Source organism: Flavobacterium sp. B167r (assembly GCF_056824315.1).
On record NZ_CP124859.1, the window covers coordinates 2,675,649 to 2,733,319 of the forward strand.

At 33.6% G+C, this 57,671-nt stretch carries 54 protein-coding genes (2 of these 54 cut by a window edge); 26 read left to right on the top strand and 28 right to left on the bottom strand.

Going from position 1 to position 57,671, the window contains the following annotated elements:
* The 4 genes from QLQ96_RS11840 to QLQ96_RS11855 all read left to right on the top strand — a co-directional run.
* Positions 1-93: the 3' portion of an AIR synthase related protein gene (locus QLQ96_RS11840; protein ID WP_482496852.1), read on the top strand. Its footprint begins 1,086 nt before the window's first position; 93 of the gene's 1,179 nt are visible here — the last part of the coding sequence; its start codon lies off the left edge, out of view; the stop codon is at positions 91-93.
* A 169-nt stretch (positions 94-262) separates the two neighbouring features.
* Positions 263-619: a hypothetical protein gene (locus QLQ96_RS11845; protein ID WP_482496854.1), complete on the top strand. Its 357-nt coding sequence runs from the start codon at positions 263-265 to the stop codon at positions 617-619.
* Positions 620-728: 109 nt separating this feature from the next.
* Positions 729-3,068: a GH92 family glycosyl hydrolase gene (locus QLQ96_RS11850; protein ID WP_482496856.1), complete on the top strand. Its 2,340-nt coding sequence runs from the start codon at positions 729-731 to the stop codon at positions 3,066-3,068.
* A 167-nt stretch (positions 3,069-3,235) separates the two neighbouring features.
* Positions 3,236-3,679, top strand: coding sequence for a hypothetical protein (locus QLQ96_RS11855; RefSeq protein WP_482496858.1), 444 nt, complete (start codon positions 3,236-3,238; stop codon positions 3,677-3,679).
* A gap of 120 nt (positions 3,680-3,799) precedes the next feature.
* On the opposite strand, the gene QLQ96_RS11860 is transcribed toward QLQ96_RS11855, so the two are convergent.
* From QLQ96_RS11860 to QLQ96_RS11925, 14 genes are all read right to left on the bottom strand, one after another.
* Positions 3,800-5,656 carry a M61 family metallopeptidase gene (locus tag QLQ96_RS11860; RefSeq protein ID WP_482496859.1) on the bottom strand — a complete coding sequence of 619 codons (1,857 nt, stop codon included), beginning with the start codon at positions 5,654-5,656 and terminating at the stop codon, positions 3,800-3,802.
* Between the two features lie 111 nt (positions 5,657-5,767).
* The gene (locus QLQ96_RS11865) at positions 5,768-6,046 is read right to left on the bottom strand and encodes a DUF2805 domain-containing protein (protein ID WP_482496861.1); all 279 of its coding nucleotides are present in this window, start codon (positions 6,044-6,046) and stop codon (positions 5,768-5,770) included.
* 121 nt (positions 6,047-6,167) lie between these two features.
* On the bottom strand, positions 6,168-6,995 hold the full coding sequence (locus tag QLQ96_RS11870) for a sterol desaturase family protein (RefSeq protein ID WP_482496863.1): 828 nt from the start codon (positions 6,993-6,995) through the stop codon (positions 6,168-6,170).
* A gap of 170 nt (positions 6,996-7,165) precedes the next feature.
* The gene (gene aqpZ / locus QLQ96_RS11875) at positions 7,166-7,873 is read right to left on the bottom strand and encodes an aquaporin Z (RefSeq protein WP_482496865.1); all 708 of its coding nucleotides are present in this window, start codon (positions 7,871-7,873) and stop codon (positions 7,166-7,168) included.
* A gap of 23 nt (positions 7,874-7,896) precedes the next feature.
* On the bottom strand, positions 7,897-8,253 hold the full coding sequence (locus QLQ96_RS11880; RefSeq protein WP_482496867.1) for a DoxX family protein: 357 nt from the start codon (positions 8,251-8,253) through the stop codon (positions 7,897-7,899).
* An 87-nt stretch (positions 8,254-8,340) separates the two neighbouring features.
* Complete coding sequence (locus tag QLQ96_RS11885) at positions 8,341-9,240, bottom strand: EamA family transporter (RefSeq protein WP_482496869.1); 900 nt, start codon at positions 9,238-9,240, stop codon at positions 8,341-8,343.
* Between the two features lie 219 nt (positions 9,241-9,459).
* A complete protein-coding gene (locus QLQ96_RS11890; protein ID WP_482496870.1) occupies positions 9,460-10,584 on the bottom strand; it encodes a peptidylprolyl isomerase in 1,125 nt (374 codons plus the stop codon).
* Positions 10,585-10,614: 30 nt separating this feature from the next.
* Positions 10,615-11,691 carry a peptidylprolyl isomerase gene (locus QLQ96_RS11895; RefSeq protein ID WP_482496872.1) on the bottom strand — a complete coding sequence of 359 codons (1,077 nt, stop codon included), beginning with the start codon at positions 11,689-11,691 and terminating at the stop codon, positions 10,615-10,617.
* A 22-nt stretch (positions 11,692-11,713) separates the two neighbouring features.
* Positions 11,714-12,367: a gliding motility-associated peptidyl-prolyl isomerase GldI gene (gene gldI / locus QLQ96_RS11900; protein WP_482496874.1), complete on the bottom strand. Its 654-nt coding sequence runs from the start codon at positions 12,365-12,367 to the stop codon at positions 11,714-11,716.
* Positions 12,368-12,375: 8 nt separating this feature from the next.
* Positions 12,376-13,383, bottom strand: coding sequence for a DHH family phosphoesterase (locus QLQ96_RS11905; protein WP_482496875.1), 1,008 nt, complete (start codon positions 13,381-13,383; stop codon positions 12,376-12,378).
* Between the two features lie 99 nt (positions 13,384-13,482).
* Positions 13,483-14,742: a voltage-gated chloride channel family protein gene (locus tag QLQ96_RS11910; RefSeq protein WP_482496877.1), complete on the bottom strand. Its 1,260-nt coding sequence runs from the start codon at positions 14,740-14,742 to the stop codon at positions 13,483-13,485.
* Positions 14,743-14,831: 89 nt separating this feature from the next.
* A complete protein-coding gene (locus tag QLQ96_RS11915; protein ID WP_095929905.1) occupies positions 14,832-15,215 on the bottom strand; it encodes a RidA family protein in 384 nt (127 codons plus the stop codon).
* Between the two features lie 151 nt (positions 15,216-15,366).
* The gene (locus QLQ96_RS11920) at positions 15,367-15,672 is read right to left on the bottom strand and encodes a chaperone modulator CbpM (protein WP_482496878.1); all 306 of its coding nucleotides are present in this window, start codon (positions 15,670-15,672) and stop codon (positions 15,367-15,369) included.
* Positions 15,669-16,589: a DnaJ C-terminal domain-containing protein gene (locus QLQ96_RS11925; protein WP_482496879.1), complete on the bottom strand. Its 921-nt coding sequence runs from the start codon at positions 16,587-16,589 to the stop codon at positions 15,669-15,671. Before QLQ96_RS11925 ends, QLQ96_RS11920 begins: the two co-directional genes overlap by 4 nt.
* A gap of 330 nt (positions 16,590-16,919) precedes the next feature.
* On the opposite strand from QLQ96_RS11925, the gene QLQ96_RS11930 reads away from it, so the two are divergent.
* On the top strand, positions 16,920-17,636 hold the full coding sequence (locus QLQ96_RS11930; protein ID WP_482496881.1) for a hypothetical protein: 717 nt from the start codon (positions 16,920-16,922) through the stop codon (positions 17,634-17,636).
* A gap of 35 nt (positions 17,637-17,671) precedes the next feature.
* On the opposite strand, the gene QLQ96_RS11935 is transcribed toward QLQ96_RS11930, so the two are convergent.
* Both QLQ96_RS11935 and QLQ96_RS11940 read right to left on the bottom strand, forming a co-directional pair.
* Positions 17,672-18,934, bottom strand: coding sequence for an MFS transporter (locus QLQ96_RS11935; protein WP_482496883.1), 1,263 nt, complete (start codon positions 18,932-18,934; stop codon positions 17,672-17,674).
* Positions 18,935-19,163: 229 nt separating this feature from the next.
* Positions 19,164-19,691 (bottom strand): hypothetical protein, encoded by a 528-nt coding sequence (locus tag QLQ96_RS11940; RefSeq protein ID WP_482496885.1) that lies wholly within the window; start codon positions 19,689-19,691, stop codon positions 19,164-19,166.
* 208 nt (positions 19,692-19,899) lie between these two features.
* Between QLQ96_RS11940 and guaA the strand changes: the two genes are divergently transcribed.
* The 12 genes from guaA (at position 19,900) to QLQ96_RS12000 (ending at position 36,406) form a co-directional block, all read left to right on the top strand.
* Positions 19,900-21,429 (top strand): glutamine-hydrolyzing GMP synthase, encoded by a 1,530-nt coding sequence (guaA, locus tag QLQ96_RS11945; RefSeq protein ID WP_482496887.1) that lies wholly within the window; start codon positions 19,900-19,902, stop codon positions 21,427-21,429.
* A gap of 63 nt (positions 21,430-21,492) precedes the next feature.
* Positions 21,493-23,403 (top strand): LysM peptidoglycan-binding domain-containing protein, encoded by a 1,911-nt coding sequence (locus tag QLQ96_RS11950; RefSeq protein ID WP_482496889.1) that lies wholly within the window; start codon positions 21,493-21,495, stop codon positions 23,401-23,403.
* 94 nt (positions 23,404-23,497) lie between these two features.
* The gene (locus QLQ96_RS11955; protein ID WP_482496891.1) at positions 23,498-25,567 is read left to right on the top strand and encodes a PBP1 and LysM peptidoglycan-binding domain-containing protein; all 2,070 of its coding nucleotides are present in this window, start codon (positions 23,498-23,500) and stop codon (positions 25,565-25,567) included.
* Positions 25,567-25,968, top strand: a complete 402-nt coding sequence (locus QLQ96_RS11960) for an OsmC family protein (protein WP_482496893.1) — start codon at positions 25,567-25,569, stop codon at positions 25,966-25,968. Before QLQ96_RS11955 ends, QLQ96_RS11960 begins: the two co-directional genes overlap by 1 nt.
* 434 nt (positions 25,969-26,402) lie before the next feature.
* On the top strand, positions 26,403-27,779 hold the full coding sequence (locus QLQ96_RS11965; RefSeq protein ID WP_482496895.1) for a sugar MFS transporter: 1,377 nt from the start codon (positions 26,403-26,405) through the stop codon (positions 27,777-27,779).
* A 28-nt stretch (positions 27,780-27,807) separates the two neighbouring features.
* Complete coding sequence (nagB, locus tag QLQ96_RS11970) at positions 27,808-29,736, top strand: glucosamine-6-phosphate deaminase (RefSeq protein ID WP_482490748.1); 1,929 nt, start codon at positions 27,808-27,810, stop codon at positions 29,734-29,736.
* 338 nt (positions 29,737-30,074) lie between these two features.
* Positions 30,075-30,305, top strand: coding sequence for a DUF3820 family protein (locus tag QLQ96_RS11975; RefSeq protein WP_135220046.1), 231 nt, complete (start codon positions 30,075-30,077; stop codon positions 30,303-30,305).
* Between the two features lie 65 nt (positions 30,306-30,370).
* A complete protein-coding gene (locus QLQ96_RS11980; RefSeq protein WP_482490750.1) occupies positions 30,371-30,667 on the top strand; it encodes a hypothetical protein in 297 nt (98 codons plus the stop codon).
* Between the two features lie 663 nt (positions 30,668-31,330).
* Complete coding sequence (locus tag QLQ96_RS11985) at positions 31,331-32,944, top strand: CTP synthase (protein ID WP_482490752.1); 1,614 nt, start codon at positions 31,331-31,333, stop codon at positions 32,942-32,944.
* An 80-nt stretch (positions 32,945-33,024) separates the two neighbouring features.
* On the top strand, positions 33,025-34,938 hold the full coding sequence (yidC, locus tag QLQ96_RS11990; protein ID WP_482490753.1) for a membrane protein insertase YidC: 1,914 nt from the start codon (positions 33,025-33,027) through the stop codon (positions 34,936-34,938).
* A gap of 94 nt (positions 34,939-35,032) precedes the next feature.
* Entirely contained in the window at positions 35,033-35,761 is a 729-nt protein-coding gene (locus QLQ96_RS11995) for a toxin-antitoxin system YwqK family antitoxin (protein WP_482490755.1), read from the top strand.
* 87 nt (positions 35,762-35,848) lie between these two features.
* Positions 35,849-36,406: a DUF4956 domain-containing protein gene (locus QLQ96_RS12000; RefSeq protein ID WP_482490757.1), complete on the top strand. Its 558-nt coding sequence runs from the start codon at positions 35,849-35,851 to the stop codon at positions 36,404-36,406.
* On the opposite strand, the gene QLQ96_RS12005 is transcribed toward QLQ96_RS12000, so the two are convergent.
* The gene (locus QLQ96_RS12005) at positions 36,403-38,280 is read right to left on the bottom strand and encodes a PEP/pyruvate-binding domain-containing protein (RefSeq protein ID WP_482490758.1); all 1,878 of its coding nucleotides are present in this window, start codon (positions 38,278-38,280) and stop codon (positions 36,403-36,405) included. The genes QLQ96_RS12000 and QLQ96_RS12005 overlap by 4 nt on opposite strands.
* Positions 38,281-38,422: 142 nt before the next feature.
* Here QLQ96_RS12005 and mnmA point away from each other — a divergent pair, with 142 nt between their 5' ends.
* The 4 genes from mnmA to QLQ96_RS12025 are packed head-to-tail and all read left to right on the top strand — an operon-like array spanning position 38,423 to position 42,642.
* On the top strand, positions 38,423-39,610 hold the full coding sequence (gene mnmA, locus QLQ96_RS12010; protein ID WP_482490760.1) for a tRNA 2-thiouridine(34) synthase MnmA: 1,188 nt from the start codon (positions 38,423-38,425) through the stop codon (positions 39,608-39,610).
* Between the two features lie 43 nt (positions 39,611-39,653).
* Positions 39,654-41,261, top strand: a complete 1,608-nt coding sequence (locus QLQ96_RS12015) for a S8 family serine peptidase (RefSeq protein WP_482490762.1) — start codon at positions 39,654-39,656, stop codon at positions 41,259-41,261.
* A gap of 5 nt (positions 41,262-41,266) precedes the next feature.
* On the top strand, positions 41,267-42,211 hold the full coding sequence (locus QLQ96_RS12020) for an NAD(P)H-dependent flavin oxidoreductase (protein ID WP_482490764.1): 945 nt from the start codon (positions 41,267-41,269) through the stop codon (positions 42,209-42,211).
* A gap of 20 nt (positions 42,212-42,231) precedes the next feature.
* Positions 42,232-42,642 (top strand): hypothetical protein, encoded by a 411-nt coding sequence (locus QLQ96_RS12025; RefSeq protein ID WP_482490766.1) that lies wholly within the window; start codon positions 42,232-42,234, stop codon positions 42,640-42,642.
* Between the two features lie 138 nt (positions 42,643-42,780).
* Here QLQ96_RS12025 and QLQ96_RS12030 read toward each other — a convergent pair whose 3' ends face one another.
* A complete protein-coding gene (locus QLQ96_RS12030; protein ID WP_482490768.1) occupies positions 42,781-43,218 on the bottom strand; it encodes a DUF4268 domain-containing protein in 438 nt (145 codons plus the stop codon).
* Positions 43,219-43,310: 92 nt separating this feature from the next.
* Between QLQ96_RS12030 and QLQ96_RS12035 the strand changes: the two genes are divergently transcribed.
* Positions 43,311-43,964, top strand: coding sequence for an NUDIX hydrolase (locus QLQ96_RS12035; protein ID WP_482490770.1), 654 nt, complete (start codon positions 43,311-43,313; stop codon positions 43,962-43,964).
* A gap of 123 nt (positions 43,965-44,087) precedes the next feature.
* A complete protein-coding gene (locus QLQ96_RS12040) occupies positions 44,088-44,897 on the top strand; it encodes a lysophospholipid acyltransferase family protein (RefSeq protein ID WP_482490772.1) in 810 nt (269 codons plus the stop codon).
* 235 nt (positions 44,898-45,132) lie between these two features.
* On the opposite strand, the gene QLQ96_RS12045 is transcribed toward QLQ96_RS12040, so the two are convergent.
* From QLQ96_RS12045 to QLQ96_RS12055, 3 genes are read right to left on the bottom strand one after another with little or no spacing between them, the layout of a single operon-like run.
* Positions 45,133-45,765 (bottom strand): hypothetical protein, encoded by a 633-nt coding sequence (locus QLQ96_RS12045; RefSeq protein ID WP_482490774.1) that lies wholly within the window; start codon positions 45,763-45,765, stop codon positions 45,133-45,135.
* Positions 45,766-45,773: 8 nt separating this feature from the next.
* Positions 45,774-46,268 carry an RNA polymerase sigma factor gene (locus QLQ96_RS12050; RefSeq protein ID WP_008462500.1) on the bottom strand — a complete coding sequence of 165 codons (495 nt, stop codon included), beginning with the start codon at positions 46,266-46,268 and terminating at the stop codon, positions 45,774-45,776.
* Positions 46,269-46,310: 42 nt separating this feature from the next.
* Complete coding sequence (locus QLQ96_RS12055) at positions 46,311-47,372, bottom strand: DUF3810 domain-containing protein (RefSeq protein WP_482490777.1); 1,062 nt, start codon at positions 47,370-47,372, stop codon at positions 46,311-46,313.
* Between the two features lie 241 nt (positions 47,373-47,613).
* Between QLQ96_RS12055 and QLQ96_RS12060 the strand changes: the two genes are divergently transcribed.
* The gene (locus QLQ96_RS12060; RefSeq protein ID WP_482490779.1) at positions 47,614-49,074 is read left to right on the top strand and encodes an aminoacyl-histidine dipeptidase; all 1,461 of its coding nucleotides are present in this window, start codon (positions 47,614-47,616) and stop codon (positions 49,072-49,074) included.
* Between the two features lie 101 nt (positions 49,075-49,175).
* On the opposite strand, the gene QLQ96_RS12065 is transcribed toward QLQ96_RS12060, so the two are convergent.
* The 4 genes from QLQ96_RS12065 to QLQ96_RS12080 form a co-directional block, all read right to left on the bottom strand.
* Entirely contained in the window at positions 49,176-49,958 is a 783-nt protein-coding gene (locus tag QLQ96_RS12065) for a carboxypeptidase-like regulatory domain-containing protein (RefSeq protein ID WP_482490781.1), read from the bottom strand.
* Between the two features lie 206 nt (positions 49,959-50,164).
* Positions 50,165-52,093 (bottom strand): DEAD/DEAH box helicase, encoded by a 1,929-nt coding sequence (locus QLQ96_RS12070; RefSeq protein ID WP_482490782.1) that lies wholly within the window; start codon positions 52,091-52,093, stop codon positions 50,165-50,167.
* A gap of 204 nt (positions 52,094-52,297) precedes the next feature.
* Positions 52,298-52,876 (bottom strand): non-canonical purine NTP diphosphatase, encoded by a 579-nt coding sequence (locus QLQ96_RS12075; protein ID WP_482490784.1) that lies wholly within the window; start codon positions 52,874-52,876, stop codon positions 52,298-52,300.
* Positions 52,842-53,267, bottom strand: a complete 426-nt coding sequence (locus QLQ96_RS12080; protein ID WP_482490786.1) for a ribosomal maturation YjgA family protein — start codon at positions 53,265-53,267, stop codon at positions 52,842-52,844. Before QLQ96_RS12080 ends, QLQ96_RS12075 begins: the two co-directional genes overlap by 35 nt.
* 97 nt (positions 53,268-53,364) lie before the next feature.
* On the opposite strand from QLQ96_RS12080, the gene QLQ96_RS12085 reads away from it, so the two are divergent.
* Both QLQ96_RS12085 and QLQ96_RS12090 read left to right on the top strand, forming a co-directional pair.
* Positions 53,365-54,543 carry a glycoside hydrolase family 88 protein gene (locus tag QLQ96_RS12085; protein WP_482490787.1) on the top strand — a complete coding sequence of 393 codons (1,179 nt, stop codon included), beginning with the start codon at positions 53,365-53,367 and terminating at the stop codon, positions 54,541-54,543.
* A 6-nt stretch (positions 54,544-54,549) separates the two neighbouring features.
* The gene (locus tag QLQ96_RS12090; protein WP_482490789.1) at positions 54,550-54,960 is read left to right on the top strand and encodes a hypothetical protein; all 411 of its coding nucleotides are present in this window, start codon (positions 54,550-54,552) and stop codon (positions 54,958-54,960) included.
* Positions 54,961-55,021: 61 nt separating this feature from the next.
* On the opposite strand, the gene QLQ96_RS12095 is transcribed toward QLQ96_RS12090, so the two are convergent.
* The 3 genes from QLQ96_RS12095 to QLQ96_RS12105 all read right to left on the bottom strand — a co-directional run.
* Positions 55,022-55,888 carry an IS3 family transposase gene (locus tag QLQ96_RS12095; protein WP_482490791.1) on the bottom strand — a complete coding sequence of 289 codons (867 nt, stop codon included), beginning with the start codon at positions 55,886-55,888 and terminating at the stop codon, positions 55,022-55,024.
* Positions 55,888-56,322: a transposase gene (locus tag QLQ96_RS12100; RefSeq protein ID WP_482490792.1), complete on the bottom strand. Its 435-nt coding sequence runs from the start codon at positions 56,320-56,322 to the stop codon at positions 55,888-55,890. The genes QLQ96_RS12095 and QLQ96_RS12100 overlap by 1 nt, the downstream gene beginning before the upstream one ends.
* A gap of 83 nt (positions 56,323-56,405) precedes the next feature.
* A protein-coding gene (locus tag QLQ96_RS12105; protein WP_482490793.1) for an FMN-binding glutamate synthase family protein crosses the window boundary here: on the bottom strand, positions 56,406-57,671 show its 3' portion. 249 nt of this gene lie beyond the right edge of the window; the window shows 1,266 of its 1,515 coding nt (coding positions 250-1,515); its start codon lies off the right edge, out of view; its stop codon occupies positions 56,406-56,408.

Below are 57,671 nucleotides of genomic sequence, written 5' to 3' on the forward strand. Positions count from 1 at the left end.
TTTAATGTTGATGCACAGATCGTAGGTAGAGTAGAAGCTTCAGATTCTAAAAAGCTAACTATTACAAGCGAATACGGAACATTTAATTATTAAAAAATATTTAAACCCTATAAGTTATATAAGTTCATTTTAATTTGACAGATCAGATTTGTCAGGCTGAGCGAAGTCGAAGCTCTATTTTGATTTGACTGTCTTCCATTTTCATTCAGAGAGAATTTATATTTACTTATATAACTTATATGGTTTCAAAAACATACCTATTATGTACGAATTACTTTTTTGGAAATATCTAGACGAAATCTACCTTAATAATCAAGAAGTTTATGAAGCGCTGCTTGAAAAAGAAGAAGTAGAAGGTCTTGCTATTCTTCAAGTTGAAGTAATCGTAAATAGAATTAATTCAGTCTTTTCAGAATGGGAAAGAGTGGATGAAAACAGCTGGCAAAATCCAAAAGGGAAAGGCGCATTTCAAGTTATTACCACACCTCAAAGCGTAAAAATTGACTGCTACGGAACAGAAGGAAAAACCATGAACAAATTAGTAGAGATCATGGAAGAATTCAAATGTCCGCTTTATGACCCGCAAGTTCCAGAACGTTATGATGAAATGAACGAGTAGTTTTTTGTTTCAAGTTTAAATCATTATCAATTATGTTTTTTAAAAATAGATTTTGTTGTATTTTTCTACATTAAAACAACAAGGGAAATTTCTAAGAAAAACTAAAAAAATGATTAAAACAAAATGCAGTCATAATTTTCTTTTCGGAATATTAGTTTTAGTACTTTTTGCTAATAAGACATTCGGTCAGAAGAAGTTGAACGAAAAACAAAACCTTATTCAATATGTCGATCCAATGATTGGAACGGCCAAGATGGGACATACGCATCCAGGTGCAACAGTTCCTTTTGGAAGCGTGCAGTTAAGTCCAGAAACCGATACCATTGCATACAGCTTAAACGGAAAATACAATGGCGAAGTTTATAAATACTGCGCAGGTTATCAATACGAAGACAAAACTATTGTAGGTTTCAGCCACACGCATTTCAGCGGCACAGGACATTCCGATTTAGGCGATTTTTTAATTATGCCAACAACGGGAAAGTTGCAGCTGAATCCCGGTGTAGCATCAAAACCTTTGTCGGGTTATAGATCGGCATTTTCGCATTCTACAGAAAAAGCAGAGCCAGCTTATTACACCGTTTTTCTAGAAGATCATAAAATTAAAGCAGAATTGACGGCAACAACCCGCGTGGGAATGCATCAATACACTTTTCCAAAATCGGATCAAGCGCATATTATTTTGGATCTGACTTCAGGAATTTATAATTATGATAAAAAGAATGTTTGGACATTTGTTCGTGTAGAAAACGATACTTTAATAACGGGATATCGTCAGACAAATGGCTGGGCGAGAACTAGAACAGTTTATTTTGCGATGTCTTTCAGTAAACCAATTAAAAGCTACGGACAAGCCGCTCAAGATAAAAGTGTTTACAGAGGTTTTTGGGGAAGATTCGATCAAACGAAAAATTTCCCAGAAATGGCAGGACAAAACCTAAAATTGTTCTTTGATTTTGATACGAATGAAGGAGAGAAAATCAAAATTAAAATGGCATTATCGCCAGTAAGTTCTGCCGGTGCATTAGAAAACATGAAAAAAGAAATTCCAAATTGGGATTTCGAAAAAGTAAAAAAACAAAGTCAGGACGTTTGGAACAAAGAGTTGAATAAAGTACAAGTTGAAACGATTCAAAAAGAAGATTTGGTTAATTTTTACACCGCAATGTATCATGCATTTTTGGGTCCGACAGAATACATGGATTTAGACCGAAATTATAAAGGTCTTGATATGAATGTGCATAAAGCTGAGAATTTTACAAATTACACCAGTTATTCGCTTTGGGATACCTATCGTGCTTTGCATCCATTGTTTAATATTGTTCAGCCCAAAAGAAATGCCGACATGGTAAGTTCAATGTTGGCACATTCGGATCAGAGTGTTCATAAAATGTTGCCAATCTGGTCGCATTATGCCAATGAAAATTGGTGTATGATTGGCTATCACTCGGTTTCAGTTGTCGCAGATGCAATTGTAAAAGGCAATATCAGTTTTGATGCTGAAAAAGCGCTTCAAGCCTGCGTGAATACTGCGAAAGTGCCATATTATGACGGACTTGAATTTTATATGAATAAAGGATATGTTCCAGAAGATAAAAATGGCGCTTCGGTTTCTAAAACTTTAGAATATGCTTATGATGATTGGGCAATCGCACAGGCTGCAAAGAAATTAGGAAAGACTGAAATTTATAATGAATTCATCAGCAGATCGAAGAATTATAAAAATGTGTATGATGAAAAAACAGGTTTTATGCGTCCGAAATTAAATGACGGAACATTCAAGAAAGAATTTGATCCGCTGGACACGCACGGGCAAGGTTTTATTGAAGGAAATTCTTGGAATTACAGTTTATACGTTCCGCATGATCCTGCTGACATGATTAGGTTGATGGGAGGAAACGAGAAATTTAAAGTCCGTTTAGATTCGTTGTTCAATATGCATCTTCCAGATAAATATTTTGAAAATACAGAAGATATTACAAGAGACGGAATCATCGGAAATTATGTTCATGGAAACGAACCTTCGCATCATGTTGTCTATCTGTACAATTGGACCGATTCGCCTTGGAAAGCGCAAGATAAAATCAGAATGATCTTGAAGAAAATGTACAGAAATGGCGCTGACGGTTTAGGTGGAAATGACGATTTCGGGCAAATGAGCGCTTGGTATATTTTCAGCAGTTTAGGATTTTATCCTGTCGCTCCAGGTTCTGACGAATATGCTTTAGGAAGTCCGTTAATGAAAAATGCTGTTTTAAATTTAGAAAATGGGAAGACATTTGAAGTAGCAACAGTTAATCAATCCGATAAAAATGTATTTGTTTCAAAAGTGCTTTTGAACGGAAAAGAACTTTCGAGACCTTTCTTAAAACATGAAGATGTAATGAATGGCGGAAAAATTACTTTTTATATGACAAATAAACCGAATAAAAAGAGTTTTAAAAATTAAACTTATGCCAATTTGAGCGAAGTCGAAAGGTTTTTTAGATACCAAAAAACTTCGACTTCGTTCAGCCAGATAGAAACAAGTATTTAAATTCGAGAAAATTTGTGCAAATAGTGGTAAAACAATAAAAAACTTCACGAAATTTGCATTTCAAATAAAGACGATTAGATATGAAAATAAATTTAAAATCAGGAATTGACAAACTGCTTTTTGGAATGAAGCAGAATGATGTAACCGCTGTTTTAGGAAAACCTGATAAAAATTATAAAGACGAAGATGACAATGTTATTTTTGTTTACAATGCGTACAAAACTAGATTGACTTTTTACCAAGAAGAAGATCTTAAACTTGGATATATTGTAGCTTCAAGCAATAATCTAGAAGTTTTCGGATTCAATTTAATTGGAAGAAAAATTGCTGATGTAAAGAAAGATTTCGCTACAAAAGGAATAACAAAATACACTCAGGAAACTTTTGATACTTTCGAAAATTACTTCAATGAAGACAACTGGTTTATCCTTCAAACAGAATTTGATGAGGTAGTAAAGTTTGAAATTGGAGCAATCATCAACAGTAAAGATGAGTTTGACTGGAAATTTCCTGTAAAAAAATAAAGACTTAAATCAAGATAAAGTTTGTCAGGCTGAGCTGAGTCGAAGCCCTGCAAAGTAATACCAACAAATCATAAAAAAACCGACAATCACTTGTCGGTTTTTTTATATCGTAAAAAGAAATTATCCTTTTAACCATGCATTTTTAAGTTTCTCTTTTGAAGCGTCTGTTGCTTTAAAAGTCTCAGTTTCTTCGAATGGTAACTTTACGGTTCCTTTAATCGTTTCTTCTTTTGTGCCACGTTTTACTTTAAGTGTAATTGGGTCATTTTCTTTCCAGCTTTCACTTTCAGTAATTAAATCATAAATATTATCCAAATTGTATGATTTGTTGTTTACAGCTAAAATTTTATCGCCACCTTTTAAATTCAGGTTTTTAAAGAACGCTTTTGATTCTGACTCAGGACGTACAGTGATTTCTTTCGTAGCTTTGTCAACAGAAATATTTGGAGTTTGTCCTTTAATAAACGGATTTCCAGATTTTTTCTCTGTTGCTTTTGTAACACCAACTTTAGCTAAATAAAAATCGTAAGGAATCGGAGTAGTTCCTTTAACATATTTATTCAAAAAGTCACCAACTTCAGGATATGTTAATGAAGTTATTTTTGCGAATAATTCATCATCATTAAAAGGTTTTTCAATACCATATTCATCAGATAGTTTATGCATTAAATTAAGAATTCCTCTTTCTCCATTGCTTTTTTCTCTAATGATAATATCGATACACATACCAATTAAAGCTCCTTTTTGGTACACATTTAAGTACTGATCTTTATAAGGCTGTTCTAATACATTTTTACTCATTACTGTAAACGACATTGTATCGTCTAAACTTTTAGACTGTTCAATTTTATCAGCAATACGAGTGTAGAATTCAGCTTCGTCAATCAAACCTTGGTTGATTTGGAAAAGATTGGCAAAATATTCAGTTACACCTTCATACATCCATAAATGCTCAGACATTTGTGGTGCATTGTAATCAAAATACTGAATTTCTTTTGAGTGAACAGTTAATGGCGTAACGATATGGAAGAATTCGTGAGAAACTACATCTTTCATAGATTCTACCAATTTTTCTTTTGGCATTGATTCTGGTAAAACTACAGTTGTAGCCGTTGGATGTTCTAAAGCACCAAAACCGTGCGCGTCATCTTTTGCCATGCTTGATAAATACAATAAGACAGTATATTTTTTAGTAGAATTTACTTTTCCTAAAAAGTTTTTCTGTGCTGTCATCATGGTTTTCATTTCTGGAGTAATGCTTTCGGCAGTATATTTTCCAGTAGGAGAGTAAACCGCGATTAAGATATCCATTCCGTTTACATTAAAAGTAGTGTAATCAGGTTTAGAATACATAATCGGATTTTCTACTAAAATAGCGTAACGAGAAGTTGCAAATACATCAGAAGTGTTGCTAGCGTCTTGATCTGTCATAGAAGTAGCTCCCCAAAGCGTTTCAGGATGCGTGATCGTAACTTTGTACGGAACATCTAATTTATCTTTAAAATACCCTACAAAACCATGAGTGTTGACCATGAAATTTTTTCCAGCATCGATGTTTGTTCCAGCAGGAGAGAAAACGTCATCATTTCCAAATCCAGTTCCTTTTTCAGTATCAAAAGTATCGTTCACCAGATAAGTGATTTTCGCTAATGCTTTAGCGTTTGAAATAGACCAAGAATTATCATCTAATCTTTTTACAGTAAGAGGATTTCCTTTAACATCAAATGCTTTAAAGTCTTCGGAATATTTTCCGTAATTATCAGTTGAATAAGTTCCTGGGACAGTTTTCGGAATACTGTAAACGATTTCTTCAGTTTTAATGGCTGGTGGCGTAACTGTTACTAAGACTTTGTCATCTTTAACATCAGTTAGATTGATATTAACTTCAACAATATTGCTTTTTGCAGCTCCGGTGCTCCCTGTTTTACAGCTCCAAAAAGTTACCGCTAGAGCTAAGGTGTAAAGTATTTTTTTCATTTCTATATGTTTAGTTAATTGTATTTGACACAAAAAATATTAAAAAGTTACTAAAAAATAACATTTAATTTAAAGGTAAAAAAAAACTCCTGAAAAAACAGGAGCTTTATGTTAGTCTAATTTATTTTTGATATAATATTTTCCATCCAAATCTTCATCAAAATCATCTATTTTTACAGGCTTTGGCTTTGGTTTATTTGCAATTGCCTTCTTTTTCCACATCTCAAATTTTTCAAGAGGCATTTTCTTTTTCATGATGTCCAGGACTTCCTTTTCTGCCAATCCAAAATCTTTCTTTATAATTTCGAATGGATTTTTTTCTTCTAAAGCTAACGAAACAAGTTTTTCAGTTTGTTCCCAGGTTAATTCTTTGCGGCTACTCTTTTTCATCTCGTGAAAATTAATTCAAAATAGGGTTTTAATTATTAATAGATTGATTTTCAATTTCTGTATCAATATTAAAAAAAAAAATAATACGTTGGTTCAGTAGAGCACACTTTTTTTAATGATTTTAACTGTTTTTGAAGGATCGTGATTTTTGAAATGGAATTTTTAGCAGATTCTTCAATTCGTTGTTTTCATCAGGCTGCATATGCGTGTCTACACCATATATGAGCTGATCTTTGGGTAAATAGGTAAAGGTTCCAAAAAGTCTGTCCCAAATAGAAAAAATATTTCCATAATTGCTATCAGTGTAAGGCAAAACATAATGATGATGCACTTTATGCATATTCGGAGAAACAATAAAGTAGCTTAAGAAAAGATCTGTTTTTTCTGGAAGCGAAATGTTGGCATGATTAAATTGCGACGCAACAACAGATAATGACTGATAAAGAAAAACCATCCACATTGGAGTTCCAACAATTAAAACGCCCAAAGTGGTAAAAACAAAACGCACCACACTTTCTCCAGGATGATGTCTGTTTGCCGTTGTGGTATCGATCCACGTGTCTGTGTGATGCACTAAATGAAATTGCCATAGAATTTTTACTTTATGCTCTACCAAATGAGCTAAATAAGCGCCAATTAAATCCAAAAGCAATAAACCAATTATAGTGTAAAGCCACATTGGCATTTGAGGAAGCCATTGCAGGATTCCAAAATTATGATCGATTGTCCATGCAGCAGTTGTTATTAATATAAATGCTAGAATAAAATTGACGATAATTGTTGTGAATGTAAAGAAGAAATTTATTCCTGCATGAGGCCATTTTTTGTATGGCATTTTAAATAACGGAAAACTATTTTCAATAAGCCAGAATAGGGTAATGCCGCCAACCAGAATCAAACTTCTGTGCGAAGAAGGAATCGTAGAGAAATATGTGATAATATCATTCATAATAATGTTATCTTTTTGTTCAAATATAAACAATTTGATAAAGTATAATTATTTTGAATGTTGAATTTTTAAATAGGAGTATGTTTTTTTACGATTAATTGTTTTGTTGAAATGAAAAAACGGAGAAAATAATATAACCTTCTCTGTTTTTCTATTTCTATCGAAGTTTATTACACTTCAGCATTATTTTGCAGTAAGGTTTTATAAAGGAAACCGCCCGCAACTGCACCAAGAATAGGAGCGGCCCAAAAGAGCCAAACCTGAGACAATTGTTCTCCGCCAACAAAAATAGCTTGCGATAAAGATCTTGCGGGATTTACAGATGTATTTGTTATTGGAATACTAATTAAATGGATTAAAGTTAACGCCAAACCGATTGCAATTCCACAGAAAGGTGTATTTGATAATTTATCCGTTGCGCCTAAAATGATTAGTATAAAGAATAAGGTAAGTACAAATTCAGCAATAAAACAAGCTTGTAACGAATAACCATCTGGAGAAAAAGCTCCAAAACCATTAGATGCAAAGGCTCCAGCTTTTGTGTTGTCAATTGCAAAACCAGCCTTTCCAGAAGCTATTGTGTATAAAGTTCCTGCAGCGGCCGCAGCTCCAACGCATTGAGCAATGATATACGGAATAAGATCTTTGGCAGAAAATCTTCCTCCAGCCCATAAACCAAAAGAAACCGCCGGATTAAAATGACCGCCAGAAATGTGGCCAACAGCGTATGCCATTGTAAGTACCGTTAAACCAAAAGCTAGCGCAACGCCTGCAAATCCAATTCCTAAATTTGGAATTCCTGCCGCAAATATGGCGCTTCCGCATCCTCCAAAAACAAGCCAATAAGTTCCGAAAAACTCTGCAAATAATTTCTTCATAATAAATAATTTAATGGTTAATGTTAGAATGTATATTGGTAAGCCCAATATATTAAAACAATTTGTAAGAGCAAACGTACAAATAAAATCCATTTTGGTAAGCCAAAGCCTGCTTTTTTATTTTGAAACATGTACAAATTGGCAGGAAAAATAGCAATTAATAGCATTATAATTCCCCAGGCGGCAAAATGTGTTGCAAAAGGCAGGATTAGAAAGATGCCTAGAATAATTTCGACGGCACCACTTAAAGTATTTATTAATTTGGGGTTTTTAAAGGCGGGCGGAATGATCTTAATATACATTCCAGGTTTTCGAAAATGATTTATTCCTGCAAGAATATATAAGGAAGCCATTAAATACAAATGCCAAGGTAAAATCATGATATGTAGTTGTTTATAGCTAAATTATAAAAAAATTAACAATTATTGCACTACACATCTTGTTTTTTTAATGATGCACATTTCTCCTTATTTTTTTGACTTGAAATTTACATTCATAATAACTATAGCAAGTATAATTAATACAATACCAATCCATTGAGAAAGAATTACTTTTTCGTTTAATAAAACATAAGCCATTGTTACAGAAACTGGAAGTTCAAGAGCAGAAACAATACTTCCAAGTCCGATTCCTGTTAAAGGAAAACCTGCCGTCATTAAAAGTGGCGGAATTATTGTTCCAAACAAAGACAAAACGATTCCCCACTTTAAGAAAATTTCAAGATTGAAAGCGGTTACTTGTGTAGCAAAAGCAAAAGAGAAAACAATAATAGCACCTCCTAAAAGCATATAAAGGCTTCTTTGCGCTGAAGAAATTTCGGTAGCAACACGATTGGCAGTAAACATAGTTGTTGTAAAAGAAGCTGCAGCGAGCATTCCCCAAACTAAACCTCTCCAGTCTAGTTCGATATCATTATTGATAAGATTTGTAGCTAAAACGGTTCCGAAAAGCACTATAAATACAGCAATTACTTTTTGTTTTGAAGGAAGTTTTTTTTCTAAAATCATTTCAAGTAAAACTCCCATCCAAACGGTTTGCATCAATAAAACGATTCCGATAGAAACAGGAATATATTTTACAGCCAAGTAATAAAATAAGCTTGTCATTCCTAATGAGGTTCCTGCAAGCATTAAACTGAAAATATTTTTTGGAGAAGCTTTTACAGCCGTATTTTTGTTTTTAACACGTTGAAAAAGATTGATTATAAGAATACCAAGAATTCCGTATATAAACTGTGATGTCGTTACTTCTGCAGTTGTGTATCCTTCAGTATAGGCCATTTTTACAAAAGTAGCTAGCATTCCGTAAGTAGTTGCTCCCAAAGCAACAAAAAATACACCCTTTAATACATTATTTTGCGACGTCATAAATTATCTGTTTAAAAAAATTAGCCGGCAAAGGTAAGCTATTTTGTTTAGGATTCTATCGTACTATGTTGAAAATAGTGATTAAATCATAATAAAATTTATTTTTAAAGCTTTGAATTGTGAATTCTTTAAAAACGAAAACGTTAGAAAAAAGAAAAGCCATCAAAAATAATTCTGATGGCTTTTTTATTTGAAAGAATAAATGTTTCTCTTTAATGATTACTTAGTTTGATTTTGATATGTTTCAATTTCGAAAATCAAAGTTGCATTTGCTGGAATTACACCGCCAGCACCTTTTTCGCCATAAGCTAAATTTGAAGGCAAGAAGAAAGTTGCTTTTTCTCCATCTGTCATCATATCAAGAGCTTCAAGAAACCCAGGAATCATTCCGTCTTTTTTACCAACTGTAAAAGGAAAAGCTTTGTAACCTCCTTGAGCATCTCTGTTAGCATCATATTTCCCATATGCTTTTGCTACAGAAGGCATGCTGCTGTCAAATAAAGTACCATCTTCAAAATATCCCGCGTAATGGAAATAGATTGTAGAACCTTCAGCACCTTTTACGCCAGTACCTTTTTTAGTGATTACATATTTTAAGCCTGTAGAAGTTGCTGTTGCTTTCGCTTTTAAGTCTTTAAAATAAGCCGCTTTAGCAGTTACTGCTTTTTTAGCCTCTTCTTTTTTTGCAGCTTCTTTTTTAACATCGTCGCTTAAAACTTTTAAAGCATCAAATTTCTTTGCTGCAGCGCCTTTGCGGGTAATAACAATTTTTGTCATTACATCATCCTGAACAATTTTATTTACATTATCCATTCCAGAAACTACGTGACCAAAAATAGTGTGTTTTCCGTTTAACCAAGGAGTATCTTTATGAGTAATGAAAAATTGGCTACCGTTTGTTGCTGGGCCAGAATTTGCCATTGCAAGAACACCGCCTTTTTCGAATTTTAAATCGTCTACAAATTCATCTTTAAATGAATAACCTGGGCCTCCAGAACCATTTCCGTCAGGATCACCACCTTGAATCATGAAATCATTGATAACTCTGTGGAATTTTAATCCGTTATAAAATGGTTTTCCTTTAAGTGATGCTTTCACATTAGGATTTGTACCTTCTGCCAAAGAAATAAAGTTTGCTACCGTTACAGGAGCTTTTACATATTCTAAAGAAAGAACAATATCTCCTTTTGTAGTAGAAATTGTAGCGAAAATTCCATCACCTGGATTTGCTGCCGCTGCTGCTGTAGTTGTAGGTTTAGCTGCTGGTTTTGCAGCAGGTTTTTTAGTTTGAGCTTGTATATTTACTATTGCTAAGCAAAATAAAAATAGAAATTTAAATTTCATTGCTTTTTAAATTTTAGGTCTGTAATTCGATTATTGTTTATCTGAAATCTGGATTTCGAAAATAATGTTTGCGTTTGGCGGAATCACACCTCCAGCGCCAGTTGCTCCATAAGCTAAGTGCGATGGAATAAAAAGAACTGCTTTATCTCCGTAAGACAATTGCTCAACTCCTTCAATAAAACCAGGGATTAAACCGTCTTTTTTACCAGCTTGAAATTGAATTGGCTGATATCCGTGCTGTTGTGCTCTTGCAGGATCAAATTTTCCGAATTGTTGTGCAACTTCTTCAATGCTAGTATCAAATAAAGTTCCGTTTTCAAGGAAACCAGCATAGTGAATGTAAATTTGATTTCCAGCAACAGGTTTTTTACCGCTTCCTTTTTCAGTAATTACGTACTCTAAACCGCTAGCAGTTTTAGTAGCTTTTGCTTTTAAAGCGACATAAGAATCTACTTTTTCTTTTTGAATTCCAGCAGATTTTTGTTGTTCTTTTGCGATATCAGCAAAATAATCGTGGAATACTTTTACAGCATCAAATTTTTTCGCTGCTTCACCATTTCTGATAATCGTTACAGCAACAATATTATCTCCTTGAACTACTTTATTTACAACCTCTTGATCTTTTGCATCTACAACATGACCAAAAATAGTATGTAAATTATCCAACCAAGGAGTTTCTACGTGAGTGATAAAAAACTGGCTGCTGTTTGTTCCTGGGCCATTGTTTGCCATTGCTAAAACTCCAGCTTTATCAAATTTTAAATCTGAGAATTCGTCTTTAAATTTATATCCAGTATCTCCAGAACCAGTTCCTAATGGATCACCAGTCTGAATCATGAAACTTTCTATCACTCTATGAAATTTCAAACCGTCAAAAAATGGTTTGTTTTTAAGGTTTTCGTGTGTTACAAACTCATTTTTACCTTCAGCTAGAGTAACGAAATTAGCCACTGTTATAGGCGCTTTTTTGTAATCAAGCTCTACAATGATGTGACCTTTGTTTGTCTCGATATCGGCATATAAACCATCAGGTAGATTACTGTGGTCGTCTTTACAAGAATAAAATGAGCTTACGGCTATTAGTAATAATAAAATACTCTTTTTCATTTTAAGATATTGTTTTATTGAGTTAATGTAATGTGTCTTTTTTGGCTGGCGCAGCAGGTTTTGCCACTGCAGGTTTTGGCGTTACGGCTGATGGTTGAGCAGCAGCAGGTTTTGCTATTGGTGCAGCAGGATCTGGAACAAAATTTCTAAGCGTTACCGTAACCATTAAAGATTCGTTTGGACCAATTTTTTTGTTATCTCCGTGATATCCGTATGCCATGTGTGATGGAAATAAAAACGTAACCGTTTCATTTTTGTGCATTCTTTTAATTCCGTCACGTAAACCCATCATAATATCTTGTTTGTCTACATAATAAGTTTGCGGACCAAGATCTGAATCTGAATAGATTGTAGCGCCTTTAATATCTTTTACTTCCATATTAAAGTAAGCGATATCGCCTTTTCTTGGAGCTGCAGTTTCATTTACGTTTTTTTCATCGTAACAAAACCAATAGCCTTTTGGAGTGGCATAATACTTTACTTTCGGATTGTTTTTGATTATTTTTTTAATGACATCTTCTTCATTTGCCACTAATTTTTTGTTTCGGTCGGCTGATTTTTTCATGAATGTTCCCGAAGTTCTAGAAATAGGTCTTCTGGCTTCTTCATGATGCTTACAGCTGCTTAATAAAACTGTAAAAAGCAAAGTGTAAATGCTAAGTTTTAGGTAGTTCATGATTTGGACTATAATTTTAGTTTTTTTACTAAATCTTCAAATTTATTAACCGTTTCTTCCATCGAAACTTCAGATCTTCCGCCTGCTGCATTGCTATGCCCACCACCGTTGAAATGATCTCGTGCAAACTGATTTACATCAAAACCTCCTTGCGAACGGAATGAAATCTTGATAATGCCTTCGTCTTTATTTTCGATAAAAATAGCAGTAAAAAGAATATCTTTTATACTTAAGCCATAATTAACAATTCCTTCAGTATCACCTTTAACATAATTAAAAGAATCTAGCTCTTCTTGTGTTAACGTCATATATGAAGTTTTATGATCTTCAAGAATCTTCATATTTTGCAAAGCACGCCCTAATAATTGTAATCTGCTGAAAGAACTATTGTCGAAAAGCAATACCGGAATCTGAGTGTTTTCAACTCCTAAATCAATTAATTCAGCTATGATTCTATGTGTGTTTCCGGTTGTTCCAGGAAAGCGGAAAGAACCAGAATCAGTTAAAATTCCTGTGTAAATGCAAGTTGCAATATCTTTGTCAATATCTTCTTTTTTATTTAAGAAGCTAATGAAGTTGTAAACCATTTCACAAGTTGACCCGTATGAAGTGTCTGAATAAGTAAATGCAGCATAATCATCAGGTTTTTGATGATGATCGATCATAATGAAAGTCGCTTTCAATTTTTGTAAAGCTTTCTCCATCATTTCGCCTGTGCGGTGAAAAGCATTGAAATCAAGTGTGAAAATGATTTCAGCTTCTTCTAAAATCTGTGTACAGATTTCGGTTTCTTTTTCGAATATTTTTACCGTTTCAGATCCTGGAAGCCAAGCTAAAAAGTTAGGGAAATCATTCGGAGCAATTACTGTTGCCTGATGATTGTTTTTAATTAAAAAATGGTATAAACCCAACGTAGATCCCATCGCATCGCCATCTGGTCCTCTGTGCGGAATAATAACGATTTTCTTTGGGCTAGCGAGTAACAATTGAATCGCTTGAATATCTTGTATTTTCATAGTGTGCGAATTTACATTTTTTTCATGTAATGCTGAAAATAATTTTAGTTTTCAGTCGCAGTCGCAGTCTCAGTTCTCAAACCAGTTTGGAATTTTACTTTATAAATTCTGTAGTTCTTTCTTTTGAAACTTTTGATACAATTTGTATTTCGCACCTTTTACAATCTGAGATTTGTAAATTCCGACAGAACCAGAAGAAAAATATGCAATTGTACAGGCAATTGCGATGAAAATTCCTGGAGCAATTCCGAATAATTCCATTCCCATAATCGTACAGGCGATAGGAGTGTGGGTTGCGCCTGAGAAAACGGCAACAAATCCGATTCCTGCTAAAAGAGCGATTGGCATCGGAATAACAGTCGAAAGAGCACTTCCCAAAGTTGCTCCGATAAAGAACAATGGCGTCACTTCGCCACCTTTGAAACCAGCTCCTAAAGTAAATCCGGTAAACAAAATTTTAAGCAGAAAATCATACCATTGATTCGGATTTGAAAAGGATTCGACAATAACAGGAACGCCCAAACCAGAGAATTTAGTAAATCCTAAACCTGCAATTGCAATAGCTAAAACAATTCCACCAATTACAGGGCGAAGCGGCGGATATTTTATGTTTTTTGAAAAAAGAGAACCCCAAAAATGAGTGCTTCTAGAAAATAATAAAGCAGCAAAACCTGATAAAACTCCAACAATTATAGTATATAAAATGTTGTTTAAACTAAGTTCTGGAATTGTTGGAATACTGTAATGCGTATGTTTTATTTCCCAAAACTCAACTGTGAAATAGGCAGCATAAGCAACCAAGAAAGAAAGTAAAGTGCTTTTAAAATTAATTTTACTGAAATATAAAACCTCCAAAGCGAAGATTGCACCAGCCATAGGAGTTCCGAAAACAGAAGCAAAACCCGCGCTGATTCCGAGAATGATTAAAATTTTGCGTTCTGAATTATCTAGTTTAAAGAGTTTTGTAAACTGATCGGCAATTGCGCCTCCCATTTGTACTGCAGTTCCTTCTCGTCCTGCAGATCCTCCAAATAAATGAGTTAATAAAGTTCCTAAAAGAACCAAAGGCGCCATTTTAAACGGAATCACTTTTTTAGGATTTTCGTATTCTTCCAATAAAAGATTGTTTCCTTTTACAACAGATTCTCCCCAATAATAATAATAACTCAAACCAACCAGAAATCCGCCGAAAGGCAAAAGCCAAATAATCCAATCATGCTGAATTCTAAACTGCGTAACCCATTCTAAAGAAACTAAGAAAAATGCAGAAGCTGATCCTGATAAAATGCCGATTAAGGCACAAATAACAATCCATTTTGGAAGATCAAGAAGTAATTGTTTTGGATTTGGAGTATTCATTAAAATCTGCGTGACTTTTTTGCCACGAATTCACAAATTTAAAAAATTACTATAGAATATAATAATTCGTGAATTCGTGGCTATAAAAACTACTGAACCACAGCAGTAAATTCTATTTCAACCAAATATTCTGGAGCAACCAGTTTACTGATTTCATAAAATCCTGTTGTTGGTTTTATATCTTTAAAGAAAGCAGAATGCGCTCTCGCCACTTCTTCGAAAGTAGAAACATTTGTAGTGAAAATTCTAGTTCTAATAACATCTTTCATTCCCACATTTAAATCTTCTAAAACCTTTTCAACTCGTTCCAAAATATTATACGTTTGAGCATAAGCGTCATCAGCTTTTACTTTTTCGCCGTCAACAATGGCTACAGTTCCAGAAACTTCAACGATGTTGCCAATTCTTACAGCTCGGCAATATCCCATTTTGTCTTCCCACGGAGATCCAGTTAAGATGTTTTCTCTTTTCATTTTTTATAATTTTTGCGAATTTGTCTGTATGGTTTTAAAAGCAAATTCAGGTTAATTAAAGATGCTGCAATTTAAGGATAATGCTTTTTGCGTGTATTAAAAAAAGCTTGAAATCAATTCAGAAATCAAGCTTTTTTGTGATATTTAATTGTCATTCGGTTTCTCTTTCTTCGTAAAGGCGAAGCTTATTTTGGACTATATTTAAATTTTGCTGTAAGGCTTCAATTTTATTTAGAAGATTTGAGATTGCATCAATTCCTTCTAAATTAATTTTGAGGTCATAATGCATTCGAATCATTTTTTCTACCGTTGGAAGCTGTTCTGGTTCTAGAAATTCATCATTTTCTTCTGTTATAATATGAATGAGACCGTAATTATGAAGTTCGGTTATAAACGTGTTTTCAATTTCGTGATAAATACAAAACTGTTTGATCTGGATTAAGTTTTTATTTTTCATGACTTTCTTAGTTTTGCTAATTCTTCAAATAACTCTTTTTCTTTGTCCGACAGTTTTGTTGGAATTTTTATCGTGTACGTGATGTATAAATCGCCAAATTGATTCTCTTTTTTGTAAACTGGAAAACCTTTTCCTTTTAATTTTACTTTTGTTCCCGGCTGTGTTTCTGCGGGAACTTTAATTTTTACTTTTCCATCAAAAGTATTGATGTACGTTTCTCCGCCTAAAACTGCAGTGTACAAATCAATCGGTGCTTCTGCATAAAGATTATTTCCTTCGCGTTTAAAATCTGAATTATTAGAAATTATAAAAGTGATGAACAAATCACCATTTGGGCCGCCATTTACACCAGCTCCGCCATGATTTGGAATTTTGATAATTTGTCCGTTTTCTACACCAGCAGGAATCGTAATTCGGATATTTTTTCCGTTTACAGACAAGTTTCGTTTATGCGTTGTGTAAGCTTCTGCTAAATCTAATTCTAGTTCGGCATTAAAATCCTGACCTCTGTATTTAGATTGCGATCTGCTTCTTCCGCCACCGCCATACATCGAATTGAAAAATTCAGAGAAATCACTTCCAGAAAAGTCTCCGCCAAAACCAGAAAAATCACCTTCAGAATATTGAGAACCGCTTTGTTGTCTGCTTTGTTGCTGATTCGGATTATATCCTGCTTTTTCAAATTCGTCGGCATGTTGCCAGTCTTTTCCGTACTTGTCGTATTTTTTTCGATTTTCTGGATTGCTTAAAACTTCATTGGCTTCATTTATTTCTTTGAACTTTTTTTCGGCTTCCTTGTCATTCGGATTTAAATCAGGATGATATTTTCTCGCCAGTTTTCGATATGCCTTTTTGATGTCCGCCTCAGTAGCAGATTTTGTAACGTCTAAAACTTTGTAGTAATCTATATAATCCATTTCTTTTGAGTTTTATAAATGGTTAAATAAAGTCTTGAAGTTAAGAATAAGTTGTTAATAATCAAAACGGTAGTTTGTTTTTTGAAGTAAAAAGAATATTTTTTGTGATAGTTTTTGAAATTTGATCCCGACACTTCGGGATCGAAAATTGAAATTTATTTTTTGTAAAGCAAAAAAGCAGTTTGGCAGGTTTTTTGATTCCAAAAAATAGCTTAATTTAATGTTATAAAACTCCTAAAGTTGTAGAGGCTAACTAAATTATACTATTTTTGTGATGCTAGACTTTTGGTTTATATTAATTATAAAAGCCGATTCGATAATACTTTTTCAATGAAGCACATTTTATTTTTCATATTATTTTTTACTGCAATGTCAGTATCTGCCCAAGTCGAATTTAATTCTAAATTCAAAGCTATTCCTGGGGGAAAGTTTACGGCAAAGCCTAAAAAAACTCCGATTCCTGACGTAAAAGATCCGCAGGCAAATACGCTTGATGTTCCAAGTATTAAAACGCCAAATGTTTTTGAAAATACGACTATAACTCCAAAATCAAAATTTCAGATTGGAGAAGAAAAAAGCAAATTTACCATGTCTACAGAAACTGATTTTGCCAATCCTGGCGATCGATATGTAGCAAAAATGGAAAAAGACTTGGATAAAAGTTTAAAAGATGCTGGTTTACGAGAAGGACGCGGTGTATTGGTAAAGAAAAATATTTCGTTGGGTGATTTTAAAACGAAATCAGAATATTTTATCGTAAAGTTTCGAGATTTCGGAGCAATTGATGGCGATTTAGTAAAAGTATCCTGCAATGAAACAGTAATAAGAGACCGAATTTTACTAGATGCTAGTTTCCAACAAGTTAAAATCAATCTTGGACAAGGTTTTAATAAATTAGATTTTGAAGCTCTAAATATAGGAACTCTAGGAGGTAACACTGCAGAAATACAAGTCTACGACGATAAGGGCAATCTAGTTACCAATGATTACTGGGATAATCTTGCAGCAGGTTTTAAAGCTTCGATTGTTGTTACGAAAGAGGAATAAAAAAAGAGAAGACCGTTTTTCGGTCTTCTCTTTTTTTATATAATGACTTTACCTGAATTTGCTGGTTTTCCTTCGCCTGTTTCTTTCAGCAGAAAACTAATTAAAACTGCTATCGTAATACCAACAATCCAAAATAAGCCAGCTTGCTGAAAATGAACTGTTTTATCAAGAGAATCATTTAAAGTCTGGCCAAATAAACGACTGAATAACGGACTTAAAAGCGTTGTTACTCCAAAAGTTATAAAATTAATTGCTCCTGTGGCACTTCCTTTTACTTTATCAGGATTCGCTTCTTTAATTATGGAGTAAGGAATCATTGCCGCTCCAGAAGCAACACCCAATAAAAACATACTATATTTTGTAGTAAGGATATCGGGAAAGTATAATAATTGAATTAAGGTTATGATCATTAATAAAGCGCCAGTTACTAAAACTGGTTTTCGCTTTTTTAGCTTATCTGTAATATATCCTAAAAGCGGACATCCGAATACCCAACCAAAAGCGACCATTGCGCTTGATATAGTTGCGGTATGAAAATCTAAAGCACGATCTTTTTGAAAAAAATCAACAGCCCAAGTCATTGCAAATATAGTGGTTGGAGCAAATAACAATCCAGATATTATACCGCAAAACCAAGATTGAGGATTACTAAAAACGATTTTGTAAGGTTCTAGAATACCTTGCTTTTTGACTATACTTTCTTCTTTTTTTTCGGCTAAATCAGCTGGAGTTATAAACCAAAGGCCAAAAGCAACGATTATGGTGAAAATTCCGATTGAAAGCCAAAAAGTATCGATATGCATTCCTTCTTCGATCCAAGGCCCAACCACAAATTGTCCTGCAGAACCGCCAAGCATTCCGAGACATTGTGTAAATCCAATTGCTGTTGCCAATGATTTTGCTGAGAATCCTTTACTGGCAAGATATACACAGCCTGGAAAAGCAAAAGCGCATCCAGCACCTTGAAATAATCGACCTGTTACGCCGCTAAACTGACTCGAAATCATAAATAATAAACAGCCAATTCCCAAAATAAATGCGCCTGCAAAGAGCGAATATTTGGCTCCAAATCGATCGAGTGCGATTCCGGCAATTAAACTGCAAGTCGAATACGTATAATAATAGGTACCGATAATAGTAACTAATCTAATTTCGTTTACCGAAAAAGTTTGAGAAAGTTCAGGAAGCATTACCGCAGGAGCAGAGCGAATAACATAATCTAAAAAATAAAATAAAAGTCCAAATACCCAAGCAATGACGTAATATTTGGTATACGATTTAGTACTGTTTATGTCCATAGGATTACTCTGTTTTTAATTTGCAACTAATTTTATAAACCTTATTTTGGGTCTAAATGAGGGGGTATAAAATTAAGGAAAAGATTTGGTTTTCTTTAAAAGGTACTGAGAAACTAAGCTACTAAGAGGCTAAGTTGTTCATTCTGTGAAAATAAAAAAGAGAGATTCTAAAAATAGTAGAACCTCTCTTTTAGATCTAATTAAAAGCTTAGTTTATTAGAACCTTAGATTAAAATGGATCTGCAGTAACTTTAAATTTCATGTCTGCCTTAACCGTTACATCTTTCGTTAAAGTCTCTTTCAGAGTTACTTTAGTTCTAATTTTATAACTATCTGCTTTTATATATTCATCTAGTTTTTTATCCGTACAAATCAAATCGATTGTGTTGCTTGACACGTTTATATTATCTGCGTAAGCTAATTCGATTTCTTCTGAATTGGCTGTAGAAATATACAAATGAACCGATTTTAGAAACGTAAAAGTCTTATCAGACGGATCTGTAATCGATAATTTCAATGATCTGATTTTAATATCTTTTACTAAACTAGCCTTTGTTTTATTGTTTTCAAATTCAGATGAAGAATTGGTTGTTACTTCTGGTGTAATAATCTCAGAAGGCAGATTAATTGGCGAAGTGCTTTGAATTTTAATCGAAGCATTATTCGAAATAGTAAAAGTCAATAAATCATCTACAGCATTACAAGAAGAAAAAAAGATCGACAGAAAAGCGGTCAAGGCAATAAGTTTTGATTTCATAGTTAATTTAAATGGGTTTTTCTGTAGATACGAGTTTTTGGATGGTTTGGATTTTTCGTGGAGATACTAAGTTGCTAAGTCGCTAAGTTTTTTCTTTATGATGTTGAAAAAACTCAGAATCTTAGCGTCTTAGTATCTTAGAACCTTTTGAATAAAAAAAAATCAAAAATCAATTTTTCAATTTCAAATATAAAAAGTACTTTTGCGCATGCAACACAACGTACTTATTTTAGATTTCGGATCGCAATATACTCAGCTTATTGCGCGTAGAGTTCGCGAATTAAATATATTCTGCGAAATTTTTCCTTACAATCACATTCCAAGTGATTTATCAAGTTATAAAGCCGTAATTTTAGGAGGAAGCCCTTTCTCTGTTAGAGGAGAAGATGCGCCGCATCCTGATTTATCACAAATTAGAGGTAAAATGCCTTTGCTTGCCGTTTGTTACGGAGCTCAATATTTAGCTCATTTCAGTGGTGGCGAAGTAGCAGCTTCAAACACAAGAGAATACGGAAGAGCAAACTTATCTTATATTAAAGAAGGTGAAACTTTCTTTGAAGGAGTTTCAGAAAACAGCCAAGTTTGGATGAGCCATAGCGATAGTATCAAAGCGCTTCCAACAAATGCTGTAAAATTGGCAAGTACACATGATGTAGAATACGCAGCTTATAAAATTGAAGGCGAAACTACTTATGCAATTCAATACCATCCAGAAGTTTATCATTCAACAGACGGAGCAAAAATGCTGGAGAATTTCTTAGTGAAAATTGCTGAAGTTCCTCAAAACTTTACGCCAAATGCTTTCGTAGAAGAAATGGTAGCAGAATTGAAAGAAAAATTAGGAAACGACAAAGTTGTTCTTGGTTTATCTGGAGGAGTAGATTCTACTGTAGCGGCAGTTTTATTAAACAAAGCAATCGGAGATAATTTATATTGCATCTTCGTAAATAACGGACTTTTACGTAAAAACGAATTCCAAAATGTATTAGATCAATACAAAGGAATGGGATTGAATGTAAAAGGTGTTGATGCTGGAGATCGTTTTCTTGGCGAATTGGCTGGAATTAGTGATCCTGAAACAAAACGTAAAACAATTGGTCGTGTATTTATCGAAGTTTTTGATGATGAATCACACTTATTAGAAAATGTAAAATGGTTAGCGCAAGGAACAATTTACCCAGACGTTATCGAATCTGTTTCTGTAAAAGGACCATCTGCTACAATTAAATCACACCACAACGTTGGTGGATTGCCAGATTATATGAAATTGAAAATTGTAGAACCACTTAGAATGCTTTTTAAAGATGAAGTAAGACGAGTTGGAGCTTCATTAGGAATAGATCCAGAATTATTAGGAAGACATCCTTTTCCAGGACCTGGATTATCAATTAGAATTTTAGGAGATATTACTCCAGAGAAAGTTCAGATTTTACAAGATGTAGATTCTGTTTTCATTGAAGGATTAAAATCTTGGGGATTATACGATAAAGTTTGGCAGGCTGGAGCAATTCTGCTTCCTGTAAACAGTGTTGGCGTTATGGGCGATGAGCGTACTTACGAAAAAGTAGTAGCGCTTAGAGCTGTAGAATCAACAGATGGTATGACTGCTGACTGGGTTCATTTACCGTACGATTTCTTGATGAAAGTGTCAAACGACATTATTAATAAAGTAAAAGGCGTGAACCGTGTAGTTTACGATATTAGTTCAAAACCACCAGCAACAATTGAGTGGGAATAGTAGCATAATTTAAAATTAAGGTCTTACATTTGTAAGGCCTTAATTTTTTATAACCTACTATTTATGAGAGAACTTTTAACGATTTCTCTTGTGTTTATTTTGTCTTTTAACAGAATAACTGCGCAAGATGCAATAATTGAACACAAAATTCAAAAAGGAGAAACCGCTTATTTCATTGCCCAAAAATACAAAGTTTCTGTAGACGAGATTTACAAACTCAACCCAGAATCGCAAAACGGAATCAAGGATAATCAAATTATAAAGATTCCAGTACACCCCACAGAAAATAAAAATTCAAAGCAACAAACTCATATTGTTGCTCCTAAAGAAACGTTGTTTGGTTTGTCTAAACAATATCATGTTTCAGTAGAAGCTATTCAGAATGCCAATCACGAAATTCTTGCTGGCGGACTTCAAATCGGTCAAGAATTAGTAATTCCTCAAAATTCAGATATTTCTAAATCAGAAGTTGCTGTTTCTTTAAAAACTACGCATCAAGTTGTTGTCAAAGAATCGTTATTCAGCATTGCCAGACAGTACAATGTTTCGGTTCAGGACTTAGAAAATTTGAATAAAGATATTCTAATTAATGGATTACAGATTGGTCAGACGATTTCAATTCCCAACAAAAGAAAAACTTTAGACGGAAGAGTTCGTGTAATTAATCAGGAAACCGTTTTTCATGTTGTAGAACCAAAAGAAACTAAGTTTTCGATTGCAAAGAAATACAGAATTTCAATTGATCAATTAGAATCTCAAAACCCTGAAATCGTAAACGGATTAATTGTTGGGAACAAATTAGCTATCAATACAAAAGAAATAAAACCATCAAACGAAAGCGAAGAATTGATGTTGGCTTTGGCCGAAAAACAAGTTGTAGTTGAAAAAACAAAAGCCAAAACGGTTGAGATTGAAGATTTGAAAGATCGTTTGGTTGTTCAGAAAGAAATGAATCAGAAAATTATAAAGATTAATGATTTGAAAGTGAATCTGAATGATATGAATGGTTCTAAAGAAAACTCGGTAGAAAAACTTCGTTTGGTTTTAGAAGCCAATAAAAATGTTCAGGATATTTTAATGGCAAAATTAGATTCGCTTGTCGTTGCCATGAACAATGATTTGAAAGAATTAAAGCGAATGGATATTTTGAATGTTGAAGAATCGAAAAGACTTGAAAAACAATCTTCTGAAGGAATCAATAAAACAAATGAATTATCGTCTCAATTGAAAAAAGAATTGGCAGAAAACAGAAAAGTTTACGCTGGTTTAATGAATAAAGTCGAAAAAATTGCTGTTGAAGAAAATCAGGAATACAAGAAGAAAATCCGCGAAAGCGAAAAAAATAAGAATACAGCGTCTTTGCAGCAGCGTTTGTCTTTAGAAGAAATTAAAAAATATAAAATCGAGCAGGAGCAAGGAGATAAACAAAATCAGCTTTTGATTGCAAAAATTGATTCGCTAGATACTCAGAAAAAAATTGAAGTAAAAAGACACATCAGCAAAGCTTCTTATTATAGTATGGAAGCTAGAAAATTTGACGACAAACTGGCTTTGGTTAAATTGAAGAAATATCAGGATGAAGCCTTAAAAAAGCAGAAAAAGATTGATACAGCAGAAAATTCAAAAACAATTTCGCTGGAAGAAATGAAACAAGAATTGAAAGACAATCCGTTGAGACGTGATAAAACAGTAAAAGTAGAAGTTTATGATAATCTTAGAGAAGTTTCAAACGGGTATTACTTAGTTTTAGGTATATTTACGGACGCGGTTGACCGAGATAAGCTCATTATGAAACTCATTGATTCTGGCGAATTTAACGCTAGCTTCTTTTTCAACATCAATAGCCTTTCGTACTATGTTTATGCCGATAAGTTCAAAAATATGGAAGAAGTGCTTTACAAATGCAAGAAAAAAGAAGAAGTTGAGTTATATAAAGAAATTATTATTGCTAAAGTAGAAATCGATTTGAGGTGATTTTTACAGCGATAAAACAAACGGCGCGAATTTTGCTTTTAGTAAAATTGTAACTTATTTTAGAATTAGAAATTAAATTGTTTTAAGCCTTATTATGAAATATTATTTAACAGTATTGTCCTTCGTATTTTTTATAACTTCAAGCGCATTTTCGCAAGAAAAAGTAGTGAAGTATAAAGTAACGAGCGGTGAGACGATTAATCAGATTGCACAAAAATTTAAGGTAACTCCTTATGATATTTACCAGCTTAATCCAGATGCAAGAGCAGGATTGGTGCCAAACTCTGTGCTTTTAATTCCGACAAAAACGGGAGAAGCAAAAAAAGAAGTTTCTGAAACTAAAACCGCTTCAGCTTCAGGAAAAGAGATTATTCATGAAGTACAGCCAAAAGAAACTTTTTATAGCATCGAAAAGAAATACGGAATTTCAGATGAAGCTTTGAAAGCTGCCAATCCGACATTAGAAAAAACTGGTGTTCAAATTGGACAAAAATTGGTCATTCCTGCAAAAGGTTCTACTCCTAAAGCAGCAAAACCTGCAAAAGAAAAAGGTGCTGAAAAATATGTGTATCATGATGTTCAGCCAAAAGAAACAAAATTTGGTATTGCAAAACAGTATAATATGACTGTTGATGAATTGGAAAAAAGAAATCCAGATATCGTTAACAGTTTGCCAGTTGGTCATAGATTGACTATTAAAGGAACGGCTCCAAAAGTAGAATCTGCTCCTGTAGAAACTGCAAAAACTGTAGAAAGTAAAAAACCTGCTGAAACTTCTAAAAAAGCAGTTACTTATATGGAGTATCAGGTGAAACCAAAAGAAACTTTTTATAGCTTAGGAAGAGTTTTTCATTTAACGCAAGACGAATTGGTGGCTTTAAATCCGTCACTTTCTGAAGGTGTAAAAGAAGGAATGGTTTTGAAAGTTCCTGCTGGATATGTGGCTCCGGCTCCAATTGTTGCAGCGCAGGTACCAGACAAACCAGCAGACTCTTCAGTAAGCAAAACTGTTGAAAATACTGGTGGAGGTATTAAGATTGTTGATAAAGTAAAATCGACTGAAAACGAAGACGCAGAAATTGTAGAATTAACCAAAAAGAAAGGCGTCAATGAGCGCAAAAAAGTAGTTTTATTGCTTCCTTTTAATATGGCAAAAGTGCAGAGCGATACTACTGGAACGGCTAACAGAATCAAAAACGATAAGTTTTTAAATATGACTTTAGATTTTTATGCTGGAGCTATGATGGCAATTGATTCTGCAAAAGTTTTAAAACTGCCAATTGATGTAGTTATTTATGATTCTCAAGAAACTAAAACAACTTCTAATATTGTAGGTTTAACTCCAAAACTTCAAGATGCAGATGCTGTAATTGGGCCATTTTACCAAACAAATGCTGAAACGACAGCAAACATGCTACGTTCGTATAATGTTCCTGTAATTTCGCCTTTATCAAAAGATAGCGCCAATCCGATTGACAATTTATATCAAACGATACCTTCAAATGACGTAATCAGAAATTCGGTTTTTGATTATATGCGTTCTAAAAACGGAAATATTGTAGCAGTTGTTGATAAGAAAAAAGAATCGGTTATTAATTATATCAAGCAAAACCAAAAAGGTGTTGCATTTGCTACTTTAACAGAAACAGGAGGTTTGGATGTGGCTAATTTAAAAAGCTTATTGATTCCAAATCGTTTGAATTATGTGGTGATGGAAACTGGTAATACGGCGATGGTTAAAGCTACAATTAAAGCTTTATTGGATTCTCAGAAAACATGTCAGGTTCAATTAGTGATCCTAGAGCCAAACAGCACATTAGATACAGACGAAATCAGTTTTGAGAATTTAGTGAAATTGAAATTAATGTATCCTTCTGTAATACGTGAAAGTGACGAACAGCCTGTTTTAATTTATGAAAAACAATACCGTTTGAAAAATAAAGCAAATCCGACAACTTATGCAACTAGGGGATTTGACGTGACTTTTGACACAATGATGCGCTTATCGCAAGGGAAAACATTTCAAGAAACTGCTGATATGATTACCACTCAGCAAGTAGATAATAAATTTCAGTATTATAGAAAAGAAGATGGAGGACACGCAAATAAAGGTGTTTATATCTTGTATTATGATAGTGACTTAACTTTAAAAGTAGCAAATTAATGACATCAAAAGTAACCTATTTAGGAGATTTAAGAACAAGTTCAATTCATGTGCAATCTGGAAGCGAAATCATTTCTGACGCACCATTAGATAATAACGGAAAAGGCGAGGCATTTTCTCCAACAGATACTGTAGCAAACGCATTAGCAAGCTGCATGATGACGATTATGGGAATTAAAGCTCGCGATATGGAAGTAGATTTTGTTGGATCTACTGCAGAAGTAACAAAAATCATGAACGCTGAGCCAAGAAGAATTGGTGCAATCGAAATCGTGTTTGAAATGCAAGGTGTAGCTGACGAAAAAAGCAGAACTATCTTAGAACGCGCCGCAATGACTTGTCCGGTATTCTTAAGTTTAAGCAGTGAAATTGAAAAGAAAATCACTTTCAACTGGAAGTAATTTTTTCATCAAAATAATTAAGCCATCTGAGAAATCAGATGGCTTTTTTGTTTATAAGGTGTTGATGGAAAGATTATAATAAAGTGTTCAGAGCGGTGTGAAAAGGAACTTCCAACAGTTTAAGCTCTATAAAAGAAAATCCGCATACGACTGTCGGAATTTCGCTTTTTGAGCACATTCCAGGTCTAACATCAAAAGAAGATGTTGCTGATGTAAAAACACATTTGGTAAAATATTACGCTGATTTAAACTGGAATAGCAAAAATTAACAAAACTTTGATAGCTAAATTATAAAATAAGGAAATTTAATGTAGTACTTTTGTTTTGCAAAAAAAATGCAGATATTTGCATAAATTACGCAATCAATAATGTGAGAGTTGGTTCTAATTTAGATTTTGAATTAAATAAATCTATAAACTAATCAACCAAAAATTATGACAAACATTCAAAGTACATTACAGGCAGAGAAAAAAAGTGCCATTGTTCCGATGGTAATTTTAACCTTATTGTTTTTTATTCTAGGATTCGTAACCTGGCTTAACGGACCACTAATTCCGTTTTTTGAATTAGCTTGCGAATTGACTTCTTCACAGGCTTATTTTGTGACTTTCGCCTTTTATATTGCCTATTTCGTAATGGCAATTCCTTCTTCGTATATCATTGAAAAAGTAGGATATAAAAACGGAATTTCTCTAGGATTATTGATTATTGCTGCTGGAGCTTTTATGTTTTATCCAGCGGCATCAAGCCGTACATTTCTATTGTTTTTATTAGCATTATTTATGATGGGTACCGGTTTGGCAGTTTTGCAAACAGCATCAAATCCGTATGTTGTGGTAATTGGTCCAAGAGAAAGTGCTGCTGCAAGAATAAGTGTTTTAGGAATTGCCAATAAATTAGCTGGATTTGTAGCCCCAATTGTGCTTACGGTTTTGGTTTTGTCTAACATGCAGGACTTTACATCAGACAAAATTGCCCTGATGGATGAAGCTGCAAAAAATAGCGCATTAAATTCTCTTGCTTTGCAATTGCAAACACCGTATCTTTATATGGGGTTGATTATTATGGTTTTAGCTTTGTTGGTTAAGTTTTCTCCTCTGCCAGAAATTGATCTGGATGAAGAAGGAAATGTATCGAATTTAAATGTTTTTCAACAGATTAAAAATGCTTTTAAATATCCGCAGTTGGTTTTAGGAGTAATTACATTAATGCTGTATTTATCTGCTGAAGTTTTGGCAGGCGATTCTATCGGAGCTTTTGGAAAACAACTTGGAGTTTACGGTGAAGATGGAAATTTCTACTTAAAATTAACCTCATTTACCATGTCAGCAATGGTTATCGGATACGTTCTTGGAATAGTGCTGATTCCTAAATATGTTTCGCAAGTGACAGCTTTAAAAGTGTCTGGAATGTTAGGTTTGATATTGGTTTTGTCAATTGTTTTGATTTCGCCAAAAATAACGATCGCATTGCCTGGAACTCCAAATATACCATTAGTGATTTTGTTGGTAGCACTTTTAGGATTGGCAAATGCATTATGCTGGCCAGCGATCTGGCCAATGGCTTTACAAGATTTGGGAGGTTACACAAAGATTGGAAGCGCTATTTTGATTATGGGAATTATTGGTGGTGCCGTTTTTCCACTTTTTTACGGAATGATTACAGAAAGTATCAATTCTGCAAATATTGCAAAAAATCTGCAAGACGTTTCTAAAAGCGGAAATCAACTGGCATATTTAATGTTGTTGCCGTCTTACATAATGATTTTGTTTTATGCTGTAAAAGGGCATAAATACAGAAAATGGAATTAATTGAACAAAAATAAAAAAATAATATATCATGTTAAAAAGTAAAATCGACAAAGCAACAGGTTTCGAAAAACGATTCGAAAACATTAATACAGTTGTTTTTGAAAACTCTACTGATGCTTCAAAAGAAGTGGCGCAGGAAATTGCAGCTTTAATCAGAGAAAAACAAAAGGAAGGAAAACCATGTATTCTTGGTTTGGCAACTGGTTCTTCTCCAAAAGGATTGTATGCTGAATTAGTGCGTTTGCATAAAGAAGACGGTTTGAGTTTTAAAAATGTAATCAGTTTTAACTTGGATGAATACTATCCAATGGAACCAAATTCAATCAACAGTTATGTTCGTTTCATGAAAGAACTTTTGTTTGATCATGTCGATATTTTACCTGAAAACGCTCACGTTCCAGACGGACTTTTGACAAAAGAGCAAATTGCAGATTATTGCCACGAATATGAAGCTAAAATCGAAGCTTTAGGCGGAATCGATCTTCAGATTCTTGGAATTGGAGGTAATGGTCACATTGGTTTTAACGAATCTGGTTCGCTTCAAAACTCTAAAACACGTTTGGTGGCTTTAGATCACATTACAAGAGTTGCTGCAAGTAAAGATTTTTATGGTTTAAATAATACGCCAAGAACAGCAATTACACTTGGAGTTAAAAAAATCATGGAAGCAAAAAGGGTTATTTTGTTAGCTTGGGGAGAAGGAAAAGCAAATGTTGTGAAAAGATCTGTTGAGGATGAAGTTACAAACAGAGTTCCAGCTTCATTTTTGCAAGAGCACAACAATGCAGTTTTTATTTTAGATAAAGAAGCCTCTTCAAAATTGACAAGAATCAATAAGCCTTGGTTGGTTGAGAAAATTGTTTGGACAGATAAATTAACTCGTAAAGCGGTTTTAGGATTGGCATTAGATCTTAAAAAACCAATTTTAATGCTTACAGATGCAGATTATATCGAAAACGGTATGAGCGATTTGTTGGCTGATTCAGGTCCAGCTTACGATATCAACATTAAAATTTTCAATAAATTACAAAATACAATTACAGGTTGGCCAGGTGGAAAACCAAATTCAGACGATTCAAACCGTCCAGAAAGAGCAGAGCCAGCTAAAAAGCGTGTATTGATTTTCTCTCCGCACCCAGATGACGATATTATCAGTATGGGAGGAACTTTCATGCGTTTGCAAGAGCAAGGACATGAGGTGCACGTTGCTTACCAAACTTCTGGAAACATTGCAGTTGCAGATGATGAAGCGTTGCGTTTTGCAAGATTCGTAATTGATTACAACGAGAAATTCGGAATCAAAAGCCCTGAGGCAGATAATATTTACAAAAAAGCTGAAGCTTTCTTAGAGAATAAAAAGAATAGCGAAATTGATATTCCCGAGGTGCGTTACATCAAAGGTTTGATTAGAAAAGGAGAGGCGAGAGCGACAAGTCATTTTGTTGGTCTTCCTGATGAGCAAATTCACTTTATGGAATTGCCTTTCTACGAAACAGGAACAATTGAGAAAAAACCAATCGGACCAGAAGATGTTCAGTTGACAGTTGATTTAATTGAGAAAATTAAACCGCACCAGATTTATGCTGCTGGAGATTTAGCAGATCCGCACGGTACGCACAAAGTGTGTTTGGATGCTATTTTTGAAGCAGTTAGAATTTTAAAACCAAAAGAATTCATGAACGATTGTTGGTTATGGTTGTACCGTGGTGCTTGGCAAGAATGGGGAATTGATGAAGTTGAAATGGCAGTTCCAATGAGTCCAGATCAGGTTTTAGAAAAACGTCACGGAATCTTCAAACACCAATCTCAGAAAGATGGTGTTGTTTTCCAAGGAACAGACGCAAGAGAGTTCTGGCAAAGAGCAGAAGACAGAAACCGTGAAACAGCTGCATTATACCACCAATTAGGTTTAGCGACTTATGCGGCAATGGAGGCATTTGTGAGATGGCATTACTAAAAAGGTTCTAAGGCGCTGAGGAACAAAGGTGCAAAGGTTTCTAATCTTTGTGTATATCTTTAGCTTTTTGGTGAGTTATAATCTTAAAATATATTTTTGAAGCAGGAAGAGGGGACGAAAATCGGTTCTTTTTTCTTGCTTCTTTTTTTGTTTTGGTTCTAAGTTGCTGAGATACTGAGTTGCTGAATTTTCTTGTTTATTCTCGGAAACTGTAAACTGTGACTGAGACTGAAAACTATTTTTTAATCTCTGGCAAAAGAAAAAATAAACAGTAGTTTTGCATAAAAAGGAGAGAAGAAAGGCTAAGTCTTTCATCCTGCTTCTTTCTTCTTAAAAAAATGGAACAAGACAAAAAACAACTCATAAAGCTAGCTCACACCAAAATGCCTTTCGGGAAATATGAAGGTAAATATTTAATTGATCTTCCAGAATACTATGTCGTTTGGTATCATAATAAAGGTTTTCCAAAAGGAGAACTTGGGCAACAGCTTCAGCTTATTTACGAACTTAAACTAAACGGTTTGGAAGAACTGATTCGGAATATTAAAAAGCAATATCCGAAACCTTAAAATAAAATATTAGTTTAGCAGACGAATTAAGCACAACAAATGCTTTGAATAACTTCCAAATCTAAATGAGTGATAAAACAGATTCTTCAAACGTAGGAATAGGCTGGGGAACAGCTTCTTTGATATTCGGAATTACAGCTTTAATTCTTTCATTTATTCCCTGTGTTGGTTTTTTAGCAATAATTTTAGATGCGCCTGCAATCATTTTTGCCATAATTGGTCTTTCAAAGGCGAAAGCAGAAAATGCACCAACCGGTGTGGTTAAAACAGCTTTAGTAGTTGCTATAGCTGCGGCAGTGATAATTATGATTAATATACTATTAGTGTTTGGCATTTATGGACTTTTAGTATTTTGGGATTAAAAGAGTCATATGATTTAAGTTCATACAAAACAATCAATTTTGTATTTGCGATTCTAATCAGTAGCATTTTTGTTTATTGCTATTTTTCTGTTTACTTGAATTTCGGATTTCCTTCTGCTTGCGAGGGGATGCCTTTACAATACTGTAAAAGCCGTGGATTAACGCGTGCTTTTTCGCAGATTCTTCGGTTTAATTTTAAAGAAGCCTTGGTATTAAATCCATACAGTATAAAGATTTTTTTATTCTTTTTTCTACAACTGTTCGCGCGTCTGATAATCAATAAGTTTATTCTAGTTTCTAATTTTAGGAAAGTAGTAAATCTGGATGTTGCATTGAGTTCCGTTTTCTTTCTCTTTTCGTTTTATAATTTGATTTATAGTTTTTGATGTTTGAGAATTAAAAATCTAAATGCACTCAAAAAAATAATATTTACTCTTTAAAAACAGATTTTTAAATTATTAGGTTTGTGATTTATTAGCTGCGGATTTTTAATATAAAATCTAAAAAACTTTCATTTTATAGGGATAGAATTTAAAACCTCTATTTAAATTCAAATAAGTCTTTAAGTTTGAAAAATTATCTCATTCTCGAATTGATAAATTGTCTAATTAAATTTGTACTTTTGCCAAGTTTTTTACACAACTACTTACAAACAACAACAGAATGAATCAAACAAAATATATTTTTGTTACAGGAGGAGTGACCTCTTCATTAGGAAAAGGAATTATCGCGGCATCTTTGGCAAAATTGTTACAAGGAAGAGGATACCGCACGACTATTCAGAAATTTGATCCGTATATTAACGTTGATCCGGGGACACTAAACCCGTATGAGCACGGAGAATGTTACGTGACAGATGATGGAGCTGAAACTGACTTAGACTTAGGGCATTACGAGCGTTTCTTAAACGTTCCTACTTCTCAGGCTAATAATGTTACCACAGGAAGGGTTTATCTTTCTGTTATTGAAAAGGAAAGAAGAGGAGAATTTTTAGGAAAAACAGTTCAAGTTGTTCCTCATATCACAAACGAAATCAAAGACAGAATGCAATTGCTAGGTAAATCTGGCGATTATGATATTGTAATTACTGAAATTGGTGGAACAGTTGGTGATATTGAATCTCTACCTTATATAGAATCTGTTCGTCAATTGGTTTGGGAATTAGGTGAAAATAACGGAATTGTTATTCACTTGACCTTGGTTCCATTTTTGGCTGCAGCCGGAGAATTAAAAACAAAACCGACACAACACTCTGTTAAAACTTTAATGGAAAGCGGTATCAAAGCAGATATTTTGGTTTGTAGAACTGAGCACGAATTGTCTCAGGAATTGCGCCAAAAATTAGCTTTATTCTGTAATGTGAAGAAAGAAGCGGTTATTCAATCTATTGATGCTTCTACGATATATGAAGTTCCAAATTTAATGCTTGAAGAAGGATTAGATGTTGTGGCTTTAAAGAAATTAGATCTTCCTAAAAAAGCATCTCCGGATCTTAAAAACTGGAATACTTTCTTAAAAAGATTAAAAAATCCGAAACAAACTGTAAACATTGGTTTAGTTGGAAAATATGTAGAAATGCAAGATTGTTACAAATCTATTTTAGAGGCGTTCATTCATGCAGGTGCTGCAAATGAGACTAAAGTAAATGTAATTTCTATTCACTCAGAGCATATTAATGCCGAAAACGTCGAAGAGAAATTAGGTTCTCTAGATGGAGTTTTAGTTGCTCCAGGTTTTGGAGAAAGAGGTATTGAAGGAAAAATTGAGGCTGTTCGTTACGTTCGTGAAAACAATATTCCTTTCTTCGGAATTTGTTTAGGAATGCAGATGTCTGTTATCGAATATTCTAGAAATATTTTAGGTTATGCTGAAGCAAATTCAACAGAGATGAACGATAAAACGTCTCATCCGGTGGTGAGTTTAATGGAAGAGCAAAAAACAATAACTGACAAAGGAGGAACAATGCGTTTAGGTGCTTGGAAATGTGATATTAAACCAGATACTTTAGCGTATAAAATTTACGGAGAAAAAACTATTTCGGAGCGTCACCGTCACCGTTATGAGTACAACAACAAATATGCTGATGAATTGCAAAAAGCTGGTTTAAAAGCTTCTGGTGTTAACCCTGATACAGGTTTAGTAGAAATAGTAGAGCTAGAAAATCACCCATTTTTCATTGGTGTACAATACCATCCAGAATACAAAAGTACAGTTGCAAATCCGCACCCTATCTTTGTTAACTTTGTGGCAGCTGCTGTAAATGCGCATAAAAAATAATAATTATATTCTAAGAGGTTGTAACTTTTAAATAAAACTAACAACTAATAGCCTCAAACGAATAACTTTTTTTAATAATAATGGAAGAAAAAAAATTAGACCTCAATTCGATCATTGGTTTTGTATTGATATTCGGAATTTTGATTTGGATTATGTACCAAAATCAGCCTTCTGATAAAGAAATTGCTGCTGAAAAAGCCAAGAAAGAATTAGTTGCTAAACAAGAAGCACAAGCAAAAGCAGATAAAACTAAAACTGCGTCATTACCAGCTGCGGCTGTAACTCCTGGAGATACAGTTCAATTGGCTCAATTGCAAAAAACTTTAGGAGGATTTGCTTATTCTGCAACACTTCCTTCTGCAAAAGAAGCTTTTACTACAATCGAAAACGAAAAGTTAAGACTAAAGATTGCTAATAAAGGAGGTTATATTGTTGAAGCTACTTTAAAAGAATTCGAAAGATTAAAAAAAGGTTCTGGGCAATTGGTTGAGTTGATCAAAAATAACAACTCAAACTTAAATTTACAGCTTCTTACTACAGATAATAGAGCATTAAATTCTAAAGATTTGTATTTCGAACCAACATTGGAAAAAATTGGTGCAGACCAAGTTTTATCTATGCGTTTGAAGGCTGGGGCTAATGAATTTTTAGAATACAAATATATACTTAAACCAAACGATTATTTAGTTGGTTTTGATATTCGTTCTCAAGGTTTGAACAGAGTTTTAAATTCTGCGAAACCTGTTGATTTGCAATGGGATTTGAAAACTTATAGAAACGAAAAAAGTGTTTCTTATGAAAATCGTTATGCACAAATTGATTACAAATACGAAGAATCAAAATACAATAACGTTAGCTCGCACGGACAAGGAAAAGAAGAAACTCCTGCAAAAGTTAGTTATGTTGCATTTAAACAGCATTTCTTTACAACTATTTTATCTACAGAAAAACCTTTTGAAACTTCAAAACTGCAATCTGATGATTTAGTTAAAGATGAAAAAATAGATACTGTTTTTACAAAACAATTTAAAGCTAATTTGCCTTTAGCGTTTTCAAATGGAGAGATCGATTACAAAATGAATTTGTATATGGGTCCTGCAGATTACAAAACATTAAAAGCTTATGATAAAAACTTCGAAAAAATTATTCCGTTAGGATGGGGAATCTTTGGATGGATTAACAAATTAATCTTCATTCCATTATTCGGATTCTTGAGTTCAACAATTGGATTATCTTTAGGAATAGCGATTATCATTTTTACGATTATTATCAAATTGGCTATGTCGCCAATTACGTATAAGTCATTCTTGTCTCAGGCAAAAATGAAAGTTTTACGACCTGATATTGCAGAATTGGGAGAGAAATTCAAAAAAGACCCAATGAAGAAACAACAGGAAACAATGAAACTGTACAACAAAGCAGGTGTAAATCCAATGGCGGGATGTATTCCGGCATTGATTCAGTTGCCTTTTATGTATGCATCGTTCCAGTTTTTCCCTGCAGCATTTGAATTAAGACAAAAAAGCTTCCTTTGGGCAGATGATTTATCTTCTTTTGACTCAGTTATAAAACTACCATTTACTATTCCAATGTACGGAGATCATATCAGTTTGTTTCCAATTTTGGCAGCAATTGCGATTTTCTTCTATATGAAAATGACTTCTGGAGATCAGCAAATGGCAGCGCCTCAGCAAGAAGGTATGCCAGATATGGCAAAAATGATGAAAATCATGATTTATGTTTCGCCATTGATGATGTTAATTTTCTTCAACAGTTACGGAGCAGGATTGAGTTTGTATAACTTTATTTCAAACTTAATTACAATCGGAATTATGTTTGTAATCAAAAATTATATTGTTGATAGCGAGAAAATTCACGCTCAGATTCAAGAAAATAAATTAAAAGAGCCTAAAAAGCCAAGCAAGTTTCAGCAGCGTCTTCAGGATGTGATGGAACAACAAGAAGCGGCAAAAGCTCAGAATAAGAAAAAATAATTTTCAATAAAAAAATCTCGATTTAATCGGGATTTTTTTATACCATTATACTTTATAATTAAGATTTTCGTTAAGCTTAAAAATAGAATTTACTATGATCTCAAAAAAAATCATATTTGGATTATTATTCCTAACAACATTAGTTTCGAATGCACAAACAGATATAAACAAAGTTGACGCAGCAGGGAAAAAAGACGGAGTTTGGAAAGGAACTTATGCCGAATCTAAACGTCCTCGTTACGAAGGAACTTTTGATCACGGAAAAGAAACGGGTGTTTTTAAATTTTTTGATGATACAAAGAAAGGAGATGTTATCGCTACAAGAGATTTTAGCGCAAATGATGGAAGTTCATATACCATATTTTTCGACCAGAATAAAAACAAGGTAAGTGAAGGAAAAGAGATTGGAAAATCACGTGAAGGAGAATGGAAATATTATCATAAAGCTTCTAAAGTTGTAATGACGGTTGAGAATTACAAAAAAGGAAAATTAGAAGGTTTAAAAACTATTTATTATCCAAATGCTCAAATCGCTGAAGAGATGACCTATAAAAATGGTTTGCAAGAAGGTCCATATAAAAAAATAGGCATTGACGGAACACTTTTGGAGGAATCAAACTTTAGAAATAACGAATATAATGGAGATGCGGTTTTTTATGATTCAGATAAATCGGTTGCTTCTAAAGGGAAATTTGTAAATGGTAAAAAAGCAGGGATCTGGCAATTTTATCAAAAAGGAAAACTGGTAAAAGAAGTAAATATGAGTGATCCTAAAAACACAAATAAAGCATCTGAAAAAGTAGGATCGACAAAAAAACAGTAGTTTAAAAAGTTCAGAATTCATCCGTTAAAAAAAATAAATGGTTTAAGCATAAATTGTTTACATTTGATTAACCAATTATGCTAACCAATGGATTTAAAAGAGCTTTTAGGACGATTTTTATTGTTGTTTATCTCGATTTTAATTCTCTATTTTTTCTCCAACAGAAAAGATAACGCCACCATAAATCCTTTAATGGTTATTGTTGGGCTTTGCACTTTTTCTCTTTGTTATCTTTTTACGAAAATAGAAATAGGGGTCGGAATTGGTTTTGGGCTTTTTGCTATTTTTTCGATACTTCGATTTAGAACACAATCTTTTACGGTAAATGCTATAATCTTTCTTTTTGCGACGATTACCTTGTCGATTTTAGATATTATGTATCCGTTTGAAAAGATTGAATTGCTGTTGTTTTTTCAAATTATCATCATCGGATTTTATATTGTAGCGTCAATTATAGTCAATAAAAAAGCTTCTAAATATCTCAATTCTGTAGATTTGAAAATTCCGCTTGACGATAAATTTTCTTTAAATTCAGAAGTAATTCGAAAATCAATTCAAGAGAAAATTAAAATTGAAGATTTTGATTTTAGAATTGTCTTAATTAATACTGCGAACAACGAAATAGATTTATTAGTTTTCTATTAATCGTTGAACGGGCGAACTTGTTTGATGTATAAATCTCTTTTTTCGCCCACAATTTTAAATTCAATATCTACAGGATGAAATTGGTTTTTGCGCCAATATCGATACATTTTTTTTTCAATTTTTTTGCTGACATCATAAAGATTACTCATTTCTTTTCGAGTCAAAAGCGGTTCATTATCGTTCAAATTTGAATTGGAAGTATAATCAATATCAAAATCAGTTTCATCTTTTCCGTCATTGAAATGATAGGCGACAAACTGTTCGCAGATTTCTCCTTTTTCTGGCTTTACAACTGAGTTTTCACCTTTTTGAACATTGACTGTAATGCCTGGAAAATTCGTTCTAAATATATTTTTTGTGATGATTACGCCATTTGCTAATTCGTCAGGAAAAGAGCGATGAACCAAAACTCCCATCGCTATATTTTGCTGGTCAATTCCAAAAAGCTCTCTTTCATTATACGAAGCTTCGTTCCAAACACTTGCCCAAACTTGTTTTATGGCTTTTTCAAAAGTTTTGATACTGTCTCCTAAAATTCCAGTTTTAGAATCATATAATCCAGCGCCGTTAAAATCATCCAAATCTTCTGCATTCGTTGACGAACGAAATCGGAAGTTTTTGAATTTCGCATTTTTAAAAGTTTCGTTAAGTTTGGCTATTAAAGAAGTATCAACGTTTTCTTTTTTAATGGCATCTCTAATTTTTTTCAGTTGTTTATTGATCCAAACTGTTGAATCTTTATGCGGATAAGCCAAAAGTTCTGCAATTAAAGAAGAAATAGAAGTTTTCTGAATATGTTGAGTATAAAAATAGAATGGAATCGCATGTGCATCTTCTGGAGTTCTAAATGAATTTTCTTTAGAAATTGCAATTAGATACGCCATGTTTTGCGCTTTCGAACCAATATAATTTACTCCTTTTTTAGGAATTTCAGATAAAGAAACTAATTCAGTTACAGAATTGTCAACCGTGAGTTTTTTCTTTTTACCAACTGATTTTACAGGGATTTTCTTGGTTGTTTCTTTAATGAAAAAAGTATCGACTTCGATTTTTAATTCGACTTTTTTAGAAAGTAATCTCTTGATATTGTTATCTTTTTCAATATCAGTGTAAGCCATAATCGGAATCTTTCTGTTTTTTCCTAAAAGAACCAAATGGCTTAAAGGAGTTTGAAGTTCATTCACAATAATTCCTCGAACATTTGGGAGAATATCTGGTGTTCCATCCAAAATAATAATTTCGTCAGAACTAGGTTTTATGGTTTCTAATTCTTTGATTTTATATTTTTTTAAAATTCCAATATTACTACCACGGACAACTTCCTGATATTTCAATTCGCCAAAAATATAATCCGATTTTACACAAGGAATTTTGAATTCCTCGCGCTGAAACCATTCCATCATTTGAGGATTGTTTAGATAAAATTTTAGTTTTTCGCCAATGAATGTGGATTTTTTGACCAAATTGAAGAATCGCTCAATTAATGGAAGTGGCATATGGTCGGATGCAGCGAGTTCAAAAATCCATTTATCGGTTCCTTTAATGTGATTTAAATTTCCGAGAAGAAAATCTCGATTCTTTTCGGTATCGCTATAATTTTCATTGTTGAATATTTCTAGATCATGGCCATAACCCAAATAATTGACCACGAAATCGTAATGAAGTAAAATTACACCGCTGTTGAAATAATACATTTTCTGTTTTCGAAGATCGTAAATCACTTTTACCGATTCGATATTCGAAAATTTATCAGACAAAGGTTTTCCTTTAAATACCTTGTATGCTTCATAATTTGGCAAAGACGCACTAAATCGCTGCGCACTAAGCGAGGTTAAAACGAATAGGAAAAACAAGCTGTAAATGTATTTTTTCATGCTGTAAAAATGGATGATTAAATGTACTTAAAAAAGCAATAAGTTTTATCTACCGCGGGATTACTTAAAGTAATGCAAACCTTTGTGAAATTTTCTATTATTTGGCGTACCTTTGCAACCTTAAAAAATTAAACATTTCAAAATGAAACGAGTAGTTGTTGGACTTTCAGGTGGAGTAGATTCTAGTGTTGCGGCTTATTTATTGCAGCAACAGGGGTACGAAGTAATTGGCCTTTTTATGAAAAATTGGCACGATGATTCGGTTACTATTTCTAACGAATGTCCTTGGCTTGAAGACAGTAACGATGCTTTGCTTGTTGCTGAAAAACTAGGAATACCGTTTCAAACTGTTGATTTAAGCGAAGAATACAAAGAGAAAATCGTTGATTACATGTTCAACGAATACGAAAAAGGTAGAACTCCAAATCCTGACGTGCTTTGTAATCGCGAAATCAAATTTGATGTGTTTATGAAAATTGCTTTAAGTCTTGGAGCAGATTACGTCGCAACAGGACATTATTGTCAAAAAAGCGAAATTGAAGTAGACGGAAAACCTGTTTACCAATTAGTTGCTGGAGTTGACAATAATAAAGATCAATCTTATTTCTTATGTCAATTGTCGCAAGAGCAATTGTCCAAAGCTTTGTTTCCAATTGGTGCTTTAACAAAGCCAGAAGTTCGTGAAATCGCAACTGAAATGGAATTGGTTACAGCAGGAAAGAAAGATTCTCAAGGTTTATGTTTTATTGGAAAAGTTCGCCTTCCAGAATTTTTACAGCAAAAATTACAGCCAAAAGAGGGGAAAATTGTTCAAGTGGATAAAAATGATCCGATTTATACTGCTGAAAAATCAGAAGAACTTTCTTTAGAAGAGCGTTTAAAATTAGAATCTAAAAAGTTAGAATATCTTCCAACAATGGGAAAAGTAGTTGGAAAACATCAAGGGGCTCATTATTTTACAGTTGGACAAAGAAAAGGTCTGAATGTAGGAGGAACAACAGATCCTTTATTTGTAATTGCGACTGATGTAGAAACGAATACGATTTATACAGGTTTGTCAAGCCAACACCCAGGTTTGTTTAAAAAAGCGCTTTTTGTTGAAAAATCTGAAGTACATTGGATTAGAGAAGACATGACGCTAAAAATTGGAGAAAAGATGGAGGTAATGGCGAGAATTCGTTACCGTCAACCTTTGCAAAAAGCCGTTTTACATCAATTTGAGGATGGGATGTATGTGGAGTTTGAAGAACCACAGTCTGCTATTACAGAAGGACAATTTGTTGCTTGGTATTTAGAAAATGAATTAGTTGGTTCGGGAGTAATTTCTTAGCTTTATACTTTATTTGGAAGAAATTCCTAAAAGGTATAAATTGATGAGACAAAACTTTACTTTTCTTTTATTACTTCTTTCGTTTACGGTATTTGCACAAGAAGATGCATGGGTTTATTTTAATGGAAAACCTAATGCACAGTCTTTTTATGATAATCCGTTAACCGAACTTTCGCAAAGGGCTTTGGATCGAAGAACCAATCAGAATATTCCTTTGGATATTACAGATGCTCCTTTAGAAACTTCTTATATAAATCAAATTTCAGCAAGTACAGGAATCACGGTAAAAGCGCAGTCGAAATGGCTGAATGCGCTTCATATTCAGGGAACTCAGGCTAATATTAATGCTTTAAAAGCATTGGCTTTTGTTCAGAAAGTAGAATTTGCAGATAGAACTTTAAATACGACGGGGAAAAAAGTTTCTGAAACTGCAACCAGTAATACAAAAAAACAATCACAAACCACTATTGATTATGCTTACGGTAATTCTGCTAATCAAATTCAGATGTTGAACGGACAGGTTTTACATCAGCAGAATTATACTGGAGAAGGTAAAATTATTGCTGTTTTAGATGCTGGATTTCCGGGTGTCAATACTGCTCTGCCTTTTGCAAATCTTAGAAATAATAATAAAATTCTAGGAGGTTACGATTACACCACTCGAAATGCTAATTTCTATGCTGGAGGAGATCATGGAACGAAAGTGCTTTCCACAATGGGGGGCTACAAAGAAAATGCTTTAATAGGAACGGCTCCAAATGCTTCCTATTATCTTTTTATAACTGAAATTGTTGCTGATGAGAATCCTCTTGAAGAATCACTTTGGGTTGAAGCGGCGGAGAAAGCGGACGCCTTAGGAGTCGATATTATCACAACTTCCCTCGGATATTTCCTTGATCGCGATGAAGTTAGGTACAATCATACTTACAGCGATATGAACGGAATTACCAATTTTATTTCGCGTGGTGCTGAAATCGCTTTTAGTAAAGGAATATTAGTTTTGGCTTCTGCTGGAAATGAAGGAACTCAAACTGAAAAGCACGTTGGTGCTCCAGCAGATGCGGTTTCTGTTTTAGCCATTGGTTCTGTTACTGCATCTAAAAGCAAAGCGGCTTCCAGTTCAATAGGACCGACTTATGATGGTAGAATTAAGCCAGATGTGATGGCACAAGGAGCGTCGGCTGTAGTTTCTGATGCAAATGGAAATATTGGTACAGCAAGCGGAACTTCATTTTCTTGTCCGATTATGGCGGGAATGGCAGCTTCATTATGGCAGGCTTTTCCATCAAAAACAAATAAAGAAATCAGACAAATGATTTTGGTTTCAGCCGATCGATATGCTAATCCAGATAATAATTACGGATACGGAATTCCGAATTTTGGTAATGCATTAAGTGTTGATAGTTTTATCTCAGACGCATCATTTGCGGTGTATCCAAATCCTGCTAAGAGTGAAGTTTGGTTTTCTTATTTAAATGAAAACAACACAGCTTCGGTAACGATTTACTCTATTTTAGGACAAAAATTAATCGAAGAAAAAATCAATAATTTAAATCCAGTTCTTTCCTTGCAATCGCTTCAAAGCGGACTGTATATTTATAGTTTTGATGCTGATAATCTGCATAAAACTGGAAAAATAATCAAGCAATAATTTTAATGAATAAAATCACCCAACTCTTCAATATAAAATATCCAATCATTCAAGGAGGAATGATCTGGAACAGCGGTTATAAATTGGCTTCGGCGGTAAGCAATGCAGGAGGTTTAGGACTTATAGGTGCAGGTTCGATGTATCCAGAAGTTTTAAGAGAACACATTCAGAAATGTAAAAAAGCAACTGATAAACCTTTTGGTGTCAACATTCCGATGTTATATCCCAACATTGAAGAAATCATGAATATTGTGGTTGATGAAGGAGTGAAAATTGTTTTTACTTCAGCAGGAAATCCGAAAACTTGGACATCTTTTCTGAAAGAAAAAGGTATTACAGTTGTTCATGTGGTGAGTAGTAGTGTTTTTGCTTTAAAAGCACAAGATGCTGGAGTTGATGCCGTCGTAGCGGAAGGTTTTGAAGCAGGTGGACACAATGGGCGAGAAGAAACTACTACTTTGACTTTGATTCCGATGGTAAAGGAAAAAATAAAAATTCCTTTAATCGCGGCTGGTGGAATTGCAACAGGAAGAGGAATGCTGGCGGCAATGATTTTAGGTGCAGATGGTGTGCAAGTTGGAAGTCGTTTTGCAGCGTCCTTTGAATCTTCGGCACACAATAATTTTAAAGACACGATAGTTAATACTTTAGAAGGAGGTACGCAATTGACATTGAAAGAATTAGCACCTGTTAGATTAGTGAAAAACAAATTCTATCAAGATGTTCAGGATTTGTACCAAAAATGTCCTTCTAAGGAAGAATTGGTTCAGCTTTTAGGGCGCGCAAGAGCTAAAAAAGGAATGTTTGAAGGAGATTTGGATGAAGGAGAATTGGAAATTGGCCAAGTCGCAGGTTTGATTAACGAAATTTTACCAGTTGAAGAAATTGTTCAACAAATGATAGCCGAATTTGAAGTCGCATCCAAAGAAAAGACTACATTTGAGTTTTAATTGACTGCAAGAAATAATTTATGAATTCTATACGCACATACCTACTATTACTTTTTTTAGGATTTGGTTTTCAACAAGTTCAAAGTCAGTCTTATCATTTCAAAACTTCGGGTTTTAGCGTTCTACAAAAAAATGAAAGAGGAAAATGGGGCGAGTGGTCCAATCTTGATTTAGTTAATCTTTCCGTTGTTTTAGATACCAATAAGCATAGAATTGTAGTTTACTCTCAAGAAATTCAACTTTTTAATATTACAAATTATATTGAAAGAGAAGAGAATGATACTGATATAGTTTATTCTTTCATGTGTAAGGACAACGACGGAAAAGAATGTAAACTCTCAATTATTACCAGAAAAAAACAAGACTACAGAAAACAGCTTTATATCAATTACGACGATCGTATTATATTGTATAATATTATTACTGTGTAGTTAAGATGCTAAGTTTCTAAGATACTGAGATTCTAAGTTTTTTTAGAGCTCAAACTAAATAATAAACCCTACAGGTTTTTAAAACCTGTAGGGTTTGCTATATAAAATCAGAACTTTGAAGCTTAGTATCTTAGAAACTCAATTTTCCACATCCTTAATAAACTCGTCATATTCTAAATAAAACATTTCTAGAGCGTGCATATTTTCATTGAAAAAATCAAAAATAATATCCCAAGTATTTTTGTTACTAAAACCAATGCCAAGTTTTTCAACCCAAATTCGACTAATGTTTTTACCGCTTTCTAGAGTGTGATTTTTTTCAAAAACCAGATCTTTAATAAATTCTTCTTCCAGAATATTTTTTAAAGCTTCAAGCTTTTCAAAGTAAGCAATACGTTTTTCATCGCTTCGGTGTTCAATATCAATTAAAACTTGAGCCTTTTTATTATCAACATAAAATTTAAAAGAAAAGTCTTTAATCTTTGTATCATAAAGTACCCATTTACGAGGATGTTTTTCGGCGAAAGCTACCCAAAATTCTCTTTTTATTCTTTGTGATTCTTCTCTGCTGTACATTTTTTTAGGCTTTAAGATTAGAAAACTTGCGGTACTGCGTTTTCTGAAGTATATTTATGTTTTATTTGAAAGTACAAAAATAAGCTTTGATTATGAATTTTCAAGACTTTTTGAAATATGTTCCCAATATAATTCCTGTAGAACTGCCAGCTGTAACATCACACTTAAAAATGGCTCCAAAAGAGCGTATAGAGGGATTAAAAAATCTTGATATTGATGCGTTAAACGCCAGAATGGCGGGGGTAATGATGCTGTTTTATCCAAAACAGGAAAAAACACATTTGGTTTTGATTGTTAGAAATACTTATGATGGAGTTCATTCTGCTCAGATAGCATTTCCTGGAGGAAAATATGAAAAGGAAGATTTAAATTTTGAAACCACAGCACTTAGAGAAACACAAGAAGAGGTCGGCGTTACGAGAGATAAAATTAAAATAATTAAAAATTTCTCTCCAATGTATATTCCGCCAAGTAACTTTTTGGTGCATCCTTTTTTAGGAATTGCCACAGAAGAACTCTCCTTTTATCCCGATATAAGAGAAGTTGCTGGAATCATTGAGTTGCCTTTATCTACTTTTCTGAATGATGATATAGTTGTTGAGGCCAGATTATCAACTTCTTATGGTGCAAATATTTTGGTTCCTGCCTTTAATATTCAAAACCATATTGTTTGGGGTGCCACAGCAATGATTTTGAGTGAATTGCGTGATGTTTTGAATACCGCTATTGCAAAAGAAATTTCGTAAACATTATTTAACGATTTGATATTCATTTGGATAACTATTAATTGGAGAAATTGTTTTATAGTTTTGCTAAAAGAATAATTTTTGTATGTTTGCGACTTGACAAAAAAATAAGATAAATTAGTTATGGGATTGTTTAAACGAAATCCTTTTGGACATATATTATTCATCAAGAAATGGTTAATCCGAGTTCTAGGTGCGATGACTCATAAGCGATATAGAGGTTTTAATGAATTGCAGATTGAAGGATCTGAAATTATTAAAACGCTTCCAGATACTAATGTTTTGTTTATTTCCAATCACCAAACTTATTTTGCTGACGTTGTAGCAATGTTTCATGTCTTTAACGCCAGTTTATCAGGACGTCAAGACACGATTAAGAATATTGGTTATTTGTGGCAGCCTAAAATGAATATTTATTACGTTGCCGCCAAAGAAACCATGCAATCTGGATTACTTCCAAGAATTTTGGCTTATGTTGGCGCAATTACTGTAGAAAGAACTTGGCGCGCAAAAGGTGTTGATGTAACTGAAAAACGCGATGTTAATCCAAATGACACTGAAAATATCAGAATAGCATTAGAAGATGGCTGGGTTATTACTTTTCCACAAGGAACAACAAAATCATTTAAACCCGTTCGTAAAGGAACTGCTCATATTATCAAACAACACAAACCAATCGTTATTCCGATTGTGATTGATGGATTCCGTCGTTCTTTTGACAAGAAAGGACTTCGAATGAAGAAAAAAGGAATCCTCCAATCTTTTATAATCAAAGAACCTCTTGATATTGATTATGAAAATGATACTATCGATCAAATAGTAGAAAAAGTAGAATATGCAATCGAACAACATCCTTCATTTTTAAAAGTTATTCCTGCTGAAGAAATCAAAGCACAAGAAGAACTTAACAAAATGAGACAATGGGATTATTAAAATTTTAGATTTTAGATTACTGATTTTAGATTTTTGATTCTCTTGATTTAAAGTCTGCTTTGTCTGGCTGAGCGAAGTCGAAGCCCGCACCAAACTTTGCGCCCTTCGACTTCGCTCAGGGTGACAGATAAGCTTATTTAAGTTTCAGTTGAGAAAACCTTTGTTCCTTTGCGCCTCTGCCCCTTAAAAGAAAAAACTTAGAACCTTAGCATCTCAGAATCTTAGTATCTTAAATTTAGAAATCTATCTTCTTCAACTCTTTATAATTAGCATATAATCTGCGTAAAAGCGTTCCGTAGATAATTCTGTAGAAACACCAGAACAATCCGAAGAAACCTAAAATTACTAGGAACAGTATTCCGATCGTAACGAACATCGCTTTTCCGTTAATGGCTAATTTTTCTCTAAGAAACTCCATATCAGGATTGTAAACGAAAGCAATAAAGAAACTTAGAATTGCTGTAATGACGATCATTCCTAGATTATACCAAACATAATACTGAACAGTTTTGCGAGTTTTCAAAATAGCGCCCATCAATGATTTTGTGGCTATTGTGGTCGAAATTGTTCTGTAGTTTTTGTAGAAAATGTAAACAAAAATCAATACTACAACGTAATTGAAATAGGTAAGAAACTCTAAAGCCGCTACAATCTCAGGATGATTCATTTTTCGCAACACATCATCTGTATTGATAAACAAGTTCGAAAAAGTCCAAAACGAAATCTCCAAAATACTGATAATTAAAATCCATTTTACAATTGAAGATGATTTTCTGTGAATCATCTTATAGATTTCATTTTCAGAAATTTGTTGAAAAGAATCAGCGTTCTTTTGCCAGTCTTTTTTTAGTAAATCCAGTTCTTTCATAATAATTTTTAAGGATTTAGTATTTTTTTAAGTTTCCCTTTGATTCTGTTCATTTTCACGCGCGCATTCACTTCGCTGATTCCTAATGTTTCAGCTATTTCTTGATAATCTTTGTCTTCTAAATACATAAAAACTAATGCCTTTTCGATGTCATTCAATTGATAAACTGCTTTATACATCAGTTTAATCTGTTCTTCTTCTTCATAATTGTAGTCAACATCTTTTACAAAATGCTGATGATTTTCATAATCTACGGTCGATATAGTTCTTTTGGTTTTTCGGTATAAGGTAATTGCTGTGTTTAAGGCAACACGATACGTCCAAGTCGAAAATTTACTGTCTCCTCTAAATTTTGGATAAGCCTTCCAAAGTTGAATAGTAATTTCCTGAAACAGATCTTTGTGAGCGTCTTCGCCAGCAGTATATAATCTACAAATCTTGTGGATTATATTCTGATTTGCCTGCAATTGCGCAACAAATGACTGTTCTAGATTTTCGCTCATATTTATATTAGTAGTTATGAAATCATTTTTGTTACAGTTGAATTATAATTTTCTCGTTTTATAATAATTAATAGTCAAATCTATAAACTTGCTGTAACTTTCCATTCCATCTTTTTGGTTGTTGGTTTTTAAGAAATTATCCCATAGAAAGTGAAAACCTTCATCTATAAAGGTGTCATGTTTTTTCCAGAAATCTTGATTTTCTTGATAGTTTTTTAGAATTCCAACGTGAACGGTTTTCTTTAATTCATTAAAAATCTTTTCATTTTTGTACTTCCAGATTCCTAGGCAATAACTTAAAGTAAAACTGTATCCAGAATATTGATAATAAAGATTATCATTTTTTAGCGAAGCTAAAACTCCAATAAAATTACATTCACTTTCGCTGGCAAAACCGATCTGATGTGCCATTTCGTGCGACGTGGTGAGAGGGAAGTTATACATCGGTAATAGATAATTAATCTGAGCTTCATTCGTAAATGGATTCAAATAACCGCCAAATCCCATATAGGTTAAAGGGACGCTAAATAAAGACTTCTTAACGCTTAGAGTTTTATATTTAAAAAATGGATGCTCTTTCGCTAAATTATCATAACCGTTTAAAATCATTTGAAACGATTTCTCCTGAGAATAAGGAAATTCAACTTTTGCGCTGTCGTTTTTTGTAATTTGAAATTGAACTTCGTTTGTTTTTGCAATTAATCGTTTAGTGAAAGCCAAAAGATCAGCATCGGTATATTCTCTTTTGATTTCCATTTTTTGGAAAAGAGGCTCGCGATAATAATTGAATGCCCAAAACAAATGAAAGAAAAAGTAAAACAAAGAGATCTTGCCCAACATTTTTAATAGATGATCTTTCCAATCTGTTTTCCAAGTTTTTCTAATTTTCCAAAACCAACTAATTATAGAAATTAGTAAAAGAGCATAAATAATATCGCCAACAGAAAACGGAATTCTACCTAAAACTGTTCTTGAAAATTGAGAGATTCTAACGAATAAATTTTTGCTGTAAAAGCCTTCCACAAAGTCTGGAAAGAGAGGTAGGATTTTATAAAATATAATTTGAACTAAGAGAAATAAAGGTAAAACGTATTTTGATTTCACAGCGTAATTTTTAGATAAGTAAATATAAATACAATTATTAACGGATAAAAAGAGTTTGCTAGAAATTCTGAGAATTTTCGCTAATTAATGGTTTTTTAATTAGATAAAATGAGAATGCAATTGTGAAAATGTATTTTAATTTCAATAAGATTAGTGCTAATTCGTGGAATTCGTGGCGAAAAAGACTTTGAAACTTTGTAACTTTGGGGACTCTTAATTGTTAAACATCAAACAAAATATAATGAGTCAAGAAATAAGAAATCTGGAACCAAAAGCACTTTGGAACAAATTCGCGGATTTAAACGAAGTTCCTCGTCCATCTAAGAAAGAAGAGCGTGTAATTGAGTTTATGAAAAACTTTGGAAACAGTTTAGGTTTGGAAACTTTTGAAGATGAAATCAGAAACGTAATCATCAGAAAACCTGCAACTCCTGGAATGGAAAACCGTAAACCGATCGTAATGCAAGGGCATTTAGATATGGTGCATCAAAAAAATGCAGATACTGTTTTTGATTTTGATACCCAAGGAATCGATATGTATGTAGATGGTGACTGGGTTCGCGCGCGTGGTACAACACTTGGAGCTGATAATGGGCTAGGAGTGGCGACTATTATGGCTATTTTGGAAAGTAAAGATATTCCGCATCCTGCAATTGAAGCTTTGTTTACAGTTGATGAAGAAACAGGAATGACTGGAGCTTTAAACTTAAAAGGAGGTATTTTACAAGGTCAGATTTTATTAAACTTGGATACAGAAGAAGACGATGAAATTGATATCGGATGTGCTGGAGGAATTGATGTAACGGCAACTAGAACGTATCACGAAGAAGAAGTTCCAGAAGGCTCTGTTGCTTATACAATCACAGTAAAAGGCTTAAACGGTGGGCATTCAGGAATGGATATTCATAAAGGTTTAGGAAATGCTAATAAGATCATGAACCGTTTGTTATTTGATGCGTTTGAAAACTTTGGTTTGCAGATTGTAGAAATTAATGGAGGAAGTTTGAGAAATGCAATTCCGAGAGAAAGTGTTGCTAAAGTGATTATTTCTGAAATGTTTGATGAAGCTTATGTGTATGATATGCAGGAAGTTATTTCTGATATCAAAGCAGAATACAAAACAACTGAGCCGAATTTATCTATTGAAATCGTAAAAGGTGATTTACCTGAAAAAGTGATGGATTTAGGTGTTCAAGAAGGAATTATCAGAGCGATTTATGCGGCTCAGAATGGAGTTTACAGAATGAGTGCTGATATGGCCGATTTGGTTGAAACTTCAAATAATATTGCTCGTGTAGTGATTAAAGATGGAGAAATATTAGTAGGATGTTTGACGCGTTCTTCTGTTGAATCTTCAAAATTTGATTTGGCTAATTCTTTACGTTCTACTTTTGAATTGGTTGGATGCGAAGTAGAACTGACAGGTTCTTACCCAGGATGGACTCCAAACGTAAGCTCTGAGATTTTGGAAGTTTTAAAAGAAATTTATGAAAAGCAAAATGGAGAACAGCCTAAAGTTGTAGCTTGTCATGCTGGTTTAGAATGTGGAATATTAGGAACAAATTATCCAGATATGGATATGATTTCTTTTGGACCAACAATTCACGGAGCGCACTCTCCAGACGAAAGAGCAAGCATTTCATCTGCACAAAAATATTGGAAATTTGTATTGGAAATTCTTTCTAATATACCAGTCAAATAATAGTTTTCAGTCGCAGTCGCAGTTTTCAGGCTGAAGACTGTGACCGAAAACTGAGACTAAAAAAATCCCCAATTGAAAAATTGGGGATTTTTTGTTTAAAATTAATTTCGTTTCAAAACTTTATATTGTTCGTAACAAGCGCTAATTGCATCCATAATTTGAAGATCGTTTGCAGTTTGAATGAAAGAATCTGAATAGTTGCAACGTTGCATAATTTCGGGTATTTCATCCTTGCTTATTCCTAATAGTACAGCAACTGTTTCTCGATCGTATTTTGATTCTAAAAGATTTCTTACGGTATCATCTTTTCTCATTTCTTTCAATTTCTTGAGCTCTTTACCATTCTTTCCGAAGAAATTATATAACATATCGGCGGGGTTAAAGATCGAACCGAGCACTTTTCCAAAAGCATTTGGAGCATATTCTCCAGCTTCATAACCTTGCGTAAGTCCAGAAATGCTATAACGATAGTTTTCTTTTGTTGGAATTAATTTAGAATCGATTTCAAGATATCCAGTTAGTGAAAAAGGGGCAATAACAACTTCCTCCAAGGCAATTGCTTTTTCAGTAAGCTGAATTCTTGTGATTTTATTTTTAATCCAGTCATTTGTAACTCTGATTCTTAGTGATTGGAATCCTAGAATAGAAAAATGAAGTGTATCATTGACTTGCACGTCAATTTCAAAATACCCTTTCTCGTCAGATTTCGCACCACGTACTTTATTGGTGTTAATGATATTTACGCCAGCAAGCGGTTGTTTGCTGTTGTCATTAATAACATAACCTGAAACTCTTTGTGGAACTGTTGGCTGTGCATCTTGCGTGTCTTGAGCAAAACCAATGTTGGCGAGAAGTGTAAAAAAGAAAACTGCGAAATATTTCATATCCTGATTTAAAGCTCTAAAAGTAGTAAATCGGGATTAAATATCTCGCAGTCTTGGAATTTAATTATAAGAAAATTAACAAAGCAAAAAGTATTGCTTTTTAGAGTTTGTGAAAAAGAGGTAGCGATGAAAAAAGGTTTCTATAAAAAAATCCCAAATTCCATTATGTTTGGAATTTGGGATTTATATTTTAAGAAATTAAATTATTAATCTCTTCTAGTTCTTCTTGGTCTTGAGCTGTCGCCGAAGTTTTCTGAACGTCTTGGAGCTCTATCTGAACCTCCATTTTCGCCTCTAGGAGCAGAACTTCTAAAACCACCTTCTCTTCTTGGAGATGATGAATTTCTGTCGCTTCTAAAACCTCCATCACGTGATCCGCCTTCGCGTGAACCTCCGTCTCTTGAAGAATTTCTATCACCTCTGAATCCGCCTTCGCGTCTTGGAGCAAAGTTTCCTTCTCTTCTAGATCCTCCAGAGCTTCTTCCGCCACCACGATTGTTGTGATCACGTCTTCCGCCACCGTCATTTTTAGAAATCTCAACATTAATACGACGACCTTCTAATTGAACGTTGTTTAAAACATCCATTACTTTTTCTGTAAATTGAGGATCAGTATTAAAGAAAGAGAATCCTTCTTTTACATCTACTTTAAAGATATCATCACGACCTAAATCTAATGTTTCTTTTAAGTAATCTTTTAATGACATCCAGTCAAAGTTGTCTCTAGAACCAATATTCACAAAATAACGAACAGCTCCGTTATTATTGAATTCTCTTGGCTCAGAATCACTTCTCTCACGTCTATCTGAAGATTGAGCAGAAATATCTCTGTTCTTTTTATAGTAATTAATAAAACGGTTAAATTCAACTGAAACCATTTTCTTAATTAATTCTTCTTTAGATAAGCCTTCAAGAACTGTATTGATAGCTGGAAGATAGTTGTCAATTTCGTGATCAACCTCAGTATCTTTAATTTTTGTAGCTAAGTGCAATAACTGAATTTCGCAGATTTCGATTCCTGAAGGAATAGATTTCTCTTCAAATTTCTGTTTGATAATTCTTTCGATAGAAGAAATTTTACGTAATTCACTTTTAGTAACAATTACAATAGAAGTTCCTAATCTTCCTGCTCTACCAGTACGTCCTGAACGGTGATTGTATGTTTCAATCTCGTCAGGTAATTGATAGTTTACTACGTGAGTAATGTTATCAACGTCTATACCACGTGCAGCAACGTCAGTAGCAACAAGCATCTGAATTTGTCTTCCACGGAATGATTTCATTACACCATCACGTTGTGCTTGAGATAAATCTCCGTGCAACGCGGCAGCGCTATATCCATCTTCAATTAATTTTTCAGCTACAGCTTGTGTATCACGTTTTGTTCTACAGAAAACTACAGAGAAAATATCTGGATTAGCATCGGCGATACGTTTCAAAGCTTCGTAACGATCGCGTGCATTAACCAAGTAAAATTCGTGAGAAACTGTTGCTGAACCTGAGTTCTTAGCTCCTACAGTAATTTCTAGTGGTTCGGTCATGAATTGTTTTGCAATTCTAGCAACCTCTTGTGGCATAGTTGCAGAAAACAACCATGTACTTTTTTCGTCTGGAGTATCTGATAAGATAGATACGATGTCTTCATAGAATCCCATGTTTAACATCTCATCAGCCTCATCAAGAATACAGTAATCTATATTTTTAATGTTAACTAACCCTCTGTTAATCATGTCTTGCATTCTCCCTGGAGTAGCCACAATAATTTGTGCGCCTCTTTTAATCTCTCTGGCCTGCTCTGTAATACTAGCCCCGCCGTAAACTGCTACCACATTAATACCTTTTTCGTATTTTGAGTAGTTTTTAAGTTCGTTGGTAATCTGTAAACAAAGTTCTCGTGTTGGCGATAAAACTAATGCTTGTGTGTTTCTATTGTCAGCATCAATTTTTTGAATTAGCGGAAAACCGAAAGCTGCCGTTTTCCCTGTCCCTGTCTGAGCCAACGCAACCATATCTGTGTCTTTTTCCAATAATAGGGGAATCGCCTTTTCCTGTACCTCTGACGGATTTTCAAATCCTAGATCTAAAATCGCCTTCAGTAACGATTCATTCAATCCTAATTGTTCAAATTTATTCATATATGTATTTAAAATAGGGTGCAAAATTACAGTTAATTATTCAGATAAACTAATGCAAATTTAAGATTTATGTATTTGTTATGATTTGATTATCAAAAAGTTACAATTTCATTAAAATGATTTTTTATCTTAAACCTTCAAAATCAACAAAAAATACGTCTTGAAATGTAAAATTTAGAACTTAAAATGTTGTATTTGAAACAATTATTTTGTGGTGTTCAGAAAATCAATCAGTTGCTTTACTGCTTTTCCGCGATGACCGATAGTGTTTTTGGTTTCTAATGGCAGTTCTGCAAAGGTTTTATCAAAATTTTCAGGTTTAAAAATAGGATCGTAACCAAATCCGTTTGTTCCAGTTTTTGTATGTGTAATATCTCCTTTTGCAATTCCAGTAAATGAAAACTGTTTTCCGTTTAGGTTTAAAGTTATTACGGTTTTGAACTGCGCGCTGCGATTTTCTTCATCTTTTAAAGCCGCTAAAAGCTTATCCATGTTGTCATCTGCATTTTTTTGCTCGCCAGCATATCGTGCCGAATATACTCCAGGTTCTCCATTTAAGGCATGGACTTCTAGACCTGTATCATCTGCAAAGCAATCGTAACCATATTTTTGAGTTACATAATCGGCTTTTAAAATGGCATTTCCTTCAATAGTATCAGCAGTTTCTGGAATGTCTTCCAAACAATTAATGTCTTCCAAACTTAATATTTTGATGCTTTCAGGAAGCATGCTTTGAATTTCTGCAATTTTATTTTTGTTGTTTGATGCGAAAACGAGATTCATGATTATAATATTTTAAAAATGATTTTTCAATAATAAAGGCAATTGCAATTCCGAATGTGTAAGCAAGAATGTCAGACCATAAAAAGCCTTGTCCTAATACATATTTGCCAAAAAGCGTTTTTCTAAGTTCAAGAATCCATTTGCCTTGATAAAGCTGCAAAAACTCAATACAATAACAAATAAAAAGAGAAAGTAGTATAATGATGATAAACTTTTTTGCAGGAAAAAAAACGCGAACCAGAAAGTAAATCATTACCGCATAAAGAAAATCACCAATCCATAAAGGTATAAAAGAGATTTTTCTTGAAAGTATTCCTAAGAAAATAATGCTGAGAAAAATTAAGAAATAGTATATTCTTGCTTTGTTCAAAATAGTTTTTTGCTGTAACAATTGTACATTTTTAGTCCAACAAAAATACAAAGATTCAAATACATTTGGTTTATTTTATAAATTTATCAGTTCAATTAACTATCTATCAAAATAACCCATGAAGGCAAAATTTTTCACACTGATTGCTGCTTTGTTTTTTTTAGGAAACCAAAGCTATTCTCAAAAAGGCAATTCGTTTAATATTAAAAAGCAATTGGATTATTGCGCAGAACAAGCTTCAAAAACGCTAGAAGTAATTCCGAACGACGGAACTTCTCCAAGAACAGTTCCAAACGGAAGCAAAGAATGGAAATTTGTTGGTTACAAAGATTGGACAAGCGGATTTTGGCCAGGTGAATTGTGGTTTTTGTATGAAGCAACCAAAGATAAAAAATGGGAAAAAGAAGCGGATAAATTCAGTCGTTTTTTAACTCCTTTATCAGTTAGCAAAGCTGGAGATCATGATTTAGGATTTCAAGTTTTTAATAGTTTTGGAAACGGATATCGTTTAACAAAAAATCCAGAATACAAAGAAATCATTCTAAAAACTGCCGATACACTTGCAACGCTTTTTAACCCGAAAGTCGGAACAATTCAATCTTGGCCTCACAATAAAATGGGCGGTCACAATACGATTATTGATAATATGATGAATTTGGAGCTTTTGTTTTGGGCTTCAAAAAACGGAGGAAATAAAAAACTATATGATATTGCTGTAAAACATGCCGAAACTACAATGGCAAATCATTTTAGACCAGACAATACTTCTTATCACGTAATTATTTACGATTTTGAGACTGGGAAAAAGATAAAAGGAAGAACAGCGCAAGGTTATAGCGATGATAGTATGTGGGCGCGCGGACAAGCGTGGGCTATTTATGGTTTTACAATGACTTACAGAGAAACAAAAGACATTAAGTTTTTAGATTTTGCTCATAAATTAGCTCGTGTTTATTTGGATAAATTGACGACAGAAGATTTGATTCCGTATTGGGATTTTAATGCTCCAAATATTCCAAATGAACCCAGAGATGCTTCTGCGGCGGCAATTGTTTCTTCGGCACTTTTAGAATTAAGTTCTTATACGAAAGACAAGAATTTAAAAGCTGAATATTTGGCAAAAGCCAAAAAGATGATTGTTTCGCTTTCAGATCATTATCAAAGTCACGATGTGAATTCGGCGTTTTTGTTGCATTCAACAGGACATAAACCTGCAGGAAGTGAGATCGATTGTTCTATAAATTACGCAGATTATTACTACCTTGAAGCACTTTTAAGACTTCAAAAACTAAAATAAAAGATTATGCTAAAGAAAATAACCCAAATCGCCTTTGCAATAATGATGATGTTAATGCTTGCGAGCTGTAAAAATACCAAACAAAAACTTCAAGAGTATGTTGTTACGTACAATAAGACTATTGCGCCGAGCTTTAGAGCTGAAAATGTAACGCTTACAACGGCAAGAGGTTATATTAATGATAATAAAATAGAATTGCGTTTTGAAACTCATTTAGATCAAAACGAAGGCAATAAATTAGCTTCTTCTATATCATTTGTAAGGATGATTAGATCGATGATTGAAAAAGATCAGATTCCAAGACAGTTAATAGAAGAAGGAGTTCAATTTGATGTTTACTTTTTAGCTGATGACAATACTGTTTTAGATAAGGAGGTACTCACGGGAGAATCTCTTAAATATATTTTAAAACAATAAATTGGGTTTTATTTGACTAGTCCTAAATAATCGATACAGATTATTAGACAAATATATTTAATTAAACACCTGTAATATTTTTTATTGCGGGTGTTTTTCTTTTATAAGTTCTCATCTTTACTACACTTTGTTGATGCATTTGACTTGGAGTGAGCATATAATTGGAATAATGTGGTCTTTTGTTATTATAAATGTCAATTGCATTTTTTACTAAAACCTTTATTACATCAAGTTTTAGATTAAACTTGTCAATATTAAATTCTTGTTTTAAAATTCCATTTATTCTCTCAGCTACTGCATTCTCATAGGGATCGGAATTTTCTGTCATACTGCATTTTATATTGTTTTTATGTAATAGTTTTTGATATTGATCAGAACAATATTGTATTCCTCTATCTGAATGATGTATTAATGTTTTGCCTCTATCTCTGCGTTTTTTTATTGCATTTTTTAAAGCTGTTAAACTACTATGAGCATTCATATTATCTGCGACATTAAAACCCATTATTCGTTTAGAGTAAGCATCAGTTATTAGACTTAAATAACATGGATTCTCTTTTTTTCCAATATAGGTTATGTCTGATACCCAGACTTGCTCCGGCCTGCAGATCTGTAGCTCTAATATTTGATTTTGATGTTTTCTAAATCTATGATGAGAGTTTGTTGTTATATGATAAGAACGTTTTGGCATTATCAGTAAATGATTTGCTCTAAGTATATCTATAAATTTATCTCGGCCTATTTTAAGTTGATTCAACTCGCTTTTTAAAAGGTAATACAGTTTTCTTGCTCCAATTCGAGGCATTGTATTTCTAATTTTCAAAACCATATTAACAACTTCTGAAGCCAAAAGCTTCCTGGAGTTACTTTTTTTTACTCGACGATAATAAACCTGCCGGTCAATCCCGAACAAAGTACAGGCAAACATTATTGTTTGTTGGTGTTCTTTTTTAAAATGGTCGATTGTTCGGGTGGTGAGTTTTTTCGAATGTCAATTTGATATTCTTTTTCTGCTATATCAATCATCATATCGAAAATAATAGCTTTTTTATCAGCGACGAAAGCCTGCTGTTCTAAAAATGCTTTTTGTTTTTCTAACAACTTCACTTTGGCTTCAAGTTCCATTATTTTCTGTTCAGGAGATTTTTGCATAATAGAAGGTGTTTGATTGTCCCAATCAAAGTTACCAAATTTTCGCAGCCACTGAACAATTGTTGAACGGGATTGAATAGCATAATCTTTTTTAACTTGAGTAATTGAGGTTCTTCCTTGTTCTATTTCTTGAACAATTTGAAGTTTAAAAGACATACTGTAATCTTTCTGGGTGCGCTTAATATATCGCAATTCTTGATCTTTTTCCATAATGATACTTTTTGTGTATCGCTATTTCAGGACAAGACAATTCTTAGATAAAAAAAATCCTCTTCATCTGAAGAGGATTTTTTTTATGAAAACTGAGTAACGTTTTTCAAATTATCTGGGAAATACTGATCAGATAAATTGGCAAATTCGTCACCACGCATAAAAATATTGATATCGACATCAGCAAAACTGCTTTTTCCTGCGGCGGCCAATAATTCATTTGCAGCATGAAGCGTGTTTTTATGGAAGTGATAAACTCTTTCAGACTTATCTGTAACTACCAAGCCTTTCATCAGCATTTTATTTTGGGTAGCTACTCCAGTCGGACATTCGTTATTATGACAGCGTAAAGCCTGAATACAACCTAAAGAAAACATAAATCCTCTCGCGCTGTTACACATATCTGCACCCAATGCAATCGCGTGCAAGATAGAATAGCCAGAAATAATTTTTCCGCTTCCGATAATGCGCATTTTATCGCGAATGCCTAAACGAACCAAAGTTTGATTCACAAAAATTAAAGCTGGCTCAAACGGCATTCCGACACCATCAGCAAATTCTAGCGGAGCGGCTCCAGTTCCTCCTTCAGCACCATCAACGGTAATGAAATCTGGATAAATATCTTCATTAATCATTTCTTGACAGATAGCTTCAAATTCTGCGGTATTTCCAATGCATAATTTAAATCCAATTGGTTTTCCGTTAGATAAATCGCGTAATTGTTTTATAAAACGAATTAATCCTTTCCCATCAGAAAAAGCATGATGTCCAGGAGGAGAAAGAATCATAGTATGCGGTACAACACCTCTAATTTTAGCAATCTGTTCTGTATTTTTCTTAGCTGGAAGAACACCTCCATGACCAGGTTTTGCCCCTTGAGAAAGTTTAATTTCGATCATTTTTACATTTGGAAGATTGGCTTTTTCTTTGAAGTTTTCAGGACTGAAATTTCCTTCTGCATCACGGCATCCAAAATATCCCGTTCCAATTTGCCACGTAATATCACCGCCGCCAGCAAGATGATATTCTGTCAAGCCACCTTCTCCTGTATTTTGATAAAAATTTCCTTTTTGTGCTCCAATGTTAATCGCACGAACCGCATTCTCGCTTAAAGAACCAAAACTCATTGCCGAAACATTAAATAAAGAAGCAGAATAAGGCTGTTTGCAATCTTTTCCGCCCACTAAAACGCGAGGCAATTCTTCGTTTACTTTTGCTGGAAAAATAGAATGTTTTATTCCTTCGTAACTTTCTGTATTTAAGTTTAATTGTGTTCCGAAAGGCGTGCTCGAATCAATATTTTTCGCTCTTTGATAAACTAATGAGCGCTGATTTCTAGAAAAAGGTTT

Excerpts from the sequence above, each read along its gene's own strand:
- QLQ96_RS11845 (WP_482496854.1), top strand. The coding sequence starts at position 263 with ATGTACGAATTACTTTTTTGGAAATATCTAGACGAAATCTACCTTAAT.
- QLQ96_RS11850 (WP_482496856.1), top strand. The coding sequence starts at position 729 with ATGATTAAAACAAAATGCAGTCATAATTTTCTTTTCGGAATATTAGTT.
- QLQ96_RS11855 (WP_482496858.1), top strand. The coding sequence starts at position 3,236 with ATGAAAATAAATTTAAAATCAGGAATTGACAAACTGCTTTTTGGAATG.
- QLQ96_RS11860 (WP_482496859.1), bottom strand. The coding sequence starts at position 5,656 with ATGAAAAAAATACTTTACACCTTAGCTCTAGCGGTAACTTTTTGGAGC.
- QLQ96_RS11865 (WP_482496861.1), bottom strand. The coding sequence starts at position 6,046 with ATGAAAAAGAGTAGCCGCAAAGAATTAACCTGGGAACAAACTGAAAAA.
- QLQ96_RS11870 (WP_482496863.1), bottom strand. The coding sequence starts at position 6,995 with ATGAATGATATTATCACATATTTCTCTACGATTCCTTCTTCGCACAGA.
- aqpZ (WP_482496865.1), bottom strand. The coding sequence starts at position 7,873 with ATGAAGAAATTATTTGCAGAGTTTTTCGGAACTTATTGGCTTGTTTTT.
- QLQ96_RS11880 (WP_482496867.1), bottom strand. The coding sequence starts at position 8,253 with ATGATTTTACCTTGGCATTTGTATTTAATGGCTTCCTTATATATTCTT.
- QLQ96_RS11885 (WP_482496869.1), bottom strand. The coding sequence starts at position 9,240 with ATGACGTCGCAAAATAATGTATTAAAGGGTGTATTTTTTGTTGCTTTG.
- QLQ96_RS11890 (WP_482496870.1), bottom strand. The coding sequence starts at position 10,584 with ATGAAATTTAAATTTCTATTTTTATTTTGCTTAGCAATAGTAAATATA.
- QLQ96_RS11895 (WP_482496872.1), bottom strand. The coding sequence starts at position 11,691 with ATGAAAAAGAGTATTTTATTATTACTAATAGCCGTAAGCTCATTTTAT.
- gldI (WP_482496874.1), bottom strand. The coding sequence starts at position 12,367 with ATGAACTACCTAAAACTTAGCATTTACACTTTGCTTTTTACAGTTTTA.
- QLQ96_RS11905 (WP_482496875.1), bottom strand. The coding sequence starts at position 13,383 with ATGAAAATACAAGATATTCAAGCGATTCAATTGTTACTCGCTAGCCCA.
- QLQ96_RS11910 (WP_482496877.1), bottom strand. The coding sequence starts at position 14,742 with ATGAATACTCCAAATCCAAAACAATTACTTCTTGATCTTCCAAAATGG.
- QLQ96_RS11915 (WP_095929905.1), bottom strand. The coding sequence starts at position 15,215 with ATGAAAAGAGAAAACATCTTAACTGGATCTCCGTGGGAAGACAAAATG.
- QLQ96_RS11920 (WP_482496878.1), bottom strand. The coding sequence starts at position 15,672 with ATGAAAAATAAAAACTTAATCCAGATCAAACAGTTTTGTATTTATCAC.
- QLQ96_RS11925 (WP_482496879.1), bottom strand. The coding sequence starts at position 16,589 with ATGGATTATATAGATTACTACAAAGTTTTAGACGTTACAAAATCTGCT.
- QLQ96_RS11930 (WP_482496881.1), top strand. The coding sequence starts at position 16,920 with ATGAAGCACATTTTATTTTTCATATTATTTTTTACTGCAATGTCAGTA.
- QLQ96_RS11935 (WP_482496883.1), bottom strand. The coding sequence starts at position 18,934 with ATGGACATAAACAGTACTAAATCGTATACCAAATATTACGTCATTGCT.
- QLQ96_RS11940 (WP_482496885.1), bottom strand. The coding sequence starts at position 19,691 with ATGAAATCAAAACTTATTGCCTTGACCGCTTTTCTGTCGATCTTTTTT.
- guaA (WP_482496887.1), top strand. The coding sequence starts at position 19,900 with ATGCAACACAACGTACTTATTTTAGATTTCGGATCGCAATATACTCAG.
- QLQ96_RS11950 (WP_482496889.1), top strand. The coding sequence starts at position 21,493 with ATGAGAGAACTTTTAACGATTTCTCTTGTGTTTATTTTGTCTTTTAAC.
- QLQ96_RS11955 (WP_482496891.1), top strand. The coding sequence starts at position 23,498 with ATGAAATATTATTTAACAGTATTGTCCTTCGTATTTTTTATAACTTCA.
- QLQ96_RS11960 (WP_482496893.1), top strand. The coding sequence starts at position 25,567 with ATGACATCAAAAGTAACCTATTTAGGAGATTTAAGAACAAGTTCAATT.
- QLQ96_RS11965 (WP_482496895.1), top strand. The coding sequence starts at position 26,403 with ATGACAAACATTCAAAGTACATTACAGGCAGAGAAAAAAAGTGCCATT.
- nagB (WP_482490748.1), top strand. The coding sequence starts at position 27,808 with ATGTTAAAAAGTAAAATCGACAAAGCAACAGGTTTCGAAAAACGATTC.
- QLQ96_RS11975 (WP_135220046.1), top strand. The coding sequence starts at position 30,075 with ATGGAACAAGACAAAAAACAACTCATAAAGCTAGCTCACACCAAAATG.
- QLQ96_RS11980 (WP_482490750.1), top strand. The coding sequence starts at position 30,371 with ATGAGTGATAAAACAGATTCTTCAAACGTAGGAATAGGCTGGGGAACA.
- QLQ96_RS11985 (WP_482490752.1), top strand. The coding sequence starts at position 31,331 with ATGAATCAAACAAAATATATTTTTGTTACAGGAGGAGTGACCTCTTCA.
- yidC (WP_482490753.1), top strand. The coding sequence starts at position 33,025 with ATGGAAGAAAAAAAATTAGACCTCAATTCGATCATTGGTTTTGTATTG.
- QLQ96_RS11995 (WP_482490755.1), top strand. The coding sequence starts at position 35,033 with ATGATCTCAAAAAAAATCATATTTGGATTATTATTCCTAACAACATTA.
- QLQ96_RS12000 (WP_482490757.1), top strand. The coding sequence starts at position 35,849 with ATGGATTTAAAAGAGCTTTTAGGACGATTTTTATTGTTGTTTATCTCG.
- QLQ96_RS12005 (WP_482490758.1), bottom strand. The coding sequence starts at position 38,280 with ATGAAAAAATACATTTACAGCTTGTTTTTCCTATTCGTTTTAACCTCG.
- mnmA (WP_482490760.1), top strand. The coding sequence starts at position 38,423 with ATGAAACGAGTAGTTGTTGGACTTTCAGGTGGAGTAGATTCTAGTGTT.
- QLQ96_RS12015 (WP_482490762.1), top strand. The coding sequence starts at position 39,654 with ATGAGACAAAACTTTACTTTTCTTTTATTACTTCTTTCGTTTACGGTA.
- QLQ96_RS12020 (WP_482490764.1), top strand. The coding sequence starts at position 41,267 with ATGAATAAAATCACCCAACTCTTCAATATAAAATATCCAATCATTCAA.
- QLQ96_RS12025 (WP_482490766.1), top strand. The coding sequence starts at position 42,232 with ATGAATTCTATACGCACATACCTACTATTACTTTTTTTAGGATTTGGT.
- QLQ96_RS12030 (WP_482490768.1), bottom strand. The coding sequence starts at position 43,218 with ATGTACAGCAGAGAAGAATCACAAAGAATAAAAAGAGAATTTTGGGTA.
- QLQ96_RS12035 (WP_482490770.1), top strand. The coding sequence starts at position 43,311 with ATGAATTTTCAAGACTTTTTGAAATATGTTCCCAATATAATTCCTGTA.
- QLQ96_RS12040 (WP_482490772.1), top strand. The coding sequence starts at position 44,088 with ATGGGATTGTTTAAACGAAATCCTTTTGGACATATATTATTCATCAAG.
- QLQ96_RS12045 (WP_482490774.1), bottom strand. The coding sequence starts at position 45,765 with ATGAAAGAACTGGATTTACTAAAAAAAGACTGGCAAAAGAACGCTGAT.
- QLQ96_RS12050 (WP_008462500.1), bottom strand. The coding sequence starts at position 46,268 with ATGAGCGAAAATCTAGAACAGTCATTTGTTGCGCAATTGCAGGCAAAT.
- QLQ96_RS12060 (WP_482490779.1), top strand. The coding sequence starts at position 47,614 with ATGAGTCAAGAAATAAGAAATCTGGAACCAAAAGCACTTTGGAACAAA.
- QLQ96_RS12065 (WP_482490781.1), bottom strand. The coding sequence starts at position 49,958 with ATGAAATATTTCGCAGTTTTCTTTTTTACACTTCTCGCCAACATTGGT.
- QLQ96_RS12070 (WP_482490782.1), bottom strand. The coding sequence starts at position 52,093 with ATGAATAAATTTGAACAATTAGGATTGAATGAATCGTTACTGAAGGCG.
- QLQ96_RS12075 (WP_482490784.1), bottom strand. The coding sequence starts at position 52,876 with ATGAATCTCGTTTTCGCATCAAACAACAAAAATAAAATTGCAGAAATT.
- QLQ96_RS12085 (WP_482490787.1), top strand. The coding sequence starts at position 53,365 with ATGAAGGCAAAATTTTTCACACTGATTGCTGCTTTGTTTTTTTTAGGA.
- QLQ96_RS12090 (WP_482490789.1), top strand. The coding sequence starts at position 54,550 with ATGCTAAAGAAAATAACCCAAATCGCCTTTGCAATAATGATGATGTTA.
- QLQ96_RS12095 (WP_482490791.1), bottom strand. The coding sequence starts at position 55,888 with ATGTTTGCCTGTACTTTGTTCGGGATTGACCGGCAGGTTTATTATCGT.
- QLQ96_RS12100 (WP_482490792.1), bottom strand. The coding sequence starts at position 56,322 with ATGGAAAAAGATCAAGAATTGCGATATATTAAGCGCACCCAGAAAGAT.